Here is a 55,073-nt window from a genome sequence, read left to right as displayed (position 1 = left end):
CCGGTGATACCGGTCGGTATCACCGTCCATTACCACGGCTATGGACGGTGATATCGCGCGCTATGAAGCGTCATACGCGGCATATACATGCGCGTCATCGCGAGGGATCACGCGGCAGGTCGCTGGAAGGGATGGATGACCGCCGGCGAATGACAGGCCACGCCGCGCGGTACGCAAGAAGAGACGGTCACACCTGGCCGGACACATCCTGGCGAATCAGGCAGGACACCAGCACGACGGCAGCCAGACCGGTGAAGACACCGACGATCGGTCCCGCCAGTATCGAGAGTCCTAGCCCCACGTATGCCGGGCCATCACAGGGAGCATCGCAGCTGGGCGAGGGCGTCATCAGGCGTATCAGCAGGAGCAGTGTCAGATACCAGCCGGCGGCAAAGCCGATGAGAGCGGCGAGTGTCTGCAGAAACCACCGGAGGATGCGCACGACAGTGCCGGGGTCAGTCGCCGAGCGGTTCGACGATCACGGCCGTGCCGTAGCACAGCACTTCGGTCAGGCCGGCCATGACGTCGGTGGCGTCGTAGCGGACGGCGATGATGGCGTTGGCGCCCAGCTGACGTGCGTGCTGGAACATGTCGCGATAGGTCTCGTCGCGCGCCTGTTCGCACAGTTCGGTGTAGATGGTGATGTTGCCGCCGAACAGCGACTGCAGGCCGCCCAGGAAATTGCCCACGATCGAGCGCGAGCGCACGGTGATGCCGCGCACCATGCCCAGGTTGCGCGTGATCCGGAAGCCGGGTAGTTCCAGCGCCGTCGTCACCATGGCATCGCTGAGGGGCAGTGCGGCGGCGCGCGACGCGCCGGCCGAGGGTGAGTACGCGGAGGAGGAGTTGTACGGGTCGGTCATCGTGGTTCCGGCGGTGGTGGTTCAGGGGGCGAGGTGGCCACGCAGTTCGGCCACGACAGCCTGCCAGTCGTGCAGGTCATCGGTCTCTTCCCACAGTTCGCGCAGTTCCGAGTTGTCGGCCAGGATGCGGGTCAGCGCATCCCGCGCCTGCGCGGCCAGGTCGGCGTCGATGGTGGGCCGGACGCGCGCCAGCCAGTCGGCCAGTCCTTCCTCCTGCGTGGCTGCAGGCGTCGGCCGCCCGCGCGCGGCCGCCACGATCTCCGCGGCCACGATGGCCAGCGTGGCGTCGGGCGCTTCCACGTACTCGGTCGAGGTCAGCACGTTGTCCAGCACTTCGCGGACCAGCGACAGGTCGCCGCTGTCCAGCAGGTCGATCATGAAATCCGCCGCGTCGTCGTTCTCGAACGAACCGATGCCCCAGGTGCCCATGTAGTGTGACCTCGTGTGATGGTGGTGTGCGTTACCGCAGAGATCCTTCCTGCCATTGCGGCTCCGGCAACCAGGTGATCTGGTCCGGCGCCGTGGCGTTGATGGTGCCTGTCGCGATGCGACGCGTCACCGCCGGCTCGATGTCCGAGAACCGCGTCGCCTGCGAGCCGATCGAAGCACCGATCAGATTGTTGTGGATGTCCATGGCATTGGACCGCTTGCCGCGCCGCTCCATCACGTTGTTGACCCATCGGATGGCGCGGGCATCGAGCGTGTAGGCCACGACCGCGCTGGCGAGCGTGTGCCGGTACGCATCCAGTGGGCCGTGACGGCCGCCGGGCAGCGGGCTCTGCAGGACGTGGGACCAGGTGTAGGCCAGTACGAAGCCGGGGTAGGTCGCGAGGGCCAGCACGATCAGCAAGAACCACGTGATTCTGGAGTGTCGGCGTCTGGCCTGTTTCAGGTCGGGCGTCATGGCGGACATCGCGTCAGTCGTGCATGCGTCTGGCGGCCTGGCGAAGCCGGAGGGCTTCCGGCTTGTCTTCCATGGGGCGCATGAAGACGCCTGGCTTGATGCCGTCGAAGCCCGGTCCCTTCAGGAAGACAAGGCGTTGTTCGGAGTCCTGCGCGTGCGCCTCCTGGATCTGGCCCAGCGCGTAATGCAGATGCGAGGCCAGTGGAACGAACAGCTGCTTCGGGACGGGCTGAGCATTGGACACGAGCACCTGGTCGACCGTGACGCGCAGCCTGATCTGGTTGCGCAAGCCCGGCCCCGTGCGTGCCTTGGGATCGGTGATCGGCTTGCCCGCGCCGTCGATCATGTCGACGCCGGTGACCCGGCCGACAAGGATGTGGTCGGCGCCGACCGCCATCTCGTCCAGCGTGGCCTCGAACGGAAAGCCGGCCAGCGCGGTGACCGGAAGCAAAGCAAGGAAGGTCAGCAGGGTCAGCAGCACGCGGCGCATGGCGTTGTTCTCCGGGGATCAGCGTAGGCCGTGGGAGGCCTTGAAGCGGTCGAGCAGGTCGAAGAACAGCAGCATGGCCTTGCCGTCGTCCGGCTCGGTGCGGGTGATCGCCGCCTGCCAGTGGAGTTGTCCGATATCGAAGACGCCGTCGGGGGTGGTCAGCGAAGTCCGCTCGTCCTCGTGTCCGGTCGACGTGCGCACGAAATCCGAAAATTGCATGAGGAACGTCGTGTGCTGGCCATCGACGGTCCCATGTTCCATCAGCGCCGACTCGTACCCGTCGATGAAGGCGCGCAGCGTGGCGAAGCCCGCAGGCTGCAGATGCATGTCGGGACGTCGTCTGATCCGCTCAAGTACGTCGAAAAGCGCCATGGAAGGTTCCAGAGTGGGTGGGACGGGGAAGGGCAAGTGCCAAGCCGGTGGAGGCATCGCACGCCAGTGGAATCGAGGACCGCGATGCGTCTTTTGTGGTCACACCCACACATCGTTCCGGGCGGTATAGGCGCCACCGGCATCACCGGTATTCACCACGCCGCGCGGCTCCACCAGCATGATGCTGCACTCGTCGACCGCCACGGGCCGGTGCTCGACTCCCTTCGGGACGACATACATCTCGCCGGTGGCGAGCGGCACGGCCTTGTCGCGGAACTCGAGCGTCATCTCGCCGGCGAGGACGATGAAGACTTCATCGGTGTCCGCATGCGCATGCCAGACGAATTCGCCCTGGATCTTGGCGAGCTTGAACTGGTAGTCGTTCATCTCGGCGACCACGCGCGGCGACCAGTGGTCCGAGAAGCGGCTCAGCTTGTCGCTCAGGTTGATGGCGGTGTCGGACATGGGCATTCCGTCGTGAGGCCGGGGGTATCGGCAGGCAAGTATGCAGCGGTGACCGCCCGCCAGAGATGGCAGGTCAAGGGATCATGCGCCGCCCGTCAGCCAGGCGAAGACCGACAGGAGGAAGAAGGAGAACCCGGCGTACATCGCGACCTTGGCGAACCGCTTGTAGCTGCGCTCGTTGGGGCGCTCGTCGTAATGGTCCACGACCACGGACGCCATGATCAGACAGGCGCAGATGACCGCGCCGTACATGAACCAGGCGGCGCTTTCGTACAGATGGATGCCCTTCAACCGGCCGCCGCGGTGGAAATAGGCCGGCAGGAAGAAGTGGTTGGACACCCAGCAGAACGTGCCATACGCGAACAGCAGTGTGGCCGAGACAATCAGGGTGATCCTGTCGTGCCTGTCGATCCGGTTGGGGACATGCCTCTTCTTCAAGGCACCCGTCCACCGCGCGCCGCCGTGAACAACGCATACCACTCCTCCCGGCTCAGCATGACGTCGTCCGCTGCACAGCAGGCGGCGAGCCTGACCGGATCGGTGGTGCCGACGATGGGCTGGATGCCGGCGGGATGGCGCAGCAGCCACGCGAGCTGGATGGCTTCCGGCGTGACGCCTTTCTCTTCCGCCAGTTGGCGCAGCAGCGTGGAGGTGCCGCGGACCACCGGGTCGGCGAACTCCGAGGTGGTGGCCAGCTTGCCGCCGGCCAGCGGCGACCACGCCTGCACGCGGATGTCGTGCAGGCGGCAGTAGTCCAGCGTGCCTGCGGCCGAGGCGTAGACGTGCCCGGTGGTGTTGGCGACCACGCCGTCGTCGATCAGGGACGCATGCAGCAGGCTGACTTCCACCTGGTTGGCGACCAGCGGCTGCCGCACGTAACGCCGCAGCAGCTCGATCTGCCCGGCCGTGTGGTTGCTGACGCCGACATGGCGCACCTTGCCGGCGGCATGCAGGTCGTCGAACGCGCGGGCGACCTCCTCCGGTTCCACCAGCGCATCCGGACGGTGCAGCAACAGCACATCCAGGTGGTCCACGCCCAGCCGCGACAGGCTGCCCTCGACCGAGGCGACGATGTGCGCATGGCTGAAGTCGTAGCGGCCCGGGGTGCCGGGCGGATCATCGGCGAAGCGGATGCCGCACTTGGACTGCAGCACCATGCGGTCGCGCAGGTCGGGCGAGGCGCGTAGCACGTCGCCGAAGATATGTTCCGACTTGCCGCGCGCGTATATGTCGGCGTGGTCGAACAGGGTGATGCCGTGGGCGAGCGCGGTTTCCACCAGCCGCTGTGCGTGGCGACGCTCGTCGGCGGTGACAGGCGTGGCATCCCAGGCGCGGCTCAGCTGCATGCAGCCATAGGCGATGCGGGAGGCCGGCAGGCCGTCGGCGAGGAGATAGGTCTTCATCGTGGCGTCGCGAAAGGTGAGGACGGCATCATGCCAGAGCGTCGGCGCGCCTCAGTTGCGCTGACGCTCGTCGCGCAGCTTCTGCGCCAGTGCCGCGACTTCCAGCGGACGCGCAAGGTGGTAACCCTGCACGTCGTCCACACCCAGGGCCTGCAGCGCTTCTAGTTCGGAGGCCGTCTCCACGCCCTCGGCCACCACGTGCGACTGGGTCTGGCGGGCGAACTCGATCAGCGCGGCGGCCAGTGCGCGTCGCGGGGAATCGCTGTCGATGTCGCGAGTGAGGCTGAGGTCCAGCTTGATGATGTCCGGATGGATGGCCAGTACGTGCCGCATGCTGGCGTAGCCGGCACCGGCGTCATCCACGGCGATGCGGATGCCGGCCTCGCGCAGCGGCACCAGCCGTTCGTTGAGCAGGCCGTAGTCGTCGACCAGCGAGTGTTCGGTGATCTCCAGCACCACGCGGTGCGGGTCCAGGTCGTCGATGTAGCCTTCGATGCCGCCACTGATGATGGTCTGCGGCGAGACGTTCAGCGCGACATAGAAATCGCCGCTCACCTCGCGCAGGCCATCCAGCGCCGACAGGATGGCGTTGAGTTCCAGGCGCACGCCCAGGCCGATCTCGCGCGCTTCGGCGAACCAGACGTCCGGCGTGCGGCGGGGTTCCAGGTCGAAGCGCGACAGGCATTCCACGCCGACGATGCGGCGCTCGCTGCTGCGGTAGATGGGCTGGTACACCATGTGCGGCTGGCCCAGTTCCAGCACCGAGGTGATGCGGGCGACCTTTTCCTCGTGTTCCTGCACGGCATCGAGGTCGCCGTCGATCTGGTAGGCCAGCAGGTCGGCGAAGGCCCGCATCATGTGCAGGTCGCGCTGGCCCAGCGACAGATTGGCCGCCAGGCTGAAGCAGCAGAACGTGCCGTAAACGCGGCCATCGCGCAGCTGGATGGGCACGCTGAGGTGTGAACCGATCGGGACGAGTTGGGTTTCCGGGATGCGCTCCAGCACGGGGACGGCGGCCGTGTCGGGAATCAGCTGCGGGATGCTGCCCTCGACCACGCGCATGCAGTAGCCCTCGTCGAGCGGGCTGGAATCGCCGGGGCGGATGGGGGCACGGTCGAGCCGGGTGACGACATGGCGGAAGACGCGATGGCTGCCATGGAATTCGCTGACGAAGGCCACGTCCATGTCGAGGTGGCGGCGCACCGCATCGAGCAGCCGATCCACGTTGCGTGCAATTGCCACGGCGCCTGGCCCGCCTTCCAGCCAGGCATCGGTCAATGCGTGTTCCGGACTCCTACTGTCGATCACGGGCTTCCTCCTGAAGGCAGGTACGCGACGAATAGTCAGCGACGGGGCCCGCTCCCGTCGCAAGTGCGAACAGGAAGGATGGCGTGGGGCGGTGGGTGTGGATCACGCCGCGGGCCCGTGGCTGGACCGAGTGTAACCTCAAGTCACAATTGAGGGCATCCGTCGGACGCAGCATGGATCGACGATGACGGTCCGCAAGTCGCCGCGGCGTGAAGCGGTCCTGCAGAAAATACTGTCGATGGCTGTGCGCCGTGACGATCGACGTTAGTAGTGCTGACGTCCCGCGTTCGCTACGCCACGAACGGCTTGAACGCCACGCCTAGACCTTGCATGTCTTCGGGTTCGCCGACCAGGTCGGAGCGCAGCAAGGGGCGCGAGTCGATCCACTTCTTGCTGACCACCAGGTCCAGGCGTTCGCCGCTGGCGGTCGCGTCCAGGCGCGGGATGGCTTCGGCGTCGTGCGAGCGATGCAGCAGCACCGCGAGACGCAACAGTGCCGCCTTGCGCTTGGCCGCCAGCAGCAGACGGTCGGGCAGGGCGTCGAAGGCATTCTTCGGCACGCCGCGACGATGCGTGCGCACCAGCGCGGACAGCACCTGCTGCTCCTGTCGCGAGAAGCCTTCGATGTCAGAGTGCTCCAGCAGGTAGGCGCCGTGCACGTGGTACTGGCTGTGTGCGATGACCAGGCCGATCTCGTGCAGGCGCGCGGCCCAGCCGAGCATGCGGGCGTCGTCGTCGTCCAGGCCCCAGCTGTCCTCCACCTGCTCGAACAGGCGCATCGCGGTGGCTTCCACGCGCGCGGCCTGGAACTCGTCGATGCCGTAGCGCTGCATCAGCGCCGCAGTGGACAGGTCGCGCGGATCGTTCTCGCTGCCGCGGCCGAGCATGTCGAACAGGATGCCTTCGCGCATCGCCGCCTTGCTGACCATCAGGCGTTGCAGGCCCAGTGCCTCGAACGCCGCTTCCAGCACCAGCACGCCGCCGGCGATGATCGGGCGACGGTCGTTGGACAGGCCGGGCAGTTCGATGTCCTCGATGCGGTCGGCCTGCAGCAGTTTCTCGCGGACCTGCGGCAGCGCTTCGGCCGTCACCGCGCCCTTGGTCAGCTTCATCGCGGCGCAGATCTCGCCGATGGCCTTGTTGGTACCCGATGAACCGATGGCTTCCTGCCAGCCGAGGTTGCGGTACAGGCCGGCGAACTGTTGGAACTCGGCACCGATCTCGGTCAGGGCTTCCTTCCAGCGCTTGCGCGAGAGCTTGCCGCCGGGGAAGAAGCGGCGCGTGCTGGCGATGCAGCCGGCCTGCAGGCTTTCGCGCTCCAGCGTCTCGAAGCCGCGGCCGATGATGAATTCGGTCGAGCCGCCGCCGATGTCGATGACCAGACGGCGCTGGCTGGATTTCGGCGGTTGCGCGTGCGCCACGCCGAGGTAGATCAGGCGCGCTTCTTCGCGGCCGGACACGACTTCGATCGGCTTGCCCAGCGCGGCTTCCGCCGCCGACAGGAATTCCTGCGGGTCGCGGAGCTGGCGCACGGTATTGGTGGCGAGCGCGCGCACGCGCGTGGAGGGAATGTCGCGGATGCGTTGCCCGAACCGCGACAGGCAGTCCAGCGCACGCTGCCGTGCGGCGGCGGACAGGCCGCCCTTGCTGTCCAGGCCGTCGGCCATGCGGACGGTTTCGCGCAGGCGGTCGACCACGCGCAGCTGCCCGAGCAGGGAGCGCGCGACGATCATGTGGAAACTGTTGGAGCCCAGGTCGATCGCGGCCAACAGGTCCCCGTCCTGGAGCGGCGGGGAGGTGGGGGAGGTCAGGGGCACCATGCGATCAGTTTAGCCAATGGCGGTGCGCAATGCGTCAACGCGATGGCACGGCATGCCATCGCGGGGTGCGTCCATAAGTCGCATCACACCTTGGCCAGCAGCGTGCCCTGCGCGGAGTGCGGCGCTTCGTCGCCCGGCGTCAGCTTGACGTAGGTACCGTCCGCCTGCAGTTCCCAGGCGTTGCAGTTGTCGTCCAGGTAGTTCTGCAGGCCTTCCTTGAACACGCGCGCGGCCAGCTCCTTGTCGAGGATCGGAAAGCAGGTCTCCACGCGGTGCAGCAGGTTGCGCTCCAGCCAGTCGGCGGACGCGCAGTACAGTTCCGGCGCGCCGTCGTTGCCGAACCAGTAGAGGCGGCTGTGCTCGAGGAAGCGTCCGACGATCGAGCGCACGCGGATGTTGTCCGAGATGCCCGGCACGCCGGGGCGCACCGCACAGGCGCCGCGCACGATCAGGTCGATCTGCACGCCAGCCTGCGAGGCGGCGTACAGCGCACGGACGATGCGTGCCTCGTTGATGGCATTGACCTTGACGATGATGCGCGCCGGCTTGCCGGCCCTGGCCAGCTTGGCCTCGCGCTCGATCTTCTTGATCAGGCCGGGGTGCAGGGTGAAGGGCGACTGCAGCAGGCGCTTGAGCTTGGTCGTCGGCGCCAGGCCGGACAACTGCTGGAACAGCAGGTGCACGTCGTTGCCGATGTCGGGATCGGCGGTGATCAGGCCGATGTCGGTGTACGCGCGCGCGGTGCCGCTGTGGTAGTTGCCGGTGCCCAGGTGCACGTAGCGGCGCAGCTTGCGGCCCTCGCGGCGCACGATCAGCAGCATCTTGGCGTGGGTCTTGTAACCCACCACGCCGTACACGACCTGCGCGCCGGCTTCCTGCAGGCGGTCGGCGACGCCGAGGTTGGCGTCCTCGTCGAAGCGCGCGCGCAGTTCCACCACCACTGTGACGTCCTTGCCGTTGCGCGCGGCCTGCACCAGCGCCTCGACGATCGCCGAGTCCTTGCCGGTGCGGTACAGGGTCTGCTTGATCGCCAGCACGTCGGGATCGACGGCGGCCTGCTTGATCAGTTCATGCACCGCGGCGAACGAATCGAAGGGGTGGTGCAGCAGGACGTCGTCGTCGGCCACCTTCTCGAAGATCGCATCGCTGTCGCGCAGGGTGCGCGGCGTGAACGCGGGGTACTTCAGCTCGGGGCGCTGGACCAGGTCGTAGACCTGGATCACGCGGTTGAGGTTGACCGGCCCGTTGATGGGATACACCGCGTTGTCGGGCAGCGCGAAGTTCTGCAGCAGCTGGCGCACGATCGGCTTGGGGCAGTCGTGGGCGATCTCGAGACGCACGGCTGGGCGATAACCGCGGCCGACCAGCTCGTCGCGCAGGGCCAGCGCCAGGTTTTCCACTTCCTCTTCGTCGACGACGACCTCGGAATTGCGGGTCACGCGGAACTGGTACGAGCCCTTCACTTCCATGCCGGGGAACAGTTCGTCCACGAACACCGACAGCACCGACGACAGCAGGACGAAGTCGTTCTCGCCACCGGACACGCGCTGCGGCAGGTGGATGATGCGCGGCAGCGAGCGCGGGGCGCGCACGATGGCCAGGTGACCGGCGCGGCCGAACGCATCCTTGCCCTTCAGCACCACGACGATGTTGAGCGACTTGTTGAGGATCTTCGGGAACGGGTGCGCCGGGTCCAGGCCCAGCGGCGACAGCACCGGCATGATCTCGTTGCGGAAGTAGGCGCGCAGCCAGCGCGTCTGCCGCGCATTCCAGCTGTCGCGGCCGAACACGCGCACGCCGGCCTCGGCCAGGCCGGGACGGAGCACGTCGTTCCAGCACTTGTACTGCGCGTCGACCAGTTCGGCGGCGCGGTCGTGGATCTTGTTGAGCACCGTGGCCGGGCTCATGCCATCCGCGCCGGGCGGCAGGCCGAAGTCCAGCGCATGGCGCACGGTGGCGGCGCGGATCTCGAAGAACTCGTCCAGGTTGGTGCAGGAGATGCACAGGAAGCGCAGGCGCTCCAGCAGCGGCACCGAGGGATCCTGCGCCTGCGCCAGCACGCGGAAGTTGAAATCCAGCTGGGACAGCTCGCGATTGAGGTAGAGCGACGGATCGCGCAGTGCGTCTTCGCCGGTGGCAGGGGCGGGCGTCGTGTCCAGGGCGGCGTTCATGCGGTCTGGCTGTCCGTAGTGAGGGGCGTCATGGCGTCGAGGCGTGGCTCGACCCGCTCGGCACCGAAATGGATGGAAAACACGCTGCCCTGGCCGACCTCGCTTTCGATCTCGAGGCGCGCCTGGTGCAGGTTCAACACATGTTTGACGATCGACAGGCCCAGGCCGGTGCCGCCGCTTTCGCGCGAGCGACTGGTGGACACGCGGTAGAAGCGCTCGGTGATGCGCGGCAGGTGCGAGGTGGGGATGCCGTAGCCGGTGTCGCGCACGCTGAGTACCGCACCGTCGCCTTCGCGGGCGAAGCGGACAGTGATCGTGCCGCCGACCGGCGTGTAGCGCACTGCGTTGCTGACCAGGTTGGAGAACGCGCTGTGCAGTTCCTTGTTGGAGCCGGACAGGTCCAGGTTCGTCTCGTCCTGCACCACGATCGTGTGGCGGCGCTGGCTGAGCGCTTCGGCTTCGCGGCGCAGCGTGGCCAGCATCGGTGCCATCGCCACGTTCTCGTCGGGCAGGCTGTCCTGCGCTTCCAGGCGCGAGAGCGTCAGCAGGTCTTCGACCAGCTGCGTCATGCGCTGCGACTGCTTCTGCATTTCGGCCAGCATCGGCGCCCAGTCCGGATACTCGGTGGGCTCCAGCATGTCGAGGTAGCCGTGCACCACGGTCAGCGGCGTGCGCAGTTCATGCGACACGTTGGCGACGAAGTCGCGGCGCATCTGTTCCAGCCGCAGCATCTTGCTGACATCGCGGGCGACCAGCAGCCAGTACTCGTCGGAGTAGGGGATCAGCCTCAGGTTGAGGCGCAGGTGCGGGTCCACCGGCGAGGCGGCGTCCAGCATCGGTTCGGCGTTGCGGCCGGCGGCCAGCCAGTGCGACATCGGCAGCGGCTGCAGGCGATCCCCCACGGGCGCACCGATGTCGGTGGGGTACTGCAGGCCCAGCAGGCTGCTGGCGGCCTTGTTGAACCATTGAACCCGCTGGCTGTTGCGCTCCACCACTACCACGCCGTCGGGCAGGGCGGCGGCGGCGGCGCGGTAGGCGCGCAGCATGTCGAGCAGGCGACGCTTGCGGGTGCGCATTTCGGCCTGGCCGCGGAACAGCAGGCGGTCGAGTTCGTTCCAGACGCCCTTGCCCTGGGCGGGCTCCAGCCGCTGGCGCGCGGTCAGGCGCAGCAGCACCTTGCGCAGGCGCCAGTAGTGCCAGACCACCACGCCGAGTGCGGCGACGGTGACGACCGGCCAGACCTGGCCCAGCAGCAGGCCGACCACGACCGCCAGCGCCAGGATCAGTGCCAGCTGGCCGAGCGTCTTGAACCAGGCGGAACGGATGTCGTGGGGCATGGACCGATTGTGTCAGATGTCTGTGACAGCCCGCGCAGGCGACGCCAGGGCGTCGCCCGCCGGGTCACATCGCGGCCGAGAAGCGGTAGCCCGAGCCGCGCACGGTCTGCACCATGTTCTCCAGGCCATGCGGTTCCAGCGTCTTACGCAGGCGACGGATATGCACGTCGACCGTCCGTTCTTCCACGTAGACGCTGCCGCCCCAGACGTGGTCGAGCAGTTGCGTGCGCGAGTAGACACGCTCTGGGTGCGTCATGAAGAAGTGCAGCAGGCGGTACTCGGTGGGGCCGATGGCGACCGGCGTATCACCGGCGAACACGCGATGGGCGGCGCCGTCGATGCGCAGGTTGCCCACGGCGACGCTGCCGTCCTCGTCGTCGTCGCGCGAGCGGCGCATGACGGCGCGGATGCGGGCCAGCAGCTCGCGGGCCGAGAACGGCTTGACCACGTAGTCGTCGACGCCGGCCTCGAGACCGCCGACCCGGTCGTTCTCCTCGCCACGGGCGGTGAGCATGATGATGGGCACGTCGCGGGTCATGGCGTCCTTGCGCCAGCGGCGGGCCAGTTCCAGGCCGCTGGTGCCGGGCAGCATCCAGTCCAGCAGGATCAGATCGGGGACGCGGTCGGCGATGGCGTTCTGGGCTTCGCGGGCGTCACCGGCATGGACCGGTTCGTACTCGCCCTTGCGCAGGGCGAACGCCACCATGTCGCGGATGGCGGGTTCGTCGTCGACGATCAGGATGTGCTTCTGCACGCAGGATCCGGGTGCGAGGGGGACCGTGTCAGTAGACGACAATTTTATGACGGTTACATGACATCCCGCCGGGCTGTCATGCAGGTGGTCCGATCGCCGGTCAGCGGCGCTCCACGTCCGGGTCGCGTATGCCCTGGCGGCGCAGTTCCAGCACTTCCGGCGTGATGGCGGCGATGCGGGCGTCGACCCGGGCGCGGGCGTAGAAATCCAGGTCGCTCTGCTTCTTGAGATTCTGCAGCTGGATCAGCGCCTGCTCCGGCCGCCCGTTCAGGTAGGCGGCCTCGGCATAGGCCTCGCCGGCACGGGCCACGTCGCCCGCCAGTTCATTGGCCCGGGCGAACTGCTGCTGGAACACCGGGTCGTCGCCGGCGCGGGCCATCAGCGGGCGCAGTACGGCCTGCGCGCGCAGGCCGGCCTCGCGGCCGCCCTGTTCGTTCAACACTTTCGCGTAGGTCAGGGCCACCGGCCGGTTCTGCGGGTAGCGCTGCATCAGGGCGTCGAAGCGACGGTTGGCTGCCGCGGCGTTGCCGGTGCGCGATTCGGCCTCGCCCAGCGACAGGGCGATCCACAGGTTGTCGTCGTGTTCGTCGGCCAGGCGCTCGAGTTCGGTCAGGGCGGTGCGGATATCCCCGCCCTGCAGGTGCGCCACGGCCAGGCCGTAGCGCTGCGGGCCGGTCAGCGGTTTGCCGGCCTGGCGGCGCAGGGTCTCGTATTCGCGGACGGCGGCGGACGGCGTGCTCGCGCTGAGCGCACGCAGGCGCTCGCGGGCCCAGTCGAACTGGCCACTGTCGCCCTGGTGGAAGACCTGCGAGGGCAGGGTGACCGGGACGGGGAGCAGGGGATTGTCGCTGCGCGTCTCCGGCAGCGTGATGCCGGTGCGGTCGAAGCGCTCGATGCGCTCGCCGCCGGGCACGCTGGAGATGGCGGTGACCTGGTTGCCCCGCATCTGGTCGGCGCGCTGGCGCGCCTCGCTGATACGGGTGGTGGTGACCGGGTGGGTCTGCAGGTAGTCGGGCACCGACTCGCGCCCGCTGCCGCGCGCGACGCGGGTGGCCTGCTGCAGCTTGGCGAAGAAGCCGGCCATCGCGTCAATGTCGTAGCCCGCGCGCGACAGCGTGCGGATGCCGACGCGGTCGGCTTCGGATTCGTTGGAGCGGGTGTAGTCGATCTGGCGCTGCTGCATCAGGCCCATCGCCGAGGCGATGGCGGCCTGCGAGGCGTCGCCGCTGGAACTGCCGCCAGCGGCCTGCGCCAGCACGATGGCGCCCAGCATGCCGAGCAGGATCGGGATCTGGTCGCGCTGTGCGCGCTCGACGCCGCGTAGGACGTGCTGCTGGGTGACGTGGGCGATTTCGTGCGAGAGCACGGCGGCGACTTCGTCCTCGCGGTCGGCGGTCAGCACCAGGCCGGCATTCATGCCGATGTAGCCGCCCAGCGTGGCGAACGCATTGATCTGGCGGTCGCGCATCATGAAGAAGGTGTAGGACTGTTGCGGGTTGTCGCTGTCCGCGCCCAGGCGGCCGCCGACGCTCTGCAGCCAGTCGGTGACCAGCGGGTCCTCCAGCAGGTAGCCGTAGTTGCGCAGCTCGCGCAGCATCATCCCGCCGTACTGCGCCTGGCGGGCCGGTGTGAGCAGTTCGCCCGCGGAGGAACCGATGTCCGGCAAACGGCTTTCCTGCGAGGACGCCAGCGGTGCCGCAAGGGTCAGGGTCAGGACGGTGGCGAGCAGCAAAGGACGCAAACGGAGCTCCGTGGCGGATAATGGGCGTCTTGATCAGGATGACCGGTCGTCGATCCGGGCGAGTGAATACGTGGTTAACCGGACCGGTGCCGGTCCGCACTGTTCCACCCGGTCCGCTGGAAGTCGACCCGTTTCCCCCGATATTGGCTGCTACAGCAGCCGGTTCCTTTCGTTCCGGAGAACTCCCTTGAGCGACACCCCGCAGGGCACCACCGCGCCCGAGATCACCCTCTACAGCACCGCCATCTGCCCGTATTGCGTGGCGGCCAAGAATTTCCTCAAGAGCAAGGGCCAGGCCTGGACCGAAGTGCGGATCGACCTGGACCCGGCCGAGCGCGAGAAGATGATCGCCAAGGCCAAGCGCACCAGCGTGCCGCAGATCTTCGTGGGCGACGTCCACGTGGGGGGCTACGACGACATGATCGCGCTGCATCGCGCCGGCAAGCTGGAACCGCTGCTGGCCGGAGGTGCCGCATGAGCGCGCAGGACGACAGCCAGGACCGGGTGAAGGCCTTCACCGAATTCCGCCAGCGGATGAACAAGCGCATCCTGGACGAGCCCAACCAGGTCGTCCGCCGCTTCTTCGCGCTGGACACGCAGACCTACCAGGCCGGCGCGCTGGACGTGAAGACCAAGGAACTGCTGGGACTGGTCGCCTCGATGGTCCTGCGTTGCGACGACTGCATCAGCTACCACGTCGCCCAGTGCAAGGAGGCTGGCGTGACCCGCGACGAGTTCTTCGAGACGTTCTCCGTCGGGCTGGTGGTGGGCGGTTCGATCGTCATCCCGCACCTGCGGCGCGCGGTCGATTTCCTCGACCAGCTGGAAGGCGGACAGGCAGACGCACCGGCGGCGCACGACCACGGCTGACACGTGCGGCGCGTCACGGGTGGCGGGTCAGACCATGGTCGATTAGGGGACATGCCAGCCGTTCGGGCATAATTGGCGGACAAATCTTCCTTTTCGCGCCCGCCGTGGCCCTGTCCGGCGCGCGCCCCTGTTCGGAAACCCCACTCAATGACCCAGACGATTACGGTCATCCGCGGCGACGGCATCGGCCCGGAGATCATGGACGCCACCCTTTATGTGCTCGACGCGATGAAGGTCGGCCTGACCTACGAAGATGCGGACGCGGGCCTGGTGGCGCTGGAGAAGCACGGTGACCTGCTGCCGCAGGCCACGCTGGACTCGATCCGCAAGAACGGCGTGGCGCTGAAGAGCCCGCTGACCACGCCGGTCGGCGAGGGCTTCAGCTCGATCAACGTGGCGCTGCGCCGCCACTTCGACCTGTACGCCAACGTGCGTCCGGCCAAGTCGTTCCCGAACACCAAGTCGCGCTTCGCCGACGGCGTGGACCTGATCACCGTGCGCGAGAACACCGAAGGCGCGTACATCGGTGAAGGCCAGTCGATCTCGGAAGACGGCGAGACCGCGCTGTTGACGCAGAAGATCACCCGCAAGGGCTCCGAGCGCATCGTGCGCTACGCCTACGACCTGGCGCGCAAGACCGGCCGCAAGAAGGTCACCATCGTCCACAAGGCGAACATCCTGAAGACCACTTCGGGCCTGTTCCTGAAGGTGGCGCGCGAAGTCGCCGCGCAGTACCCGGACATCCAGACCAACGAGATGATCGTGGACAACACCTGCATGCAGCTGGTGATGCGTCCAGAGCAGTTCGACATCATCGTGACCACCAACCTGTTCGGCGACATCATTTCGGACCTGTGCGCCGGCCTGGTCGGCGGCCTGGGTCTGGCGCCGGGTGCGAACATCGGTGCCGATGCGGCGATCTTCGAAGCGGTGCACGGCTCGGCGCCGGACATCGCCGGCAAGGGCGTCGCCAATCCCTGCGCGCTGCTGCTGGGTGCGGCGCAGATGCTCGACCACCTGGGCCAGCCCGAGAAGGCCGAGCGCCTGCGCGCGGCGATCATCGCCACGCTGGAAGCCAAGGATTCGCTGACCCCGGACCTGGGCGGCACGGGCACCACGATGTCGTTCGCCCAGGCCATCGCCAGCCGCATCTGATCGGCATGTGCAGGCTGTGACCGGTCGCCCGCCTTCGCGGCGGGCGCCGGTGTGAGAATCGCGCCCACTTCCGTGGAGCGCATGCATGACTTCATCCGCACGGGTCGCCTGGCTGGTCTGCCTGGCCCTGGCCACGCCGCTGGCGTCGGCCGCCACCTATACCGTGGGCCCGACGGGCCGGCAGTACACCCAGCTCTCGCAGGTCTTCACCAGTCGGGACCTGGCGCCCGGCGATATCGTCGAAGTCGACGGCAACGCCACCTACAGCGGCGGCATCGTGGTGGGCGAGAACGATGGGGGCGCGCCGGGCAATCCGGTGGTGATCCGCTGGAACCGCGCCGCCGGTACGACCCGGCCGGTCCTGCAGGGCGGACAACACACGATCAAGTTCCAGCGCGCCAACCATGTGGTCTTCGAAGGCTTCGAGGTGCGCGGCGGTACCAGCACCTGTGTCTTCAGCGAAGCACATGACGTCACCGTGCGCGATGCGCTGATCACGGCCTGTCCTTCGCACGGCATCCTCGGGGCCGACCAGAACTCGGGTTCCTTCACGCTGGAATACAGCGAGATATCGAACACCGGCGCGGGAACGACGCGGCATTCGGTCTACATGCAGTCGGACGAGGTGGCGTATCCCGGCGCGCTGTTCGTGATGCGCCACAACTACGTGCACAGCGGCACCGGCGGCAACCTGCTCAAGGTCCGGCACGAGCGCAGCCAGATCCACTACAACTGGTTCGAGGGCGCGGTCTACCAGGCGATGGAGCTGATCGGTCCGGACTGCGAGACACAGCAGGCCGCCTGGACGCCGGACCTGAAGCGCGAAGACATCGAGGTGCTGGGCAATGTCATCGTCCACACGGCGAGCTGGCGCAATGCGATCCGGGTGGGCGGTGACCTCAACGGACGCAGCCAGGGCAGGGCACGACTGGTGAACAACACCATCGTCTTCGACCGGGCGGGTGCGGCCAATGCGGTGATGGTGCAACTCGGACAGGAATCGCTGGAGATGCACAACAACGTCATCTACCAGACAGCGTCCGGCAGCAGCCCGTCGATCGTGTACGAGAATCCGGCATCGGATGTCGATACGCCCTACTGCGCGCCGCTGGGCCGCGAGCCGTGGATCAGTGGCCGCAAGGTGGCGGGCAGCAACAATTGGGTGCAGAACGGCGCGCAGCGCGTGCCCTCGGAGTGGTCGAATACCTACCAGGGCAGCGATCCGATGCTGGCCGATATCGCCCAGCGCCGGCTGCGTCCGCGCAGCGGCAGTCCTTTGCTGGCGATGGCGCACCCGTCGCCACCCGCGCCGCCGGCGTTTCCTTATCCGTCGCCGACCGACGGACCGGCTTACGATCCGCCGATGCGCACCAAGCTGGCCGTGGGAGCGGCCTTGCTCCGGCTGAAGCCCGCGGCTGGCCCTGCGATCGGCGCGTTCGAGCAGGTCGGCAGCGATGAAGACACCGGACCGATCCGTGTGAACGGGGCGCAGCCGTTGATTCCTGGCCGCGCCGCGCCGGTGGTCCCCACGCGGCTGTCAGCACCCCACCAGCCACAAGACGCGGTGCGCGCGCAGACGAGTGATCCCATTCTCCGTCCCGCGCGCACGCCGTCGTGGCCATGGCTCTACCGGCTGTGGGTCTGGTCCGGCCGCTGGTGGCCCGCGAGTCAGTAGCGCTCGGCAGCAGCGTTCCCTTTTTGAGGACTTGCGTTTCGCTCGCGGACTTGGTGGGCTGCTTCCTGCGCTGCACAATCCCCGGCCGCTTCCGCAGGTGACCTCGATGTCTGTCCGCCCCAGTGCCCTGGCACTGACTCCGCTACTGCTGTTCCTCGCGCTGTTCTTCGGCGCCGGCCTGTACTACACCGCGCAGGGCGAGGCGATGGGCTTCTACCAGCTGCGCGCGCCGGTCGCGATCCTGCCCGCGCTCGCGCTCGGCGTCTGGCTGGCGCGCCGGCGTGGCGTGCCGGCCCAGCAGACCCTGCTGCAGGGGATGGGCGACAGCAACGTCATGCTGATGTGCCTGATCTTCCTGTTGGCCGGTGCGTTCGCCACCGTGTCCAAGGCGATCGGGGCAGTGGACGCCGTGGTGGCGCTGGGCCTCGGTGCGCTGCCGCCCAGCCTGATCCTGCCGGGCCTGTTTCTGGTCGCCGCGTTCGTGTCGCTGTCGATCGGTACGTCGATGGGCACCGTCGCCGCGGTCGTGCCCATTGCGCTGGGCGTTGCGGATGCGGCGGGACTTGACCGGGTGCTGGTGGTCGGCGCCGTACTCGGAGGCGCGATGTTCGGCGACAACCTGTCGATCATCTCCGATACCACCATCGCCGCCACGCGTAGCCAGGGCGCGGAGATGCGCGACAAGTTCCGCGAGAACTTCAAGATCGCGCTGCCGGCCGCACTCCTAACCATCGTCCTGCTCGCCACGCTGGGTGATGCCGCGCCGGTGCAAGCACCGGAAGCCGCCTCCGCTTGGCTGGTGCTGCCCTATGTCCTGGTGCTGGCGCTGGCGCTGGCGGGGCTGGACGTGGTGCTGGTGCTGGGGGTCGGACTGGTGATCTCGGGTGTTTTCGGCTTCGCGTTGGCGCAGGACTACGACATCGTGTCGTTCGCGGGTGACATCTATCTCGGCTTCGAAAGCATGGTGGAAATCACCTTGCTGTCGATCCTGATCGGCGGCCTGGCGGCGTTGATCAAGGCGACGGGCGGGCTGGACTGGCTGGCACAGGTCATCGCCAGGTTCGCGCGCGGCCACAAGGGGCGGCGCTCCGGTGAGATCAGCATCGCGGCGCTGGCCGCAGGCTCGGATGCGCTGACCGCGAACAACACGGTCGCCATCCTGGTCACGGGCAGCCTGGCCAAGGACATCGCAGAGCGTCATGGCATCAGCCCGCGACGCGCGGCGAGCGTGCTCGACATCTTCGCGTGCGTCGTGCAGGGCGTGCTGCCCTACGGCGCACAGATTCTCCTGGCCGCCTCGCTGGCGGCCGTCTCGCCGCTGGCCCTGGCTGGGAGCGTGCACTACTGCTGGCTGCTGGCGCTCTCCGCGCTGTTGTTCATGCTGTGGCCGGCGCGACGCGGCGCAAGTCCGCCGCCAGCATCTTCGTAAGGCAGTAAAAAGAAACGGGGCGCTCAGGCGCCCCGTTTCGCATGCGGCCGTTGGTCGCGGATCAGTCGCGCGACTGCAGCTTGGACAGCAGGCGCAGCAGTTCCAGATACAGCCAGACCAGCGTGACCATCAGGCCGAACGCGCCATACCACTCCATGTACTTCGGTGCGCCCTGTTCGACGCCGGTCTCGATGAAGTCGAAATCCAGCACCAGGTTCAGCGAGGCGATGACCACGACGAACAGGCTGAAGCCGATGCCGATCAGACCCGACTCATGGATCAGCGGGATCTTGATGCCGAAGAAGCCCAGCGCGATGGTCGCCAGATAAACCAGCGCGATGCCGCCGGTCGCGGCTACGACGCCCAGCTTGAAGTTCTCCGTGGCCTTGATCAGACCACTGCGATAGGCGAACAGCAGCGCGAACAGGATGCCGAAGGTCAGCATCACGGCCTGCATCACGATGCCGCCGAACTGCGCGTTGTAGACCGCCGAGATCGCGCCCAGGAAGAAGCCTTCGACCAGCGCATACAACGGTGCGGTGACGGGCGACCAAGTCTTTTTGAAGACAGTGATCAGCGCCAGCACCAGGCCGCCGATGGCGCCGCCCCACATGTACACCGCAAAGCCGGGGGCGGGCAGGCCGTCCGGGCCGAGTGCCTGGTTCCACGAGAACGCCGCGGTCAGCACGGTCAGCAGCAACAGGATGCCGGTCTTGTTGATCGTGCCGTTGAGCGTCATCGCCCCGCCGTCGCGCGAGACCACCGCGCCACTGCCAAGGTCGAGGAAGGTGGATTCCTTCAATGCCGGATTGCCGCTACGCATCTTCGTTCCCTCATGTGGTTGCCGGACGTCTGTCCCCAGTGCCAGAGCATATCTCACACGGCTGGCCATCACGTTTCGTTTGACAGCAGGGCCGCAGGTTCCGACAATACGCGACCTCGTTGGCGTCCAGACGCCATGCCGGGACCCTCGTCGGGGTATAGCGCAGTCTGGTAGCGCATCTGGTTTGGGACCAGAGGGTCGGGGGTTCGAATCCCTCTACCCCGACCAGCACGATGCACATCCCGCGTGTTCCGGCACGACGGGGATGCGACAATCCGGACCGGGCGCCCGTAGCTCAACCGGATAGAGCACCGGCCTTCTAAGCCGGCGGTTACAGGTTCGAGTCCTGTCGGGCGCGCCAACTCCGGTGCGGTCCGGGAGGAAGATGGTTTCAGTGGTGGCTGTAGCTCAGTTGGTTAGAGTACTGGATTGTGATTCCAGATGTCGGGGGTTCGAGTCCCCTCAGCCACCCCACTGATTGCAGGACGTCCGCACTGCGGGGGTTCACAGAAAAAAACGATGCGGTTACACTACGCGTCTGATGTTTTGGGGCCGTTAGCTCAGTTGGTAGAGCAGTTGACTCTTAATCAATAGGTCCAAGGTTCGAATCCTTGACGGCCCACCAAACCTGAAAGCGCCCGGTGACCCCGGGCGCTTTTTTCTTGCCGGTCCGCTCGGGGCGCCGGCTACAATGAAACACCTGCGAAAGTGGCGGAATTGGTAGACGCACTGGATTTAGGTTCCAGCGGGTAACCCCCGTGAGGGTTCGAGTCCCTCCTTTCGCACCATGTCTCAAGGGGCCAGCTGTGCCCCGGTTCTCCGGCGCCGCCCCTCGATCAGGGCAGTCGGCCAAGCTGGCCATTCCTCCCGGCATCACGCGCCCCGCTGGCAGCCCGCTCCGGAATCGGCGAAACTAGCAAGTTCCGCCGGGAGGGGCATTGCGCCTGCGTCCCAGGCGTCCCGGATTATCAACATCGCCCCGGCAGTGCCGTGGCCGCAGGAGTCAGTGAGTATGCAAGTTTCGGTCGAATCGGTCGGCAACCTCGAGCGCCGCATGAGCTTCAGCCTGCCGGCGGAGCGTCTGGACACCCACATTGGCGGCCGCCTGCGCGAGCTGTCGCGCACCGCGCGCATCAAGGGCTTCCGCCCAGGCAAGGTGCCGGCGAAGGTCATCGAGCAGCGCTTCGGCGACCAGGTGCGTGCCGAAGCCCTCGACGGCCTGCTGCGCGAGACGTTCAACAATGCCGTGCGCGACCAGGACCTGCAGTTGGCCGGTAATCCGCGCATCGAGAAGCAGGGTGAGGGCGAACTCGACTTCGTCGCCACCTTCGAAGTGGTGCCGGACTTCGGCGACGTCGACGTCGCCAAGCTGAACGTGGTGCGCAACACCGCCGACGTCAGCGATGCCGACATCGACCAGATGATCGACAACCTGCGCATGCAGCGCCGCACGTTCCAGGTCGTCGAGCGCGGCGCGAAGGAAGGCGATCGCGTGGCGCTGGAGACCTGGTCGCAGGCCGGCGACGAGCGCATGCCGGCCGAGGGCGCCGAGAAGGGCGCCACCCTGATTGGCTCGGGCGTGATGTTCGGGGAGATTGAGCAGGCGCTGGTCGGCCTGGCCAAGGGCGACGAGAAGACCGTGTCGGTGACGTTCCCGGCCGACTGGCGCGTGCCGCAGCTGGCCGGCAAGCAGGTCGATGTGTACGTCAAGGTCACGGACGTGGCCGAGTCGGTGCTGCCGGAAGTCGACCGCGAGTTCATCCGCAGCTTCGGCGTGAAGAGTGGCGATGCCGAGCAGTTCCGCGCGGACATCCGCAGCAACCTCGAGCGCGAGCTGAAGGGTGCGCTGATGACCCGTCTGCGCCGTGAAGTGGGCGAGCAGCTGATCGCTGCCTACGCCCACGTCGAGATGCCGCCGCGCCTGGTCGAGAACGAGGCCCGTGTGATGGTCCAGCAGGCCGCCGAGCAGGCCCGCCGTCAGGGCCAGCAGGTGCAGATCCCCGACAATGCCCACGAAGGCTTCATGGATGCCGCCCGCAAGCGCGTCCTGGTCGGCCTGCTGGTGGGTGAGGTCGCCCGCCGCAACCAGCTCCGCCTGGACCCGAAGCGCCTGAACGAGACGCTGCGCCTGATCGCCTCGACCTACGAAGAGCCGGAGCAGGTCATTGAGTTGTACCGCAACGATCCCCAGTTGATGAACAGTCTGCAGGGTCGTGTGATGGAAGAGCAGGTGATCGACTGGATCGCTGAGCGCGCCCAGCACACCGAGCAGGCGCTTTCCTTCCAGGAAGCCATCCGCAACTGATCCGGGCGCCCGCCCGGGCAGAAGGTCCGGCTATCCTAGGCCGGACCCTTCCATGAACGACAGGCGCGAGAACCGATGACCATTCAAACCCAAGCCCTCAACCTGGTGCCGATGGTGGTCGAACAGACCAGCCGCGGCGAGCGCGCCTACGACATCTATTCCCGTCTGCTGAAGGAGCGCGTGATCTTCCTGGTCGGTGGCGTGGACGACCACGTGGCGAACGTCATCGTGGCCCAGATGCTCTTCCTCGAAGCCGAGAATCCCGAGAAGGACATCAGCCTGTACATCAACTCGCCGGGTGGCGTGGTGACGGCCGGCATGGCCATCTACGACACCATGCAGTACATCAAGCCGGACGTCAGCACGATCTGCGTGGGCCAGGCGGCCAGCATGGGTGCGCTGCTGCTGGCGGCAGGCGCCAAGGGCAAGCGTTACGCGCTGCCGAATTCGCGCGTGATGATTCACCAGCCGCTGGGTGGCTTCCAGGGCCAGGCCACGGATATCGACATCCATGCCCGTGAGATCCTGACGCTGCGCGCCAAGCTGAACGCCATTCTGTCCCACCACACGGGGCAGTCTCTGGAAACCATCGAACGCGATACCGAGCGCGACAACTTCAAGAGCGCGGCGGACTCCCAGGCTTACGGCCTGGTCGACCAGGTGCTCGAGCGTCGCCCGGACGATTCCATCCAGTCGGCCTGACCCCCGGATTGAGCGGTTTTCTGGCCCAAATCCCCCTGTTCACGGACCCGGCTGACACGCAGGGACCGTGTGCTATTCTCCGACCGCAAGCCCTCCCGGGCAGGTTGAGCGACCGAGTAATACCAGCATGAGCGAAGATCGTCAGGGCCGTTCCGGCGACAGCACAAAAATCCTGTACTGCTCGTTCTGCGGCAAGAGCCAGCACGAGGTCCGCAAGCTGATCGCGGGTCCGAGCGTGTTCATCTGCGATGAATGCGTGGAGCTGTGCAACGACATCATCCGCGAAGAGCTTGAAGAGAAGGCGCAGTCCGCCCGCAGTCACCTGCCCAAGCCGCGCGAGATCCTCGAGGTCCTGGACCAGTACGTGATCGGCCAGAACCGCGCCAAGCGCACGCTGGCCGTGGCGGTCTACAACCATTACAAGCGCATCGAGAGCCGTAGCAAGAACGACGAGGTCGAACTGGCCAAGTCGAACATCCTGCTGGCCGGCCCGACCGGTTCGGGCAAGACGCTGCTGGCCGAGACGCTGGCGCGCCTGCTCAATGTGCCGTTCACTATTGCCGACGCCACCACGCTGACCGAAGCCGGTTACGTGGGCGAGGACGTCGAGAACATCATCCAGAAGCTGCTGCAGAAGTGCGACTACGATGTCGACAAGGCGCAGCAGGGCATCGTCTACATTGACGAAATCGACAAGATCTCGCGCAAGAGCGAGAACCCCTCGATCACCCGTGACGTGTCCGGCGAAGGCGTGCAGCAGGCGCTGCTCAAGCTGATCGAAGGCACGGTCGCCAGCGTGCCGCCGCAAGGTGGCCGCAAGCATCCGCAGCAGGAGTTCCTGCAGGTCGACACCAAGAACATCCTGTTCATCTGCGGCGGTGCGTTCGCCGGGCTGGACAAGATCATCCAGCAGCGCAGCACCGAGGCCAGCGGCATCGGTTTCGGCGCCAAGGTGAAGAGTTCGGAGAAGAAGCCGGAAGTCGGCAAGGTGCTGTCGGAGGTCGAGCCGGAAGATCTGATCAAGTTTGGCCTGATCCCTGAGTTCGTCGGCCGCCTGCCGGTCGTCGCAACCCTGGAAGAGCTGGACGAGACCGCGCTGGTCAAGATCCTCACCGAGCCCAAGAACGCCATCACGAAGCAGTTCAAGAAGCTGTTCGAGATGGAAGGCGTCGAGCTGGAGTTCCGTCCCGACGCGCTGTCGGCGATCGCCCGCAAGGCGCTGAAGCGCAAGACCGGCGCGCGCGGTCTGCGCACCATCGTCGAGTCGGTGCTGCTGGACACGATGTACGAACTGCCGTCGCTGGAGAACGTCAGCAAGGTGGTCGTGGACGAGTCGGTGATCGAGCACAAGTCCGAGCCGTACCTGATCTACCAGAATCCACCGGCACCGAAGGTCGCTTCGGCGGAGTGATTCCGCAGATCGTGCTCCCCCTGACAGGCGCCCTCGTGGCGCCTGTTCAGTTTTGTGCGTCCGTCGGCAAGTGGCCGGTTCCCTTGGCGTTTTGGCGACGCTCTTGCATCCCTTTGGCGATGGCCCCATAACGGGGCCATTGGTGCCGTCGCACCCCTGTATTCCGTACCTGCTGGAGCCCCCATGCCCCGCCGTCCCCAGACTGAGATCCTCGACCTGCCGGTCCTGCCGCTACGCGATGTGGTGGTGTTCCCGCACATGGTCATTCCGTTGTTCGTCGGTCGCGACAAGTCCATGCGTGCGCTGGAGCAGGCGATGGAGGCCGACAAGCGCATCATCCTGCTGGCGCAGAAATCCGCCGAGACGGACGATCCTGCCGCCGCCGATCTCTATACCGTCGGTACGCTCGCGCAGGTGCTGCAGCTGCTGAAGTTGCCCGATGGCACGATCAAGGTGCTGGTCGAGGGCACGGCACGTGTGAGCGTGTCGAACGTTGTCGAACGCGATGGCTCGCTGTACGGACAGGGCGAAGAGATCGATTCCACCGACGAGCGGGAGCCGCGCGAGATCGAGGCCGTGGCCCGTTCGCTGATGGGCCTGTTCGAGCAGTACGTGAAGACCAACCGCAAGCTGCCGCCCGAGTTGCTGCAGACGCTGGCGGGTATCGATGAGCCCAGCCGACTGGCCGATACCATCGCCGCGCACCTCGGTGTGCGCCTGAGCGACAAGCAGCGTTTGCTGGAAACCGTCGAAGTAGGCGAGCGACTCGAACTGCTGGTCGGCTTCGTCGACGGCGAGATCGATGTGCAGCAGCTGGAAAAGCGCATCCGCGGCCGCGTGAAGTCGCAGATGGAAAAGAGCCAGCGCGAGTACTACCTCAACGAACAGATGAAGGCCATCCAGAAGGAGCTGGGCGAACTCGACGAAGCGCCCAACGAACTGGAGGAACTGGCGCGCAAGATCGCCGAGGCCGGCATGCCCAAGCCCGTCGAGACGAAGGCGCGCAACGAGCTCAACAAGCTCAAGCAGATGTCGCCGATGTCGGCCGAAGCCGCGGTCGTCCGCAACTACCTGGACTGGCTGCTCGGCGTGCCGTGGAACAAGCGCACCAAGGTGCGCAAGGACCTCAAGGTCGCGCAGGACACGCTGGATGCCGATCACTACGGTCTGGAGAAGGTCAAGGAGCGCATCCTCGAGTATCTCGCGGTGCAGTCGCGGGTGAAGAAGCTGCGCGGCCCGATCCTCTGCCTGGTCGGTCCGCCGGGTGTCGGCAAGACCTCGCTGGGCCAGAGCATCGCCAAGGCGACCAACCGCAAGTTCGTGCGCATGTCGCTCGGTGGCGTGCGTGACGAAGCCGAGATCCGTGGCCATCGCCGTACCTATGTCGGCTCGATGCCGGGCCGCATCGTGCAGAACCTCAACAAGACCGGCAGCAAGAACCCGCTGTTCGTCCTGGATGAAATCGACAAGATGTCGATGGACTTCCGTGGCGATCCGTCGTCCGCGCTGCTCGAGGTGTTGGATCCGGAGCAGAACAACGCCTTCAATGACCACTACCTCGAAGTCGACCTGGACCTGTCCGAGGTGATGTTCGTCGCGACGTCGAATTCGCTGAACATCCCGGGTCCGTTGCTGGACCGCATGGAGGTAATCCGCATCCCGGGCTACACCGAGGATGAGAAGGTCAACATCGCGCAGCGTTACCTCGTGCCGAAGCAATTGAAGGCCAACGGCCTGAAGGTCGATGAGCTGAAGATCGCAGAGAGTGCGATCCGCGACCTGGTCCGCTACTACACGCGGGAATCCGGTGTCCGCAATCTCGAGCGTGAAGTCGCGAAGATCTGCCGCAAGGTGGTTAAGGAGATCGCGCTGGCGGGTCCGAAGCCGGTCAAGAAGAAAGCGGCCGCCATGCAGGTCAGTTCCAAAAACCTGGAGAAATATGCTGGCGTGCGACGCTACGATTTCGGTCGCGCCGAGGAGCAGAACGAGATCGGCCTGGTCACCGGACTGGCGTGGACGGAAGTGGGCGGCGACCTGCTGCAGATCGAAGTCGCACTGGTGCCAGGCAAGGGCGGCATGTTGTTGACCGGCCAGCTGGGCGACGTGATGAAGGAGTCGGGTTCCGCGGCGATGTCCGTTGTGCGTGGCCGCGCGGCAAGTCTGGGGGTGGATGCGGAGTTCCTGCAGAAGCACGACGTGCACCTGCACGTCCCCGATGGCGCGACGCCGAAGGATGGCCCGAGTGCCGGCATAGCGATGGTGACGGCGCTGGTGTCCGCACTGACGAGGAATCCGGTGCGCTCGGATGTGGCCATGACGGGCGAGATCACGCTGCGCGGCCGCGTCACCGCGATCGGCGGACTGAAGGAGAAGCTGCTGGCGGCGCTGCGAGGCGGCATCACCACCGTCATCATTCCCGACGAGAACAAGAAGGACCTCGCCGACATTCCGGCCAACGTCACCGAAGGCATGAAGATCGTGCCGGTGAAGTGGATCGACCAGGTGCTCGACCTTGCCCTGGAGCGGCCGCTCGCACCCGCGCCCGCCGCGGGTGGTGATGGCGGTGAGCGGACCATGCCGACGGCCAAGAAGGAGCGTGGCAAGGGGTCGCAGCAGCCCGGCGTGAAGCACTGAGCCGGATAACGGGCGATGCCTGTCATCGCCCTGAAACCCGCGCCATTACTGGGTTTTCGGCTTGCGTGGCATTTTTCGCGCTGGTATAACGACGTCACCCGCATGCACGAAGCAGTGCTTCGTAGCGCGTGGAGATAACGACCGGTTCCGGCAAGGCGAACGAAGCCAGAGGTTCCGGTCACTCATTCCGCGGTTGTGCCGCACAGGGAGTTACTCAATGAACAAAACCGAATTGATCGATGCCGTTGCCGACGAAGCCGAAGTGTCCAAGGCCGAAGCCGGCCGCGCCGTCGACGCCGTCATCTCCAGCATCACCAAGGCCCTCAAGAAGGGCGACAGCGTGACGCTGGTCGGCTTCGGCACCTTCCAGGTCCGCAAGCGCGCTGCTCGCACGGGCCGCAACCCGAAGACGGGCGACACCATCAAGATCAAGGCGTCCAAGAACCCGGCGTTCAAGGCTGGCAAAGCCCTGAAGGATGCCGTAAACTAATCGACTCGCTGCCGATGGCAGGGTGTTATCACCCGGGTGCTTAGCTCAGCGGTAGAGCGTCTCCCTTACACGGAGAGGGTCGGGGGTTCGAAACCCTCAGCACCCACCACATCGGGGCGATGCAAAGTTAAAAAAGTTGTCAGATGGTCTAGCGGAAAGCGCTGAAATCGTCTTACAATGTTCGTCTCAGCGCGGAGTGGTAGTTCAGTCGGTTAGAATGCTGGCCTGTCACGCCGGAGGTCGCGGGTTCGAGTCCCGTCCACTCCGCCATTTCACCCAAAAAGCCCGCGAAAGCGGGCTTTTTGCTGTCCGCAATCCGGTCGGCATGCAGCATCACCGGGCGCCATCGGATCCGCCGGGCGGCGAGACGCCAGTCCCCGGGCGCGCTAAACTGCACGGCTGAACGAATTCGGGTCCCGTGCGCACATGCTGCAGAAACTCCGCGACAAAACCTCCGGCTGGATCGCCAGCCTGATCCTGGGTTTGCTGATCATCCCGTTCGCCTTCGTCGGCGTGAACGAATACGTCACCGGCGGCACCGCAAGTGACGTGGCGTTGGTGGAGGCACCGCCGACGTGGTGGCAGTCCGCGCCGCAATGGTGGCCGGTGTCGATGCTGTGGCAGCGCGAAGAGGTCACGCAGGACGATTTCCGCGCCGCTTTCGAGCAGGCGCGGCAGCAGCAGCGCCAGGCGCTGGGCGAAGCATTCGATCCGCGTGAGTTCGAGAGCGCCGACAACAAGCGCAAGGTGCTTGAGCAGCTGATCGACCAGAAGGCGTTGGCGCTGGGTGCGAAGCGCGCAGGCATCGTCGTGGGCGATGCCGCCGTGCAGAAGATGATCATGAGCGAGCCCGCCTTCCAGGTGGACGGCAAGTTCAGTCCCGAGCAGTACCAGTTGCTGCTGTCGTCGCAGCTGCCGGCGCTCTCGCCGCTGCAGTTCCAGGAACAGCAGCGCGAGCGGCTGCGCATGATGCTCGTGCCGCAGGCCATCGATGGATCCGATTTCGTGACCGAAGGCGAGCAGGCCCGCTTGTGGAAGCTGCTGGGCGAAACGCGTGATGTCGGCATCGCGCTGCTGCCGCCCGTGGCCGAAGACACAGCGCCGGTCACCGATGCGCAGATCAAGGCGTGGTATGACGGACACAAGAACGACTTCAAGCAGCCCGAACAGGTCTCGCTGGAGTACGTGGAAATCAATGGCGCGACGTTGCCTGTCACCGCGGTCGCCGATGAGGCAGCGCTGCACAAGCGTTACGAGGCGGAGAAATCGCGCTTCATGTCACCCGAGCAGCGCGTTGTCGCGCACATCCTGATTTCGGCCGACGCCGGTGCCGACGCCGCCACGCAGAAGAAGGCCGAAGACAAGGCTGCTGCGCTGGCCAAGCAGGCACGCGAGGGCGCTGACTTCGCCGCGCTGGCACGTGCGAACTCGGAGGATCCGGGCTCGAAGGATGCTGGCGGTGAACTGCCGCCGTTCGCGAAGGACGGTTCGATGGTCAAGCCCTTCGAGGACGCGGCATTCGCGATGCAGGCCGGCGAGATCCGTGGCCCGGTCAAGAGCGACTTCGGCTACCACGTGCTGCAGTTGAAGCAGATCAATCCCGGCACCGGCCGCAGTTTCGAGGAAGTGCGCGGTGAGCTGGCGACCGAAGAGGCCAACAGCGAGCGTGAGCGCGCCTACAACGACCTGGCCGGTCGCGTGGTCAACGAAACCCTGAAGAACCCGACGGCGCTGGCGCCGGCTGCCGAGGCTACCGGTCTGCCGTTGCAGAAGGTCGGCCCGTTCTCGCGCAACGCTCCCCAGGGGATTGCCGCGGTGCCCGCCGTGATGCGTGCGGCCTTCTCGGACACGCTGGTGCAGGACGGCACCATCAGCGATCCGATCGAAGTCGCGCCGAACCACAGCGTGGTCATCCGCGTTTCCCAGCACACGCCGGAGCAGGCGCTGCCGCTGGACAAGGCGCGCGACGCGGTGGTGCTGGCCATCCGTGCGGACCGGCAGGAGAAGGCTGCGCAGGCCGCGGCGGATGCACTGGTGGCACGCGTACAGAAGGGCGAAGCACTGGCGACGGTCGCTGCTGCGGACGGCCTGCGTTTCAATGAGCTGCCGGGTCTGCGCCGCGGCATGCCGATGCCCACCGCAGAGGCCAACGACGCGATCTTCGCGGCGGGTCGTCCTGCAGAAGGCAAGGCCGTCGCGGGCAAGGTCGCACTGGGCGACGGTGCCTATGCCATCTTCACCGTCAACAAGGTGACCGACGGCGCCATCGCCGACATGCCGCCGCAGGAGCGCGAGACGCTGCAGCAACAGCTGATGCAGCTCAATGGCGGTGTCGCGACGCAGGCCTACGTGGATGCGCTGCGCAAGCGCTTCAAGGTCAAGGTCTTCGAAGAGCGGCTCTGAGCCACGGGCTCACTGGTCGACAGGAATCCCGCCTAACAGGCGGGATTCTTTTTTTGCAGCTACGGGATGCGTCAGTCCGTGTCGTCGTCCAGTTTCAATACCATGCCGGGGCGCAGGACAGCATCCGCTTTCAGGCCATTGATCTGAAGGAGTCGCGTCGAGGTCGTGTCGTAACGGCGTGCGATGGTCCAGGCAGACTCGCCGCGTTTGACGGTATGCGTGCGCGCCGAGGAAGTGTCGGCGGCGGCCGTCGGTGCGGTGGACGTGGACGCGGCTGACACCGACGTCGGTGCGATCACGTCGTCCGCGCCTTCGCTGGTCGGTGCCAGCAGACGGATCGGCCGGCTGCCCTGACTGAAACGGCCCACCAAGGCGGGGTTGAGGCGCTTGAGCAGGGCCACGGGCTGCTGTTGCTGCCTGGCCCACGCTTCGAGGGTCGCGTCGCCTGGCAGGGTGTGCGCCGCCAGGCGGGGCACTGGGCGGTCCATCTGCTTGAGCCAGGCATCGCGATCATCGGCCTGCTGGAAGATGCACGCCAGCGCGTGCAGCTTCTCCACATAGGCATAGGTAATGCCGGACAGGCCGGGCAGTTCCGCCGGTCGTGCATTGCGGGCATTCATGCCGGCGCGACGCATCGATTGCAGCAGCCGGTATTCGCCGGCGTTGTAGGCCATCACCGCCAGCCGCCAGTCGCCGCCGAACATGCCATGCAGGGTCTTGAGGTAGCGGACGGCGGCCTGTGTCGAGTCCACCGGTGACAGCCGGCCGTCGTAGCCCTCGCGCATCGGCACGCCATGGTTGCGCGCGGTGATGCCGATGAACTGCCAGAGCCCCGCCGGTCCCTGGGGATTGCGGGCGCCCGGCTTGTAGCCGCTTTCTACGAAAGGAATCAACGCGAACTCGGTCGGCAGGTGCGCTTCGCGCAGGGCGTCGACCACATAACCGAACAGCGGCAGCACATCGTCCTCGGCACGCGCGAGCTGTCCGGGGGCGTGGCTGAAGTGCTTCTTCCACCGGCCGTTGGTCGCTTCGCTATCGCACTCCGGATCGGCGAGGCCGTCGCGGAAACGCTGGTAGATATCCAGTCCGCTGCGCTGGTGACTGGTGGGAAGGCTGGCCGGATCAAGGGGCGGCGCGGACGGCGCGGGCTGCTGCTCGGCGGGCGGGTCGGCAGCGAGCGCCGCGTGGGGCGCGAAGACGAGCCCCGCCACCAGCAAGGCCATATGCAGTGGATTTCGTCGGATCATGCGCGGAAATCGTTCTTCCACTGCCGCAAGGTGGCGAACGTCTCCACCCGGTCGGCAGGGGGGCGGCCCAGGCGATGGGTCACCGCGTCGCGCACCGCCTCCGTATCCACCCGCAGGAACGGGTTGGTTGCGACCTCGCTGGCGAGCGAGACGGGCAGGGTGGGGCGGCCCGCCTGGCGCATGCCGCGGGCTTCCTCGATGCGTCGGCGCAGGGCCGGATTGTGCGGGTCGACCGCAATGGCGAACGCGCCATTGGCCAGCGTGTACTCATGGCCACAGCAGACCAGCGACGACGCGGGCAGTTCGGCGAGGCGTTCCAGCGATGCCAGCATCTGTGCTGGCGTCCCCTCGAACAGGCGCCCGCAGCCTAGGCTGAACAGGGTGTCCCCGCAGAACAGGTGCGGTGGACCGTCGGTGCCGCCGCCGTGGAAGGCGACATGGCTGCGCGTATGGCCCGGCACGGCGAGCACGGACAGGTGCCAGTGCTTCACCTGCACGACGTCGCCTTCGCCCACGCGAACCGTCGCATCGGGGATGCGCTCGTCCTCGGGTGCGAAGACGGGCAGCGTCGGCCAGCGCGCCCGCAGGGCGGCGATGCCCCCGGCATGGTCGGCATGGTGGTGGGTGATCAGGACTGCCGCAGGCCACAGGCCATTGCCAGTGGCGGCGAGCACGGGCGCCGCATCGCCGGGATCGATCACCAACGCGTCGCCATCGTCGTCGACCAGCGCCCAGATGTAGTTGTCCTCGAAGGCAGGCAAGGCGAGCAGGCGCATCGGGGGAACGGCTCCGGGCGGGGGACGGACGCCCGGGGGCGGCGTCCTCTACAATCCGAACATGCCTGCGTTCGCGTTTACCCGTCAACCCGATGCCCTGGCGTGGTTCGGGACGGGCCACGGCGGACCGCTGCTGGCTTCGGAGCAGGCCCGGGTCAGCCAGGCGCTCACCAGCCGGACCCCGCAGCCCTGGCTGTGGGTGTCGCCGGGGTCCGATGCGCCGATGCAGCCCACCGCACCGGCCACACGGGGCCTTCGATTGCAGGCCAGTGCCGGGTCCCGCCATCTGACCGGACAGGTCCGCTGCGGACTGCCCTTGCCGCTCCCCACCGAGGCCGTGGGCGTGATCGTGCTGCAGCACGTGCTGGATGCCGGCGATCCGCAGCCCCTGCTGCAGGAGTGCTCGCGGGTGCTCGAGCCTGGTGGCCGACTGTGGCTGTTCGTGCTGAACCCCTGGAGTCCGTATCGCCTTCGCTGGCGAGGTGTCGGACTCGTGCCGCGGGCGCTGGACCAGTGGCGGCTGCAACTGGCGGCCGCCGGCCTGGTCGCCTCGGAGCATGTCCTGCATTACGGGCCTGTATGGAAGGGCGTCGCGGACGCGCCCGGCCATGGCCCCGCGCCGCTGCGTGCCGCCCGCCTGCTGGAAGCGGAGAAGCGCGTGGCCGGCCTCATTCCCCCCGCGCCGGTGGCGCGCGCATGGCGCACCGCGCCCGCGGCCTGACTTTCGATCACGAGGACACATGAAGCACGTCAGCATCCATACCGATGGCTCCTGCCTGGGCAATCCCGGCCCCGGCGGCTGGGCCGCACTGCTGCGCTACGGCGAGAAGGAGCGCGAAGTGGTCGGCGGCGAGGCGCAGACCACCAACAACCGCATGGAACTGATGGCCGCCATCGCCGCGCTGGAGGTGCTGACCGAAGGCTGCGAGGTCACGCTCCACATCGATTCGCAGTACGTCCGGCAGGGCATCACCGAATGGATGCCGGGCTGGGTGCGACGCGGCTGGAAGACTGCGGGCGGTGATCCGGTGAAGAACCGCGATCTCTGGGAGCGCCTGCATGCAGCGACCGGCCGCCACAAGATCGACTGGAAGTGGGTCAAGGGCCACAACGGCGACCCCGACAACGAGCGCGTCGACGTGCTTGCGCGCAATGCGGCCGTGCGGTTCCGCAACGGAGCGGTGGCGTGACGGTGGCGCTTGTGCCGGGGCAGGTCATCGCCGAGACGCCCCGCCTGCACCTGCATGCGATGTCCGATGGCGACGATGCCGACACGGCCCTGATGCTTGCGCTGCTCAACGACCCTGCCTTCATCCGCCATATCGCCGATCGCGGCGTGCGCACGCTCGACCAGGCGCGCGACTACCTGCGCAACGGCGCGCTGCGCAGCTACGCGCAGCATGGCTTCGGCATGTACGCGATCCGGCGCAAGGACACGGGCGCCCTGATCGGCAATTGCGGGCTGGTCAGCCGTGAGGGTCTGGACGGCCCCGACCTGGGCTATGCCCTGTTGCCCGCATATGCGGGGCAGGGGTTCGCCGTCGAAGCTGCGCGTGCCGTCATCGCTGATGCGGGCAGCCGGCTCGGCATCGTCCGTCTGCACGCCATCGTCAATCCCGACAACGTGGCTTCGATCGGTCTGTTGCAGAAACTGGGATTCGAATTCGACAGAATGATCGTGCTCCCCGCCATCGAACACCCGGTGGACCTGTTCCACCTGCACCTCTCCAAGGAAGCCGCCGCCTGATGCGCCAGATCATCCTCGACACCGAAACCACCGGCCTGGAGTGGAAGAAGGGCAACCGCGTCGTCGAAATCGGCTGCGTGGAACTGCTGGAGCGTCGTCCCACCGGACGGACCTACCACCAGTACATCAATCCACAGCGCGAATTCGAGCAAGGTGCGGCTGAAGTCACCGGCCTCAGCCTGGAGTTCCTGTCCGACAAGCCGGTGTTCGATGCGATTGTGGACGAGTTCCTGGCCTTCATCGACGGTGCCCAACTGGTGATCCACAACGCGGCGTTCGACGTGGGCTTCCTGGACTACGAACTGTCGCGGCTGGGCGAACGGTACGGTCGCCTGGCGGACCGGGTCACCGTAGAGGATTCCCTGCTGCTGGCGCGGCAACGGTTCCCCGGCCAGCGCAACTCGCTGGATGCGCTGTGCAAGCGCCTGGGTGTGGACAACACCCATCGCCAGTTGCACGGCGCGCTGCTCGACGCCCAGCTGCTATGCGATGTCTATCTGAATCTGACGGCGGGCCAGCGTGAGATCGGCTTCGGAGGTGCCGAAGAAGCGACGCCGGGTGCACCGGCCGCTGTCGTCCACCACTTCGATCCCGCTGTCGCGGGTGCGCGCCCCCGGGTGACGGCGTCCGCCGACGAACTGGCGGCGCATGAAGCGCGCCTGGCGGTGTTGCGCAAGAAGGCGGGGGGACGCTGCCTGTGGGACCCGCCGGTGCTCGAGGCCGGCTGACCGGCCTGGGGCTCAGTGGCAGCGCACGAGGATGGCGGTGACGTTGTCTGAGCCACCCCCATCCAGCGCGGCCGCGATCAGGGTGTCCACGCACTCCTGTGCGCTGCAGTCGTCGTGCTTCAGCGTGGCGGCGATGCTCGGATCGTCCACTTCCTCGGTCAGGCCGTCGCTGCACAGCAGCAGTTGCATGCCGGGACGCAGTTCGCCGGTCATGGTTTCCACGTTGAGGTGGTTGGGATCGGTGACGCCGAGCGCCTGGGTAACGACATTGCGGTGCGGATGGGTGCGCGCCTGCTCGCTGGTCAGGGCCCCCTGGGCGATCAGTTCCTGCACGTAGCTGTGATCCTGGCTGAGCTGCGCCAGTTGGCCTTCGCGCCAGAGATAGGCACGGCTGTCGCCGACCCAGGCCACCTCGAAGCGGTTGCCCTGGATGCGGGCGGCCACCACGGTGGTGCCCATCGGCAAGGTGTCGTTGCGACGGCGCGAGGTGCGGATGATCTCCTCGTCGGCGATCCGGATCGCCTGTGCCAGCGGCGTGCCATCGCGGATCTCGCGGACGATGGTCTCGCGCGCGAGCGCACTGGCCACTTCGCCGCAGGCATGACCGCCCATCCCGTCGGCCACCAGCCACAGGCCAAGCTCGCTGTCGCCGTAGTAGGTGTCTTCGTTCAGTTCGCGCCTGAGGCCGACGTGGGAGATGTGGCCGAATTCGATCATGGTGCCCTGTCTGTGCGGACGGTTTTTTCCTATCCGGTCATACGCAATGATCCGGTCGGACAGGACAACGGGCAAGGCAGATGACCCCAACGCGACCTGCGGGGGTTCATCGAGGTGGACAGAAAGTGATGCTCTGGCGATCCGCGGGCATCGATACGCTTGTCCGGATGCGGTCCGCCACGTATCATTCACGCCCTCGGGGAAGCCCGGGGCCACCGGAGAGGTGGCAGAGTGGTTGAATGTACCTGACTCGAAATCAGGCATACGTTAATAGCGTATCGAGGGTTCGAATCCCTCCCTCTCCGCCAGTTTCAAGCAAGCCCCCGCAAGGGGGCTTTTGCGTTCATGGCGCCTGCGTTGCACGGGTACCCGTTGCGGGGGCGGCGCTAGAATGGCTTTCTTTCGCCGGAGCCCCCCATGTCCGAGATCCTCGTCCCCGTGTCCTTCGGTGAGCTGCTGGACAAGATCGCCATCCTGCAGATCAAGTCCGAGCGCATGAGCGATCCGGCCAAGCTCGCGCACGTGCGCGACGAACTGACCGCCCTGGAGAAGACCTGGATGGCCCATCCGGTGGCAGGCACCGACATCGTCGAGCTGCGTGCGCAGCTGAAGGCGGTCAACGAGCGCCTGTGGGTCATCGAGGATGACGTGCGGCTGAAGGAAAAGGCGCAGGCCTTCGACGACGATTTCGTCCGCCTGGCCCGCAGCGTCTATTTCGAGAACGACGAACGCGCCCGCATCAAGAAGGCGATCAACCTGGCGCTGGGTTCCGCCTACGTCGAAGAGAAGTCGTACCAGGACTACCGGGCCGCCGGCGCGCCCTGAATCCGCAGCAGGTAGCGCACCATCCGGTAGCGCTCGGCCTGCGTGACCTGGCGTCCGTACTGCTGGTGCAACGGCTCGACGGAGGCGCCATCCCCCTGCGCCAGCGCCGACAGTTGCGCGATCACCAGCGCCTGCTCGCGGATCCGGGGCGTGACGGGGTGGGGAGAAGAGAGGACGGCGCGTGCACGGGTGCCCATTGCGACCGGATCCCGCGCCGCGGTGGCCGCGTACAGCGCCATGACCTCGGCGATGGCGGGAACCGTGGTGGCATCGGCCGCCCATGCGGGGGCGTTCCATACGTCCTGCAGGTCACCGGCGGGTAGCCAGCCCAGCGTCGCTTCGGCCACGTCGGCGGCCGCGTCCATCCACAAGGTCTGGTCCTGGCGCGCGTTCGGCGACAGGCCGCGCAGCGTTTCGATGGACATCGCCAGCTCGCGCGGCAACGTCGCGCGCTCCACCGGATGGACCGGCGCGCCGCGCATCAGCGCGGCGGTCATGACCGCATGGCGATGGCCGAGCGTGAAACGGTGCTCCGGCATGGCCTTCACCACGGCATCGGCCGGCACCGGCTGGTGGTCCACCAGCAGGTCGAGTACGGGCAATCCGTTGTCGACGAGCTGCTGCAGCGTCTGCGAGTAGTCGCGGCGGTAGCGCGATGCCGGTGCGCGCAAGGCCACATGCTGCGTGTAGTCGCTGTGAGCCGGCGCAGACATGGCACGGACGAACAGCGCGGCCAGGCGCTCATCGCCGATGTGCCGCAATGTCAGAGACGCATCGCCTCGCAAGCCGACGCGCGCGAGCTCCGCGCTCAGGGACGGGTGATCCCAGCGCGCCGCATCCGCCGCGTGCCGGCGGCCCGCGTGCGCCACCACGATCAGATCCACGTCGTGGGAGAGATACAGGTCGACCTGCGGGAACTCCGTCAGCAGCGCGGCGAGCATGCTGGCCAGCAGCGCATCGTCGATTTCGTACGTCTGCATCCATTGCACCAGCACGCCATCGTCGGCCAGGCGCCCACGCAGGAACGCGTAGAACTCCTGCGAGAAGAGATTGGCCACGCCGCTGACCCACGGGTTGGACGGCTCGGACACGATGACGTCATAGCGCGCGCCCTGGCTGGCGAAGAAACGGCGCGCGTCGTCGAAGTGCACGTGCGAGCGCGGGTCGTCGTACGCGCGTGCCACGCGGGAACCGAACCGCCGGGCGGCGGCGTGGATGGCGGGTTCGATCTCGACCGTGTCGACGCGTTCCACCGCGGGACTGCCCAGCAACGTATGCGTGGACAGGCCGGATCCCCAGCCGATCACGCCGACCCGGCGCGGCGCCGGGTGCGCGGCCAGCGGCAATGCACCAAGCGCCACCATGGTCAGTTCGTCGCCGGTCGGCGGCATGTCGAGGTCCAGCGTCATCGCCGCATCCGACTTGCCGTTGGTGGCGAGTGCGGCGGAGCGGTGATGTGTCGACGCGACCACGCTGACCGTGGCCGTCTTGCCGTCGCGGAGAAAGACCACGTCGGTGCTGTCGTCCAGTCGCGCAGTGCCGGTGCGGAACACGCCGCCAGCCTGTTCGCGCGGGTCGGGCTGTCCGACCGTGAAGCACAGCAGGATCGCAAGGAGCGGCGCCGCGATCGCCGCACCGACGAGCTTGGATGAAACCTCGCGTTCGCTACGCATCATCAGCCAGAAGCCGAGTGCGATGTCGCCGACCGCCGCCAGCACCATGCCGCCGCGCACGCCCAGCAGCGGGATCAGCACGTGCATCATCAGCACGACGCCGAGGATGGCGCCCACGGTGTTGGCCGCATACAACCGGCCGATGCCGGCTTCGCCGCGACCCGCACGCAGCCACGCGAGGGTGAACAGCGGCAACGTCATGCCGGCGAAGAAGGTGGCCGGCAGCATCACCAGCAAGGCGATGCCGGCGCTTCCTAGCGTGAACAGCGCGTAGCCGCCCTCGCTGCGCGACAGCGCCGCCATCAACGCGCCTACCCAGCGGAAGGAGTGCGCGAACGCGATCAGCGACAGCAACGCGGCCACGCCCATCGCGATCTGCGCCGCTGCGGCGATCCGCACCGGATCGGTCAGGCGCGCCGCGCGGCGATAGACCCAGGCGCCGCCGAACGCCAGTCCCAGCAGGAAGGCGGCCAGCATCAGCTCGAAGGCGTGCAGGGTGGTACCGAGTGCCTGGTTGAGCAGGCGTATCCAGCCGATCTCGTAGACGAAAGAACATGCGCCCGACAGGAGGGCGATCAGTGTCAACGCACCGGGCGCGATGTTGCCGTATGCAGCCGTCGAGGGTGCGGGTGACGGCGCGGCTTCGACGACGGCCGTGGGTTCGACCAGCCGCCGCGACAGCCACCACGCGCCCGCGGCCACCAGCAGGTTGATCGTGCCGGCGGCTGTCAGCGTGCCGGGCAATCCCCATGCCGGCAGCAACAGGAAGGTCGCCGCCAGCGCGCCCAGCGCAGCGCCGAGGCTGTTGCTGAAATAGAGCCCACCCAGCGCACGAGCCGGTTGATCGGGGACGGCGCGTAGATACCCGGCGCTGAGCAGCGGGAAGGTTGCGCCGAGCAGCACGCAGGCGGGCGCAAGCATTACTACGGCACTGAGCCAGGGATAGGCATGCGCGGCGAGGCCCTCGCCCAGCCACGGGAGCACCTGCGACTGGGACACGCGCAGGTAGCCGTCGAACAGCGGATGGAAGGCCAGGCCGATCACGCCAATCACGGCTTCAGCGATGGCGTACAGCCGCAGCAGGTGGCGCCAGCGCGGCGTTCCGCGTCCGGCCGCCCAGGCGCCGAGCGCCATGCCACCCATGAAGATCGCCAGCACCAGGCTCTGCGCGTAGGCCGCATGGCCGACGACGAGCCCCAGGTAGTGCGACCAGATGGACTGGTAGAGCAGGCCGGCGAAGCCCGACGCCAGGAACAGCCACAGCGTCAGCGCGCCGGCGCGGAGCCTCATGTGTCAGCGTGGTCCTGCCGGAACCGTTCGAAGGCGGCAATGCCGTCGTCCACGGTCACCAGTTCCATCACGCCATCGTGTTCGATCTTGGCGCCCCATTTCAGTTCGGCGGCCGGCCTGCCCTTGTAGCGGCGCGCCGCATCGTCGTAACGATCCACGCAATAGCGGACGCTGGAATAGGGGCCGCTCCGCCGCGGATTGCTGGCCGCATGCAGGCCGAGCACCGCGGTCCCCATCGCGTTGGCGATGTGCATGGGGCCGGAATCGGGCGTCATCACCAGGTCGGCGCGTGCCAGCAGCGCCGGCAATTGCTTCAGCGTGTCCTTGCCGACCAAGTCCAGCACCGGTGTATGCACCGCAGCACTGATGGCATCGGCAGTCTGCCGTTCCAGGTCGCTGCGCCCGCCGCACAGCACCACGCGCCAGCCCTGTGCCGCCGCGTGATCGGCGACGGCGGCATAGCGGTCGGCGTACCAGTTGCGGCGCACATGGCTGGAGCAGGGGGAAATGACCAGCGTGCGCGTGCCGTCGGCAGGCCACTGGGCCGCGGCCCAGGCATGTGCATCGACGGGCACGGGCAAGTCCCACACCACCTCGGTCTGTTTCAAGCCCAGCGGCTCGCAGAAGCTGCCCATCGCATCCAGTACGTGGATGCCCGGTCGATCGGGGATGCGTTCGTTGATCACCAGTCCATGCAGGTCCTTCGAGCGGCTGCGGTCGTAGCCGATCCGGCGGCGCGCCGGGATGAAGGCCGACAGCAGGTTCGCGCGCAGGGCCACCTGCATCTGCAGCAACGCGTCGAAACGGTCGCCGGGCAGGTCGCGGCGCAAGGCGCGCATGCCGGCCAGCCCGGTCTTCTTGTCGTAGGTGTGGAAGGTCACGCCTTCCAGGCCTTCGAGCAGCTTGAACCCGCCCTTGTCGATCACCCAGTGCAGGTGCAGTTGTGGCCAATGCCGCTGCAGGGTGCGCACCAGCGGCACGACATGGGTCACGTCGCCAAGCGCGGACAGGCGAAGCAGGCACAGTGAGTGGGGAATCGTGGACAAGTGTTGTTAGACTCGCTGGATGGTCGGATTTGACGCCTCGGAATCCCTGACGCCGTTCCGCGAAGGCAGCGGATACGGTGCGATTCTGTTCGACCGCAAACACCTGCGGCAAGCAGACCCGGACTGGTTCCAGCCGGAGAAGTGGGGCGAGCGCGCCCGACCCGTCGACAGCGGTGGACGCGGCAGTGCCTGGTTCATCGATGCGCCCTCCAGCCAGTGCGTGCTGCGCCATTATCGGCGAGGCGGGCTGGCGGCGCGCCTCAGCCAGGACCGCTACCTCTGGCATGGACCGGACCGGACCCGCAGCTTCGCCGAGTTCCGGCTGACGCGCGCGTTGCTGGCGCGCGGCCTGCCGGTGCCACGACCGGTAGCCGCCAGCTACGTGCGCGACGGCATGTTCTACCGCGCCGCGATCCTGCTGGAGCGGCTGATGGAGGTCCGTACGCTGGCCGACATCGCACACCAGACCGAAGGCCATGCCCCGTGGGAAAGCACGGGCCGGCTGGTGGCGCGGTTCCACCGTGCCGGCCTGGATCATGCGGACCTCAATGCGCAGAACATCCTCTTCGACAGCGGCGGGCACGGCTGGCTGATCGACTTCGATCGCGGTCGCCTGCGCATTCCCGCCACCGCTTGGCGCGAACAGAACCTCGCGCGACTCAAGCGCTCGCTGCTCAAGCTGCGCGGCGGCCGCAGCGAGGCCGAGGTGGGCTACGACTTCGCCCACCTGCGCCGTGCGTACGACAACGCCTGGTCACGAGGCTACTGACATGGGCTGGACGCTGCGCTTCCTGGGCGTCGGCAATGCCGGCGCCGTCGAACTGGGCTCTGCAATGGCGACGCTGGAGCAGGGCGGGATGCCGTGGCTGACGATCGACTGCGGCGGGGAAGGCCTCACCGCCTACCAGGCGCGGTACGGCGGCATGCCCGACGCGGTGTTCATCACCCACGTGCACCTGGACCACGTCGCCGGCATGGAGCGGCTGTTCGTGGCCAGCTACTTCGATGCGGCGCGTCGCGGCAAGATCCGCCTGTACGTGCCGGCGCCGCTGGTGCCGGTGCTGCACCAGCGCATCGCGAGTTATCCGAACGTGCTGGCCGAGGGCGGCGCGAACTTCTGGGACGCTTTCCAGCTGATTCCGGTCGGCGACGCGTTCTGGCATGACGGGCAGCGCCTGGAAGTGTTCCCGGTGCGGCACCACTGGCCGGACACGGCATTCGGCCTGCGCCTGCGCGGCAGTGTCGTGTGGACCGGCGATACGCGGCCGATCCCCGAAATGCTGGCGCGTTACGCTGATGCGGGCGAGGTGATCGCCCACGATTGCGCCTTGCACGGCAACCCATCGCACAGCGGCATCGACGATCTGGAGCGCGAGTATCCGACGGCCCTGCTGGCCCGTTGCGTGCTCTACCACTACGCCAGCGAAGCCGATGCCGAGGCACTGCGCGCGCGCGGACACCGCGTTGCGACGGCGGGCGAGGGGCTTCCGCTGGCCGAGCCGTTGCCGACCGCGCTGCCGTGAACCCGCTTCCGCTGCCGCATGACCTGCTGGGGCGTCCGCTGCACGACCTGCGCCTGTCGGTCATCGACGCCTGCAATTTCCGCTGCGGCTACTGCATGCCGGCCGATCGGGTGCCCGAGGACTACGGAACGGATGCGTCGCAGCGGCTGTCGTTCGATGAAATCGACACGCTGGTTCGCGCATTCGTACGCCTCGGTACGCGCAAGCTGCGCCTGACCGGTGGTGAGCCGCTGCTGCGCAAGCGACTGCCGGAACTGGTCCGTCGGCTCGCGGTGATTCCCGGACTGGACGACCTTGCGTTGACCACCAACGGCGTACTGCTCGGGCAGCAGGCCGCGGCGCTGCACGAGGCGGGCCTGCGCCGCATCACCGTGAGCCTGGATGCGCTGGATCCGCAGGTGTTCGCCGACATGTCGGGACGGCGCGGGCGTGTGGACGACGTGCTGGCAGGCATCGACGCCGCGGTCGCCGCCGGGTTTACGCGGCTGAAGATCAACGCCGTCGTGCAGCGCGGTGTCAACGAAGACCAGGTGCTGCCGCTGGTCGAGCACTTCCGTGGCACCGGCCATGTCGTGCGCTTCATCGAGTTCATGGATGTGGGCGACAGCAACGACTGGCGCCTCGATCGGATGGTGCCGTCGTCGGTGCTGCGCGACCGCATCGCCGCGCGCTGGCCGCTGCATCCGCTGCAGGCGGACTACCGGGGCGAAGTGGCGGAGCGCTACGGCTTCGATGATGGTGCGGGTGAGATCGGTTTCGTCAGTTCGGTCAGCACGCCGTTCTGCGGCGACTGCCATCGAGCACGGGTATCGGCGGATGGACGGTTGTTCACCTGCCTGTTCGCGTCGGAGGGTACCGGCCTGCGGGAGGTTCTCGCGCTGGGCGAAGATGCGTTGGCTGCACGGGTAGGGGAGCTGTGGCGTGCGCGAGGCGATCGCTACAGCGAAGTACGCGGCAGCCCGGAAGTACGCGACCGGCGGCGTGTCGAGATGTATCTTATCGGCGGTTGAAACGCGCAGGATCCGCATGCCCCGCAAGACCCTGACCCACCTGGATGGCGATGGCCGCCCCGCGATGGTGGACGTATCCGGCAAGACGGCGACGTCGCGTGAAGCGCTGGCCACCTGCCGCGTGCGTTTTCCCGCCGAGGTGGCGCGCCAGCTCAAGCGGAGCGGGCTGCGCAGTGCGAAGGGCGGCATCGTGGACACCGCGATCATCGCCGGCACGATGGCGGTCAAGCGGACGCACGAGTTGATCCCGTTCTGCCATCCGCTGCCGATCGACGGCTGCCGACTGGCCATCGACTGGGATGGCGATGCCACGCTGCGCATCGACTGCCACGTCCGCACCGTGCATCGCACCGGCGTCGAAATGGAAGCGCTGACCGGCGCCACCGTCGCCGCGCTCACGGTCTACGACATGTGCAAGGCGCTGTCGCATGCGATCGTGCTGGGCCCGGCCAAGCTGGTGGGCAAGCGCGGCGGCAAGCGCGACGTGGGGCAGGTGTGATGGCGACGTTGACGCTGCTCTACTTCGCCAGCCTGCGCGAGCGCGCCGGTGTCGCCAGCGAAACGGTCGACATCGCGGCCGCGGATCTTGCCGGGTTGTACGGTGATGCGCAGGCGCGGCATGGATTCTCGTGGCCGCGCGAGCACCTGCGGGTCGCGGTGGATGGCGAGTTCGCACGCTGGGACGATGCGCCGAAGGCAGGCAGTGAGGTCGCCTTCATTCCGCCCGTGAGCGGGGGCTGAGCATGCCGGCTTTCCTGTTGTCCTCGGTGCCACTGGATATCGCGTCGTTGCGCGCGCAGGTGCTGGATCCGCGTGCCGGCGGCTACGCCAGCTTCGAGGGCTGGGTGCGCGACCATCATGCCGGCCGTGCCGTGGACGGCCTCGATTACGAGGCCTACGCCGCCCTGGCCGAGCGCGAGGGTGAGCGCATCCTCGCGGAGGCGACGGCCCGCTTCGACATTATCGCGACATGCTGCGCACATCGTGTCGGCACGCTGGCCATCGGCGATCTGGCGGTCTGGGTCGGCGTCAGCGCAGCGCATCGTGGTGCGGCCTTCGATGCCTGTCGTTACATCATCGACGAAACGAAGCGGCGCGTCCCGATCTGGAAGCGCGAACATTATCGCGAAGGCGATGCGGACTGGCTGCATCCGATGGCGGAGGAGGCATGAGCGCGATGCGGACGTGGCTGTCCACCGTTGTGCTGCTGGGGATCATGGGGGCGTCATCGTCCGCGACGCGGGCGGCCGAACTGCTGGTGGGCAACAAGTCCGCCGACACGGTCTGGCGCCTGTCGTTGCGCGATGGCCGCCGGGTGGGCGAGTTCCGTACCGGCGAAGCACCGCACGAGATCGCAGTCGCGCCGGATGGCCGCCAGGCGGTGGTGACGAACTACGGCGATGCGAAGACCGGCAGCACGCTGTCGGTGCTGGACCTCGTGGATGGCAAACCGACGCGCTCGATCGACCTGGGCCAGCACGGCGCGCCGCATGGTCTGCGCTTCCTGCCCGATGGTCGCCGTGTGCTGGTGACGACGGAAGCGTCGGCCAGCGTGCTCATCGTGGATATCGCGTCCGGCGAGATCGAGCGGGTGATCGATGTCGGCGCCGGCACCGGCCACATGATCGCGGTGTCGCCGGACGGAAACGTCGCCTGGCTCACCAAGATCCAGGCCGGCACCCTGAGCCGGATCGACCTGCTGGCTGGCGTGAAGACCATCGAGCGGCCGGCAGGCAAGGGTGCCGAAGGCGTGGCGGTACGTCCGGACGGAGCGGAAGTCTGGGTGACGAACCGCGAGGACGGCACGCTGACCGTGCACGATCCGCGCACGCTGGCGGTCAAACGTCGGATGAGCAGCAAGGGCTTCCCGATCCGCGTGGTGTTCTCACCCGATGGTGCATTGGCGTACGTCACCAACGCGCGGGCCGCGACGCTGGCGGTGTTCAATGCGCGCAGCAAGGTGCCGGTGGCGAGCGTGCCGTTATCGCGCGACGACGTGACCTACCAACCCACCATGCTGGGCAATGCGGCGCTACCGATCGGCGTGGTGGTCGCGGCCGATCGCCCGCGTGCCTACGTGGCCATCAGTGGCGGCGACCGCATCGCCGTCATCGATACGCAGCGTTGGCAGGTGATCGACTACTGGGTCACCGGTCGCGAGCCGGATGCGTTGGGCATCGTTGCCGATTGAATGCCCGAAAAGGCGGTAGCCCCGCCGGCTGACCTCGGCGCCCGCATCGATCGATACCGTTGCTGCCTTCCGGCCCTGGCGGGATTTTCGACCTAGCGTCGCGAGGGGCCGACGGGGCCACCATAGAAACGAAACCGCGCCGGAGCGCGGTTCGTCGTCAACCCGCCATTGCAGGTTGCGATGAAACTGGCGGAGAGAGGGGGATTCGAACCCCCGAAGCGCGGTTTAGACGCTTACACACTTTCCAGGCGTGCTCCTTCAACCACTCGGACACCTCTCCGGGACCTGAATGCGGCCGGGGCTGCTTTCAGGGGCGTGAATTCTAGCCTTCGCAGGGGGGCGGCCACAAGCGAAGCCGTGGTCGGGCCAGGGAGCGGAGGGAGGACGGGCAGGGCGTGGCACAATGTCGGCATGTCCTACCTCGTCCTCGCCCGCAAGTGGCGTCCCAAGCGTTTCGCCGAGCTGGTGGGCCAGGAACACGTTGTCCGCGCGCTGACCAACGCGCTGGACAGCGGCCGCGTCCACCACGCCTTTCTGTTCACCGGCACGCGCGGCGTGGGCAAGACCACGATCGCCCGCATCTTCGCCAAGTCGCTGAACTGCGAGAAAGGCACCAGTGCCGATCCCTGTGGCCAGTGCCCGGCCTGCCTGGACATCGATGCCGGCCGCTACATCGACCTGCTGGAGATCGACGCCGCGTCGAACACCGGTGTGGACGACGTGCGCGAGGTGATCGAGAACGCGCAATACATGCCATCGCGCGGCAAGTTCAAGGTCTACCTGATCGACGAAGTGCACATGCTGTCGAAGGCGGCGTTCAACGCGCTGCTGAAGACACTGGAGGAGCCGCCGGAGCACGTGAAGTTCCTGCTGGCGACCACCGACCCGCAGAAGCTGCCGGTCACCGTGTTGTCGCGCTGCCTGCAATTCAACCTCAAGCGCCTGGACGAGGAGCAGATCCGCGGCCAGATGACCAAGATCCTGGGTGCCGAAGCGATCGAGGCCGATGCAGCCGCTATCGCCCAGCTCGCACGCGCGGCCGACGGCTCGCTGCGCGACGGCCTGTCGCTGCTCGACCAGGCCATCGCCTATGCCGGTGGCGCGCTAAGTGATGAAGGCGTGCGCACGATGCTGGGCACGGTGGACCGCACCCAGGTGAGCGCGATGCTGGAGGCGCTCGCTGCCGGTGACGGCGAGGGGCTGTTGCAGGTGGTGGCGCGGCTGGCGGAGTTCTCGCCCGACTGGACCGGCGTGCTGGATGCCCTGGCCGAAGCCCTGCATCGCATCCAGGTGCGCCAGTTGGTGCCCTCGGCCGAGGTGGAGGCGGAGGGCGTCGATGTCGATGCGTTCGCCGGGCAGCTGCGGCCGGAAGTCGTGCAGCTCTGGTACCAGATGGCCATCAACGGCCGTCGCGATCTGCATCTGGCACCCAGCGGGCGTGCCGGCTTCGAGATGAGCGTGCTGCGCATGCTGGCCTTCCGGCCGGCGCAGCCGGGCGAGATGCGCGGCGATGCGCGTACGCCGTCGGCATCCGCATCGGTACAGACAGCCTCGGCCGCGCCGTCCACGCCGTCTCCCACAGCGCGTGTCGCCTCGGCGCCGGAACCGGTGATGCCCCCGCAGCAGATGGCGCGCGAAGAACGCCCCATGCCGCCGCAGCCTGTGGCATCCAAGGACGATGACGTGCCGCCGTGGCGTCCGGTTGAAACGCCGTCCACCCCCGCTGCGGCACCCGTCATGTCGGCGCCGCCTGCCGCCTCGACCATGCCCGTGGACATCGGCATCACCGATGCGGAGACCTGGCTGCATTTCGCCGGCACCTGTGGCCTCAAGGGCGTGGGCAAGCAACTGGTCGACAACGTCGCGTTCGCCGGGTACGCCAACGGGACGCTGACACTGGCGCTGGACAGCGGCTTCGACTACCTGCGCTCGGAGCGCACGCTGGGCGAACTCGGCGAAGCGATCGCCAGCCGCTACGGCGTGGCGCCGCGCCTGGCCTTCGCCACGACCACGGCCGACGGCGAGACGCTCAAGGAGCGCAGCCACCGCCAGCGCGACGAGCGCCAGAACGTCGCCGAAGAAACCTTCATGAACCATCCGGACGTGCGGCAGCTGATGCAACAGCATGGCGCCAGGCTCGTGCCGGACTCCATCCGACCTTACGAAGAGTGATCACGACATGCGTGGAAACATCGCCCAATTGATGCAGCAGGCGCAGAAGATGCAGGAGAACCTGCAGCGCGCCCAGGAAGAACTCGCCAAGCTGGAAGTCACCGGCAACGCCGGTGGCGGCATGGTCAGCGTGACGCTGACGGGTGCCAAGGAATGTCGCAAGGTCCGCATCGATCCCTCGCTGCTGTCCGACGCGGAGATGCTGGAAGACCTGATCGCGGCGGCGTTCAACGACGCGTCCAACAAGGTCGACGCGGAATCGAAGTCGCGCATGGGCGCTGCCACGGCCGGCATGCCGCTGCCGCCGGGCATGAAGATGCCGTTCTGATCGCTGCCTGCACCGGTTGACGGTGGTGCTTCCGCTGCCGTCCTGACACGACATGTCCAGCCCGCTGCTCGAACAGCTCATCGAAGCGTTGCGCGTCCTGCCCGGAGTCGGCCAGAAGACGGCACAGCGCATGGCCTACCACCTGCTCGACCGCGAGCGGGATGGTGGAAGGCGCCTGGCTGGCGTGCTGGCCGAGGCGCTGGACCAGATAGGTCATTGCGAGCAGTGTCGCGACTTCACCGAGGGTCCGATCTGCACGCTGTGTGCGAGTGGCAGCCGTGACCGTCACCAGTTGTGCATTGTCGAATCCCCGTCGGACCGCCTGGCGATCGAGCAGGCCACCGGCTATCGCGGCGTCTACTTCGTTCTGCATGGCCGGCTGTCGCCGCTGGACGGCATAGGTCCACGCGAACTGGGGTTGGATGCGCTTTCGGCGCGGCTCGCGCAGGGCGAAGCCACTGAACTCATCATCGCCACCAATCCGACCGTCGAAGGCGAGGCTACGGCGCACTATCTGGCGCAGCTGGCGCGCCAGCAGGGTGTACGGCCCAGCCGACTGGCACACGGCGTGCCGCTGGGCGGGGAGCTGGAATACGTGGACCGCGGCACGCTGGCGCATGCATTCGGCGGCCGTAGTGAAATGACCTGATTGCACCCGCACGAGGACGCGCGAATCCCATGACCGACACCATCTTCGCCAAGATCATCCGCCGCGAGATTCCGGCCACCATCGTCTACGAAGACGACGATGTCCTCGGTTTCAAGGACATCGCGCCGCAGGCGCCCGTGCACGTGCTGTTCATTCCCAAGAACGAGGCGATCCCCACGCTCGACGATGTACGTCCCGATCAGGCGCACCTGATCGGCAAGCTGGCGCTGGCCGCGGCCACGTACGCGCGCAGCGAGGGCTTTGCGCAGGACGGCTATCGTGTCGTCATGAACTGCCGCGAGGATGCCGGGCAGACCGTATTCCACATCCACCTGCACCTGCTCGCCGGTGCACCGCTGGGGCGCTTCGGCACACCGGGCTGATCATTCGTGTCACGCCATTGCAGGACATGAAAAAAGCCGCTCAATGAGCGGCTTTTTTCGTTGCGTGGTGGCTTACCACCAGCCCCAACGGCCCCAGCGCGGACCCCAGAACGGGTCGTAATACGGATAGGGGCGGACAACCTCGACTTCACGCACCTCCGGCCACAGGTAGACCACGTCGGCAGCGACGCGCGGCAGTTGGTAGTCGTAGTCGCCGATGCGCGTGCTTTCGTAGCCCTCGATCTTGCCGACGAAGGTCACTTCGCGGCCCTCGGCGAAGACGGCCGGATCGTAGAAGCCGGCGCGACAGGCGATGAAGCGGCCATCGGTCGCATCGGGTGCCGACGAGAGCGGCCGGCCCGTGCCGGCGAGGGGACGCGACACCAGCTGGAAGCAGGTAGTGTTCTGGCCCGGCGTGGTGCTGATGATGCGACCACCCCAGCGCACGGGGGCGCCCACCTGAGGTGCGCCCACCGAGTCGCGCGGATTGACCTCGGTAAAGCTGCCCTGCAGCGGCTTGGGTGCCGTGGCGCAGGCGGAAAGCAGCGCAGCGGCTGCGACGACGACGGCGAAGCGAAAGTTCATGGCCAGTCTCCAGCGGGTTATGGGCGGTGCCGGCGCAGGTCTTCGATCAGTACCCGGTCGTCTCCCTCATTGGGAGCGTAGCGCGCAACAGCGAAACGGTGGCTGAGCGGAATCAGTGTCTGCGCGGCCTGCGGACGGGCATTGGCGACCCGGCGGCCCCAGTCGGAGGCGCTTTCGTGGGGTTCCCGCCCCAACCCGAGGCGGGCGTAGCGCGCACCCAATCGGCGCCAGGCGCGCAGCATCGGATCGCGCTCCCTCTCTCCGCGAGCCAGCAGCCAGCCCATCCAGGCCAGCGAGGCCAGCGCGAAGAGGCCGAACAGGGCCGCCAGTGCCCCAGTGCCGAATTGCTTTGCGCCAAGGCGTTCGAGCAGGCGTGTCTGCCGATTGGCATCGAAGCCGAGCACCATGTCGTTCCAGCCACGGCGCAGCCAGTCGCCGACTTGGCCCAGGTTGTCGACGCCGATGAGGCCTCCCATGGCGCCCGCAGCACCCAGGCGGTCTTCGATGGTGTCGTAGATGCGCTCCGGTGCGACCGCCGCCGTGGGGTCCACGCGCACCCAGCCGCGTCGTGGCATCCACACTTCAGCCCAGGCGTGGGCATCCAGGTTGCGGACGATCCAGTACTGGCCCAGCGGGTTGTACTGCCCTCCTGCGTAGCCGGTGACCACGCGCGCGGGAACACCTGCGGAGCGCATCAGGAAGACGAAGGACGAACTGAAGTGCTCGCAGAAACCCTGTTGCTGGTCGAAGAGGAATTCGTCGACCGTGTCGCGTCCGGGGAATGGCGTATCCAGCGTGTAGGCGAAGTCGGCGCGGATCCATTGCAGCGCGCGTGCCACGATGGCGGCATCGTTGCTGCCGGCCTCACGACGCCACTGCGCGCCCAGCGCACGGGTGCGGGGATTGAAGCCCGCCGGCAACCGTAGCGCCTGCTGACGTACCGGGCCGGGCAGTGACGCTTCGAACTGTGTCGGCGCCGACGACTGCAGGCGCCACCGCGTCAGCGCGGTGAGAGGCGTGCGCGCCGCCATGCTGTAGTCGCGCGCCAGCATGGCGCCGTCAGGCGTCGTGGTGGGCAGGTCCAGCGCGACCAGGTCGCGGCGGTCGCTGGGTTCCACGTCCATCTGGTAGTCCCAGACCTGCGTGGTGCGTTTCGTGTCGGTGGTGCCCGCACTCTGTAGACGATTGCCGCGCGTCCAGGTGCGTCCATCGAAATCCGAGAGCACCGGCCCACGCCAGTACATCTGGCTGGTGGGCGGCGTGGCGCCGAAGAACTGCACGCGCAGCGCAGGCGCTCTGTCGGCGATCAGATCGAGATAGCTGCCGGGCGACATGTCGTCGCTCAGACCCGGCTTCGACAGGGCGCGCTCCGGCACCCCCCACAGTGGTGATGCGAAGCGAGGGAACAGCCAGAACGCCGCCAGCACCAGCGGCACGCCGAGCACGACGAGCTTGGCGATCTCGCTTATCTGCTGTCGCGGTCGTGCCGGGCCGGCCAGCGATCCTGCTTCGGCATCCGCCAGCCGGTACAGGGCCACCAATGCGCAGAACACGCTGGCCAGCCCCAACGTCATGCTCAACGGCCCTTGGTCGAGCAGGAACGCGGCGAACGGAGCGAACAGTGCGAAGCCGAGGAGGCTGCGGTTGTCGCGCAGCGTGTGGGTCTCGGTCGGCTTGATCGCCAGCATGCCGGCGAGCAGGGCGCAGCCGGTGTCGCGTCCGAACTGCATGCCCATCACCGACATCACGGCGACGATCAGGGCAAGCGCCAACAGCGCGCGCAGCAGGCCAGGCAGGGGGCGTCGCCAGGACGCCCAGGCAAGCAGCACGCCGGTAAGTCCGATCCCGAATGCCAGCATCGACGGCAATTGCAGCAGCAGCGGCAACAGGCAGGTACCGGTGGCAGCCAGCGTCCAGCGACGGCTGAGTGCGTCGAGTGCGGGAACGTCAGCGGGCGTCATGCGGTAGCAGCGCTAGGGCGCGCAGGCAGAGGTGGCGATGGACAGGGCCGTGAGCCGGTCCCAGCGCGGGCTGACCGGGCAACCGCAGCCGGTAGCGGAGACCTTCACGTTCGGCGGACTCGACCCAATGCGCCAGTCGCTGGATGCGGCGCTCGTAGGGCAGGGTCGTCAGCGTCTCCCAGTCCAGGTCCACGTCGCGGCCCAGGGGACGTTCGTAGTCGCGTACCAGCAACTGGCTGCGGCGTGCGGAGGGCTTCCACGCGATGGCGCGTCGTGCATCGCCAGCCCGGTAGTTGCGCAACTGGTGGACGTCTTCACCTGAAGGGTCCACGCGCGCCTTGGTGCCCCCGTTGTCCGCGTGCGGCAGAGGAGGGCCCTGGACTTCCGCTGCTGGATAGACCAGCAGGGGCGTATCGGGCCATACCCAACCCCAGGCCCGCGCGAGGCCGAGCGGCTGGGTGGTGGACAGCCGGACACGGTCGAGGTCGTACCAGCCACGCCGCGACGTAGGCAGTGACAGTTCGACCACGATCGCTTCGGCGGCCGGAAGCGAGGCGAAGACGTGTTCGTCGCCAGCGTCCAGGCGCAGGCCGTGGCGCACGCGGGCGTCGCGCGACGCGAGCGCGACATGCAGCCGCAGTGGCGTACCGACGGGCACCGGATCCGCGGACAGCGCTTCGATCCGCAGGCCGTCCAGTTGCAGGTGCGCGAAGATGAGGCTGGATAGCGCCGTCGCACCGAGCAGCAGCGCGAGCAGCAAGGCCGGATTGTTGTTGTAGTTGAGCGCGCCCAGCACCATGGCGAAGACCAGTGCGGCGAAGAACAGGCCGAACAACGTCGGCAGCACATAGATGCGCCTGCGCTCCAGCGCGACCGGGAAGGACTCCGGTCGACGGGGACGTGCCAGGCGGGCGATGCGCCGGGCGAGGGCGGACACCCTGCTCAATCCACCGGTACCGCGTGCAGGATGGCCTTGGCCAGCGCGCCGGCCGAGACGGCCTCTGCTTCCGGCACCAGCCGGTGTGCGGCGACCGCAGCGAACAGCGCCTGCACATCGTCCGGCAGCACGTGCCCGCGCCCCAGCAGCAGCGCATAGGCGCGCGCCGCACGCAGCAGCGCGATGCCTGCGCGCGGCGACAGTCCGACGCGCACGCCGGGATGCTGTCGGCTGCGCGTGAGCAGCGCCTGCACGTAATCGATCAATGCATCGCTGGCGTGGATGCCGTTTACCGCACTGCGCAGCGCCAGCACGTCGTCGGTCGACAGCAACGGCATCGCCTGGGCGATCATCATGCGGCGATCGCTGCCCGCCAGCAGTTCGCGTTCGGACTCGGCGCTGGGATAGCCCAGGGCCAGGCGCAGCAGGAAGCGGTCGAGCTGGGAATCGGGCAACGGATAGGTGCCGGACAGGTCGACCGGGTTCTGCGTGGCGATCACGAAGAACGGTTGCGGCAGTGCATGGGTCACGCCATCGAGCGTCACCTGGTGCTCGGCCATGGCCTCCAGCAGGGCGCTCTGCGTGCGTGGCGGTGCGCGGTTGATCTCGTCCGCGAGCAGCACGTTGGTGAACACCGGGCCTGGGTGGAAGGTGAAGGCGCGCGCCTGCGCATCGTAGACCGATACGCCCAATACATCCGCAGGCAGCAGGTCCGAGGTGAACTGCACGCGCTGGAAGCTCAGTCCCAGCGTGGCGGCCAGCGCGTGCGCCAGCGTCGTCTTGCCCAGGCCCGGCAGGTCCTCGATCAGCAGGTGGCCATCGGACAGCAGCGCGACAAAGGCGAGCCGCACTTCATGCGACTTGCCGAGCACCAGCGAATTCACCTGTGCCTGCGCACGAGTAAGGGCATCGGCGAGGCCTTCGGATAGCATAGGGCGGGTGCTGGGGATGGCGGACATCGCGCTCTCGGTTTCCGATCGTGGGTTGAGGGCAGTGTAGCGAGATGGACGAAGAACAACGCGCGCGACAATGGTTCCTGGCCGTGTGGGCAATCGTGACGGTCGTCAAGATCGCGATCGCCGCGCGCCTTCCGCTGTTCGTGGACGAAGCCTTTTACTGGCAGGAAGGGCGGCATCTCGCGGCGGCTTACTCCGATCTGCCGGGCTTGACGGCATGGCTGACGCGGCTGGGTACCGAACTGGGCGGCCATCATGTCCTGGCGGTGCGCGCGCCCTTCCTGCTGATGGCGGCGCTGCTGCCCTGGCTGGTCGCACGAAGCGCCGCGCACTGGTTTGGCGCGACCGTTGGCTGGCAGGCTGCGTTGCTCACCGTACTGATGCCGCTGTCGGGCACGCTGGGTCTGCTTGCGCTGCCGGACGTGCCGATGGCGCTGGCGACGGTGCTGTGCGCGGATGCCGGTGCGCGCCTGCTGCGAGAGGTGGACGCGATGTCCGCGTCCGAACTGGCGCTGGGCCTGATGCTCGGCGCGCTCAGCCATTACCGCTTCATCGGTGTGATCGGTGTCGGCCTGATCGCGCTGCTCTGGTTGCCCGAAGGTCGCAAGGTGCTGCGTGATGCGCGCGTGTGGGTCGCGCTGGCGGTGGGCGTGCTGGCGTGGGCGCCATTGCTGGCATGGAACCTTGAGTATGCCGACGCCGGTCTGCGCTTCCAGTTGCTGGATCGCCACCCCTGGAGCTTCCATGGCGACGGGTTCCGCTTCCTGCTTGTGCAGGCCGCGATGGCGACGCCGCTGCTGTTCGTCGCCATGCTGGTGGTCTGCCTGCGTGGCTTAAGAGGGAGGACACAGCTTGGCACCGCATGGCGTTACTTCGCTCTGCTGGGCGGCGTGTCCACGTTGGGTTTCTTCGCGCTGGGCTTCTTCGCCGACAACGAGCGGGTCAGCTTCCACTGGCCCTTGCCCGGCTATCTGGCGCTGCTCGTCGTAGTGCCATTGCTGTTGCGGGAATGGAGGCCGGCCTGGCGCCGCGCGACCTGGTCCCTGTCCGGATTGGGGGCGGTACTGATGCTGGGCTACTACGTGGCGGTCTCGCTGCCAGGGGTCAGGGAGGAGTTCGCCGGCAGCAAGTACTACCCCGAGAATTTCGCCGGCTGGAACACGCTGGCCGTGGACGTGCGCTCGATGCGTGCGGCGCTGCCCGAAGCGACGCAACTGCTCGCGGACAATTTCAAGACGGGTGCGGAGCTGGGGTTCGCCCTCGATGACGCGGACATTCCCGTGCTCGACCATCCGTTGAACCACAAGCATGGGCGCGCCCCGCAGCTCCAACTGTGGGGCCTGCAGCACGATGGCTCACGCGATGTGCCCACGCTGCTGGTAGTTGGTGCGACCGATGTGAAGTTCAGTGCACTGCTCGCGCACTACCAGCACCTGTGCCGGGTCGTCGGTCCCTTGCCCCCAGCGCGCGTGGTGAACATCGATCATGGCGCACGCAGGTTCCTGTTGTTCGCCTTACCCGCCGAGCGAGCGAAGGGTGAATGCACCACGCCGGTCGTTGCCCACATCGATGTGCCGCAATCGGGCGCGCGCGTGGGCCGGCGTTTCAACGTCGGCGGCTGGGCGGTGAAGGATGTCGTGGGCGTGACGAAGGTGGAGGTATTGCTGGACGGCCGCGTTGTTGCCGTGGCCGAAGATGCGGGTGCCAACGAATGGCTGCGAGGGTTCCTGAAGGATGCCTCCCGCGACCCACGCATGCCGCGGGTCCAGTTCACGGCCGAGGTGGACGCGGGGCAAGTGGCCGACGGCCGCCATTGGCTGGGGCTGAGGGTGACCGGGGGCGACGGCAGCGTCGAAACCTGGGCGGAGCAGCCGATCGAGGTCCACTGAACGCCAGGCTCAGGGCAAGTCGAAGCCGGCCTCGCGCAGCATCCTGGACACGGCGATCAGTGGCAGCCCGACCAGCGCGGTGGGATCCGACGATTCGATGGCGTCGAACAGGGCGATCCCCAGCCCTTCCGACTTGAAGCTGCCGGCGCAATCGAACGGCTGCTCCGCGTCGACATAGCGTTCGATCTCGGCGGCTGTGAGTGCGCGAAACCTGACTGTGGTGATGTCATGGATCTGCAGGGCTCCGTCATCGCGCGCCAGGCAGACGGCCGTATGGAAACGCACCTCGCGGCCCGACATGGCGGTCAGCTGGGCAATGGCGGCATCGCGGTGGCCGGGCTTGCCCAGGGGTTGTCCATCGAGTTCGGCGGCCTGGTCGGACCCGATGACCCAGCTGCCCGGGTGCTGGCGGGCGATGGCTTCCGCCTTGGCCCGGGCCAGCCTGACGGCCATGGCCGGCACCGACTCGTCGTCCAGGGGCGTCTCGTCCACCTCGGGGCGCGCAATATGGAACGGCAGGCGCAGCCGTTCCAGCAGTTCACGCCGGTAGCGGGAGGTGGACGCGAGCATCAGCGGCATGGGGCGCAGCACCGGCAGGGACGGGGCGGGGGAGTCTGCCCGCCGGCGGGGTCGGGGGCAAGCCATCCTCGTCGTCGGGGGTTGTTTGACAGTTCGGTCTTTCATCCTTAACATTCAGCGGCTTATGTCCGCGAATACGCCCGATCTGCTGGATGCGTGGCGCATGGTCGCGAACCGGCGCAGCTTCGAAGGCCGCCTGCCGTTGTCTGCCATGACGCGCCTGCAGGGCCTTCTGGCCGATACCGAAGGCGACGTGCGCTACACGGCGGAGTTCGACCACGACGCATTGCGGGTCCCGTACCTGGAACTGCAGATCGAGGCCAACCTGCCGTTGGT

At 67.2% G+C, this 55,073-nt stretch carries 55 protein-coding genes, 9 tRNA genes and 1 other RNA gene (1 of these 65 only partly in view); 37 read left to right on the top strand and 28 right to left on the bottom strand.

Features of this window, described 5'->3' with window-relative positions:
• Positions 1-187: 187 nt before the first annotated feature.
• The 15 genes from IB225_RS03185 to IB225_RS03115 all read right to left on the bottom strand — a co-directional run bounded on the left by IB225_RS03185 (position 188) and on the right by IB225_RS03115 (position 13,628).
• Positions 188-442, bottom strand: coding sequence for a hypothetical protein (locus IB225_RS03185; RefSeq protein WP_192309678.1), 255 nt, complete (start codon positions 440-442; stop codon positions 188-190).
• A 13-nt stretch (positions 443-455) separates the two neighbouring features.
• Complete coding sequence (locus tag IB225_RS03180) at positions 456-863, bottom strand: YbjQ family protein (protein ID WP_192309676.1); 408 nt, start codon at positions 861-863, stop codon at positions 456-458.
• Positions 864-884: 21 nt separating this feature from the next.
• Positions 885-1,292 carry a DUF4259 domain-containing protein gene (locus IB225_RS03175; protein WP_192309674.1) on the bottom strand — a complete coding sequence of 136 codons (408 nt, stop codon included), beginning with the start codon at positions 1,290-1,292 and terminating at the stop codon, positions 885-887.
• Between the two features lie 31 nt (positions 1,293-1,323).
• Positions 1,324-1,767 (bottom strand): hypothetical protein, encoded by a 444-nt coding sequence (locus tag IB225_RS03170; RefSeq protein WP_192309673.1) that lies wholly within the window; start codon positions 1,765-1,767, stop codon positions 1,324-1,326.
• 13 nt (positions 1,768-1,780) lie between these two features.
• Positions 1,781-2,257 carry a hypothetical protein gene (locus IB225_RS03165; protein WP_192309671.1) on the bottom strand — a complete coding sequence of 159 codons (477 nt, stop codon included), beginning with the start codon at positions 2,255-2,257 and terminating at the stop codon, positions 1,781-1,783.
• Positions 2,258-2,275: 18 nt separating this feature from the next.
• Positions 2,276-2,629 (bottom strand): hypothetical protein, encoded by a 354-nt coding sequence (locus IB225_RS03160; RefSeq protein WP_192309669.1) that lies wholly within the window; start codon positions 2,627-2,629, stop codon positions 2,276-2,278.
• Between the two features lie 99 nt (positions 2,630-2,728).
• Complete coding sequence (locus IB225_RS03155) at positions 2,729-3,094, bottom strand: cupin domain-containing protein (protein ID WP_192309667.1); 366 nt, start codon at positions 3,092-3,094, stop codon at positions 2,729-2,731.
• A gap of 81 nt (positions 3,095-3,175) precedes the next feature.
• Positions 3,176-3,532 (bottom strand): hypothetical protein, encoded by a 357-nt coding sequence (locus IB225_RS03150; RefSeq protein ID WP_192309665.1) that lies wholly within the window; start codon positions 3,530-3,532, stop codon positions 3,176-3,178.
• A complete protein-coding gene (locus IB225_RS03145) occupies positions 3,529-4,497 on the bottom strand; it encodes an aldo/keto reductase (RefSeq protein ID WP_192309664.1) in 969 nt (322 codons plus the stop codon). Before IB225_RS03145 ends, IB225_RS03150 begins: the two co-directional genes overlap by 4 nt.
• A gap of 51 nt (positions 4,498-4,548) precedes the next feature.
• Positions 4,549-5,805 carry an EAL domain-containing protein gene (locus IB225_RS20610; protein WP_192309662.1) on the bottom strand — a complete coding sequence of 419 codons (1,257 nt, stop codon included), beginning with the start codon at positions 5,803-5,805 and terminating at the stop codon, positions 4,549-4,551.
• 290 nt (positions 5,806-6,095) lie between these two features.
• Positions 6,096-7,616, bottom strand: a complete 1,521-nt coding sequence (gene ppx / locus IB225_RS03135) for an exopolyphosphatase (RefSeq protein WP_192310835.1) — start codon at positions 7,614-7,616, stop codon at positions 6,096-6,098.
• Between the two features lie 92 nt (positions 7,617-7,708).
• Positions 7,709-9,796 (bottom strand): polyphosphate kinase 1, encoded by a 2,088-nt coding sequence (gene ppk1, locus IB225_RS03130; RefSeq protein WP_192309660.1) that lies wholly within the window; start codon positions 9,794-9,796, stop codon positions 7,709-7,711.
• A complete protein-coding gene (gene phoR / locus IB225_RS03125; RefSeq protein WP_192309658.1) occupies positions 9,793-11,133 on the bottom strand; it encodes a phosphate regulon sensor histidine kinase PhoR in 1,341 nt (446 codons plus the stop codon). Before phoR ends, ppk1 begins: the two co-directional genes overlap by 4 nt.
• Before the next feature lie 64 nt (positions 11,134-11,197).
• Positions 11,198-11,887, bottom strand: a complete 690-nt coding sequence (gene phoB / locus IB225_RS03120) for a phosphate regulon transcriptional regulator PhoB (protein ID WP_192309656.1) — start codon at positions 11,885-11,887, stop codon at positions 11,198-11,200.
• 100 nt (positions 11,888-11,987) lie between these two features.
• On the bottom strand, positions 11,988-13,628 hold the full coding sequence (locus tag IB225_RS03115; protein ID WP_192309654.1) for a M48 family metalloprotease: 1,641 nt from the start codon (positions 13,626-13,628) through the stop codon (positions 11,988-11,990).
• Between the two features lie 187 nt (positions 13,629-13,815).
• Between IB225_RS03115 and grxC the strand changes: the two genes are divergently transcribed.
• The 5 genes from grxC to IB225_RS03090 all read left to right on the top strand — a co-directional run bounded on the left by grxC (position 13,816) and on the right by IB225_RS03090 (position 18,757).
• Positions 13,816-14,106 (top strand): glutaredoxin 3, encoded by a 291-nt coding sequence (gene grxC / locus IB225_RS03110; protein ID WP_192309653.1) that lies wholly within the window; start codon positions 13,816-13,818, stop codon positions 14,104-14,106.
• Complete coding sequence (locus IB225_RS03105; protein WP_192309651.1) at positions 14,103-14,498, top strand: carboxymuconolactone decarboxylase family protein; 396 nt, start codon at positions 14,103-14,105, stop codon at positions 14,496-14,498. Before grxC ends, IB225_RS03105 begins: the two co-directional genes overlap by 4 nt.
• A 147-nt stretch (positions 14,499-14,645) precedes the next feature.
• Positions 14,646-15,653 (top strand): isocitrate dehydrogenase, encoded by a 1,008-nt coding sequence (locus IB225_RS03100; protein ID WP_192309649.1) that lies wholly within the window; start codon positions 14,646-14,648, stop codon positions 15,651-15,653.
• An 85-nt stretch (positions 15,654-15,738) separates the two neighbouring features.
• Positions 15,739-17,328 (top strand): hypothetical protein, encoded by a 1,590-nt coding sequence (locus IB225_RS03095; RefSeq protein ID WP_192309647.1) that lies wholly within the window; start codon positions 15,739-15,741, stop codon positions 17,326-17,328.
• A gap of 106 nt (positions 17,329-17,434) precedes the next feature.
• The gene (locus IB225_RS03090) at positions 17,435-18,757 is read left to right on the top strand and encodes a Na+/H+ antiporter NhaC family protein (protein WP_192309646.1); all 1,323 of its coding nucleotides are present in this window, start codon (positions 17,435-17,437) and stop codon (positions 18,755-18,757) included.
• A 61-nt stretch (positions 18,758-18,818) separates the two neighbouring features.
• Here IB225_RS03090 and IB225_RS03085 read toward each other — a convergent pair whose 3' ends face one another.
• Positions 18,819-19,580 (bottom strand): Bax inhibitor-1/YccA family protein, encoded by a 762-nt coding sequence (locus tag IB225_RS03085; RefSeq protein WP_192309644.1) that lies wholly within the window; start codon positions 19,578-19,580, stop codon positions 18,819-18,821.
• A gap of 151 nt (positions 19,581-19,731) precedes the next feature.
• Here IB225_RS03085 and IB225_RS03080 point away from each other — a divergent pair.
• The 13 genes from IB225_RS03080 (at position 19,732) to IB225_RS03020 (ending at position 29,525) form a co-directional block, all read left to right on the top strand.
• Positions 19,732-19,808 (top strand) — tRNA-Pro (locus IB225_RS03080).
• Between the two features lie 56 nt (positions 19,809-19,864).
• A tRNA-Arg gene (locus tag IB225_RS03075) sits at positions 19,865-19,941 on the top strand.
• A 36-nt stretch (positions 19,942-19,977) separates the two neighbouring features.
• Positions 19,978-20,054: transfer RNA gene (locus tag IB225_RS03070), tRNA-His, on the top strand.
• 75 nt (positions 20,055-20,129) lie between these two features.
• A tRNA-Lys gene (locus IB225_RS03065) sits at positions 20,130-20,205 on the top strand.
• Positions 20,206-20,282: 77 nt separating this feature from the next.
• Positions 20,283-20,368, top strand: a tRNA-Leu gene (locus tag IB225_RS03060).
• A gap of 224 nt (positions 20,369-20,592) precedes the next feature.
• Positions 20,593-21,885, top strand: a complete 1,293-nt coding sequence (gene tig / locus IB225_RS03055) for a trigger factor (RefSeq protein WP_192309642.1) — start codon at positions 20,593-20,595, stop codon at positions 21,883-21,885.
• A 75-nt stretch (positions 21,886-21,960) separates the two neighbouring features.
• Positions 21,961-22,587, top strand: a complete 627-nt coding sequence (clpP, locus tag IB225_RS03050) for an ATP-dependent Clp endopeptidase proteolytic subunit ClpP (RefSeq protein ID WP_192271666.1) — start codon at positions 21,961-21,963, stop codon at positions 22,585-22,587.
• 127 nt (positions 22,588-22,714) lie between these two features.
• Complete coding sequence (gene clpX, locus IB225_RS03045; RefSeq protein WP_192271664.1) at positions 22,715-23,998, top strand: ATP-dependent Clp protease ATP-binding subunit ClpX; 1,284 nt, start codon at positions 22,715-22,717, stop codon at positions 23,996-23,998.
• 183 nt (positions 23,999-24,181) lie between these two features.
• Positions 24,182-26,632: an endopeptidase La gene (lon, locus tag IB225_RS03040; RefSeq protein ID WP_192309640.1), complete on the top strand. Its 2,451-nt coding sequence runs from the start codon at positions 24,182-24,184 to the stop codon at positions 26,630-26,632.
• 184 nt (positions 26,633-26,816) lie between these two features.
• A complete protein-coding gene (locus IB225_RS03035; RefSeq protein WP_268793387.1) occupies positions 26,817-27,122 on the top strand; it encodes an HU family DNA-binding protein in 306 nt (101 codons plus the stop codon).
• Between the two features lie 34 nt (positions 27,123-27,156).
• A tRNA-Val gene (locus IB225_RS03030) sits at positions 27,157-27,231 on the top strand.
• A gap of 84 nt (positions 27,232-27,315) precedes the next feature.
• A tRNA-Asp gene (locus tag IB225_RS03025) sits at positions 27,316-27,392 on the top strand.
• A gap of 156 nt (positions 27,393-27,548) precedes the next feature.
• A complete protein-coding gene (locus IB225_RS03020; RefSeq protein WP_192309638.1) occupies positions 27,549-29,525 on the top strand; it encodes a SurA N-terminal domain-containing protein in 1,977 nt (658 codons plus the stop codon).
• Positions 29,526-29,596: 71 nt separating this feature from the next.
• Here IB225_RS03020 and IB225_RS03015 read toward each other — a convergent pair whose 3' ends face one another.
• Both IB225_RS03015 and gloB read right to left on the bottom strand, forming a co-directional pair.
• Complete coding sequence (locus IB225_RS03015; RefSeq protein WP_192309636.1) at positions 29,597-30,772, bottom strand: lytic transglycosylase domain-containing protein; 1,176 nt, start codon at positions 30,770-30,772, stop codon at positions 29,597-29,599.
• The gene (gene gloB / locus IB225_RS03010) at positions 30,769-31,548 is read right to left on the bottom strand and encodes a hydroxyacylglutathione hydrolase (protein ID WP_192309628.1); all 780 of its coding nucleotides are present in this window, start codon (positions 31,546-31,548) and stop codon (positions 30,769-30,771) included. Before gloB ends, IB225_RS03015 begins: the two co-directional genes overlap by 4 nt.
• A 316-nt stretch (positions 31,549-31,864) precedes the next feature.
• Between gloB and IB225_RS20300 the strand changes: the two genes are divergently transcribed.
• Genes IB225_RS20300 through dnaQ form a run of 4 tightly spaced genes read left to right on the top strand, consistent with a single transcriptional unit; the run spans position 31,865 to position 34,023 of the window.
• Positions 31,865-32,269 (top strand): methyltransferase domain-containing protein, encoded by a 405-nt coding sequence (locus tag IB225_RS20300; protein WP_225583234.1) that lies wholly within the window; start codon positions 31,865-31,867, stop codon positions 32,267-32,269.
• 19 nt (positions 32,270-32,288) lie between these two features.
• Complete coding sequence (gene rnhA / locus IB225_RS03000; RefSeq protein ID WP_192309624.1) at positions 32,289-32,738, top strand: ribonuclease HI; 450 nt, start codon at positions 32,289-32,291, stop codon at positions 32,736-32,738.
• The gene (locus IB225_RS02995; RefSeq protein ID WP_345776562.1) at positions 32,735-33,295 is read left to right on the top strand and encodes a GNAT family N-acetyltransferase; all 561 of its coding nucleotides are present in this window, start codon (positions 32,735-32,737) and stop codon (positions 33,293-33,295) included. Before rnhA ends, IB225_RS02995 begins: the two co-directional genes overlap by 4 nt.
• On the top strand, positions 33,295-34,023 hold the full coding sequence (gene dnaQ, locus IB225_RS02990) for a DNA polymerase III subunit epsilon (RefSeq protein WP_192309622.1): 729 nt from the start codon (positions 33,295-33,297) through the stop codon (positions 34,021-34,023). Before IB225_RS02995 ends, dnaQ begins: the two co-directional genes overlap by 1 nt.
• Before the next feature lie 12 nt (positions 34,024-34,035).
• Here dnaQ and IB225_RS02985 read toward each other — a convergent pair whose 3' ends face one another.
• A complete protein-coding gene (locus tag IB225_RS02985) occupies positions 34,036-34,740 on the bottom strand; it encodes a PP2C family serine/threonine-protein phosphatase (RefSeq protein ID WP_055942014.1) in 705 nt (234 codons plus the stop codon).
• 217 nt (positions 34,741-34,957) lie between these two features.
• Between IB225_RS02985 and IB225_RS02980 the strand changes: the two genes are divergently transcribed.
• Together IB225_RS02980 and IB225_RS02975 are read left to right on the top strand one after the other, a co-directional pair.
• Positions 34,958-35,048, top strand: a tRNA-Ser gene (locus IB225_RS02980).
• A gap of 109 nt (positions 35,049-35,157) precedes the next feature.
• Positions 35,158-35,565: a DUF6165 family protein gene (locus tag IB225_RS02975; RefSeq protein ID WP_192309620.1), complete on the top strand. Its 408-nt coding sequence runs from the start codon at positions 35,158-35,160 to the stop codon at positions 35,563-35,565.
• Here the strand turns inward: IB225_RS02975 and IB225_RS02970 are convergent.
• Entirely contained in the window at positions 35,541-38,528 is a 2,988-nt protein-coding gene (locus IB225_RS02970; RefSeq protein WP_192309619.1) for a spermine synthase, read from the bottom strand. The genes IB225_RS02975 and IB225_RS02970 overlap by 25 nt on opposite strands.
• Positions 38,525-39,574 carry a glycosyltransferase family 9 protein gene (locus IB225_RS02965; RefSeq protein WP_192309617.1) on the bottom strand — a complete coding sequence of 350 codons (1,050 nt, stop codon included), beginning with the start codon at positions 39,572-39,574 and terminating at the stop codon, positions 38,525-38,527. Before IB225_RS02965 ends, IB225_RS02970 begins: the two co-directional genes overlap by 4 nt.
• A 19-nt stretch (positions 39,575-39,593) precedes the next feature.
• Here IB225_RS02965 and IB225_RS02960 point away from each other — a divergent pair, with 19 nt between their 5' ends.
• From IB225_RS02960 to IB225_RS02930, 7 genes are read left to right on the top strand one after another with little or no spacing between them, the layout of a single operon-like run.
• Complete coding sequence (locus IB225_RS02960) at positions 39,594-40,343, top strand: 3-deoxy-D-manno-octulosonic acid kinase (RefSeq protein WP_192309615.1); 750 nt, start codon at positions 39,594-39,596, stop codon at positions 40,341-40,343.
• Position 40,344: 1 nt separating this feature from the next.
• Positions 40,345-41,097, top strand: coding sequence for an MBL fold metallo-hydrolase (locus IB225_RS02955; RefSeq protein ID WP_192309613.1), 753 nt, complete (start codon positions 40,345-40,347; stop codon positions 41,095-41,097).
• On the top strand, positions 41,094-42,107 hold the full coding sequence (gene moaA, locus IB225_RS02950; RefSeq protein ID WP_192309611.1) for a GTP 3',8-cyclase MoaA: 1,014 nt from the start codon (positions 41,094-41,096) through the stop codon (positions 42,105-42,107). Before IB225_RS02955 ends, moaA begins: the two co-directional genes overlap by 4 nt.
• A gap of 16 nt (positions 42,108-42,123) precedes the next feature.
• Positions 42,124-42,606: a cyclic pyranopterin monophosphate synthase MoaC gene (gene moaC, locus IB225_RS02945; protein ID WP_192309609.1), complete on the top strand. Its 483-nt coding sequence runs from the start codon at positions 42,124-42,126 to the stop codon at positions 42,604-42,606.
• Positions 42,603-42,848, top strand: a complete 246-nt coding sequence (locus tag IB225_RS02940; protein ID WP_192309608.1) for a MoaD/ThiS family protein — start codon at positions 42,603-42,605, stop codon at positions 42,846-42,848. The genes moaC and IB225_RS02940 overlap by 4 nt, the downstream gene beginning before the upstream one ends.
• 2 nt (positions 42,849-42,850) lie before the next feature.
• Positions 42,851-43,279, top strand: coding sequence for a molybdenum cofactor biosynthesis protein MoaE (locus tag IB225_RS02935; protein WP_192309606.1), 429 nt, complete (start codon positions 42,851-42,853; stop codon positions 43,277-43,279).
• A complete protein-coding gene (locus tag IB225_RS02930; protein WP_192309604.1) occupies positions 43,276-44,298 on the top strand; it encodes a YncE family protein in 1,023 nt (340 codons plus the stop codon). Before IB225_RS02935 ends, IB225_RS02930 begins: the two co-directional genes overlap by 4 nt.
• An 18-nt stretch (positions 44,299-44,316) precedes the next feature.
• Here IB225_RS02930 and ffs read toward each other — a convergent pair.
• Both ffs and IB225_RS02920 read right to left on the bottom strand, forming a co-directional pair.
• Positions 44,317-44,413, bottom strand: an RNA gene (gene ffs, locus IB225_RS02925) — signal recognition particle sRNA small type.
• 72 nt (positions 44,414-44,485) lie between these two features.
• Positions 44,486-44,578 (bottom strand) — tRNA-Ser (locus IB225_RS02920).
• A 131-nt stretch (positions 44,579-44,709) separates the two neighbouring features.
• Between IB225_RS02920 and dnaX the strand changes: the two genes are divergently transcribed.
• The 4 genes from dnaX to IB225_RS02900 are packed head-to-tail and all read left to right on the top strand — an operon-like array spanning position 44,710 to position 47,830.
• The gene (dnaX, locus tag IB225_RS02915) at positions 44,710-46,470 is read left to right on the top strand and encodes a DNA polymerase III subunit gamma/tau (RefSeq protein WP_192309602.1); all 1,761 of its coding nucleotides are present in this window, start codon (positions 44,710-44,712) and stop codon (positions 46,468-46,470) included.
• Positions 46,471-46,477: 7 nt separating this feature from the next.
• Positions 46,478-46,798 carry a YbaB/EbfC family nucleoid-associated protein gene (locus tag IB225_RS02910; RefSeq protein WP_062358613.1) on the top strand — a complete coding sequence of 107 codons (321 nt, stop codon included), beginning with the start codon at positions 46,478-46,480 and terminating at the stop codon, positions 46,796-46,798.
• Between the two features lie 52 nt (positions 46,799-46,850).
• A complete protein-coding gene (gene recR / locus IB225_RS02905; RefSeq protein ID WP_192309600.1) occupies positions 46,851-47,447 on the top strand; it encodes a recombination mediator RecR in 597 nt (198 codons plus the stop codon).
• A 29-nt stretch (positions 47,448-47,476) separates the two neighbouring features.
• Complete coding sequence (locus IB225_RS02900) at positions 47,477-47,830, top strand: histidine triad nucleotide-binding protein (protein ID WP_192309598.1); 354 nt, start codon at positions 47,477-47,479, stop codon at positions 47,828-47,830.
• A 72-nt stretch (positions 47,831-47,902) separates the two neighbouring features.
• On the opposite strand, the gene IB225_RS02895 is transcribed toward IB225_RS02900, so the two are convergent.
• From IB225_RS02895 to IB225_RS02880, 4 genes are read right to left on the bottom strand one after another with little or no spacing between them, the layout of a single operon-like run.
• The gene (locus IB225_RS02895) at positions 47,903-48,415 is read right to left on the bottom strand and encodes a Slp family lipoprotein (protein ID WP_192309597.1); all 513 of its coding nucleotides are present in this window, start codon (positions 48,413-48,415) and stop codon (positions 47,903-47,905) included.
• Between the two features lie 17 nt (positions 48,416-48,432).
• Positions 48,433-50,376: a DUF3488 and transglutaminase-like domain-containing protein gene (locus tag IB225_RS02890; RefSeq protein ID WP_192309595.1), complete on the bottom strand. Its 1,944-nt coding sequence runs from the start codon at positions 50,374-50,376 to the stop codon at positions 48,433-48,435.
• Positions 50,363-51,313 carry a DUF58 domain-containing protein gene (locus tag IB225_RS02885; RefSeq protein WP_192309593.1) on the bottom strand — a complete coding sequence of 317 codons (951 nt, stop codon included), beginning with the start codon at positions 51,311-51,313 and terminating at the stop codon, positions 50,363-50,365. The genes IB225_RS02890 and IB225_RS02885 overlap by 14 nt, the downstream gene beginning before the upstream one ends.
• 5 nt (positions 51,314-51,318) lie before the next feature.
• Complete coding sequence (locus tag IB225_RS02880) at positions 51,319-52,272, bottom strand: AAA family ATPase (protein ID WP_225583226.1); 954 nt, start codon at positions 52,270-52,272, stop codon at positions 51,319-51,321.
• A gap of 44 nt (positions 52,273-52,316) precedes the next feature.
• Here IB225_RS02880 and IB225_RS02875 point away from each other — a divergent pair, with 44 nt between their 5' ends.
• A complete protein-coding gene (locus IB225_RS02875) occupies positions 52,317-54,158 on the top strand; it encodes a glycosyltransferase family 39 protein (protein ID WP_192309591.1) in 1,842 nt (613 codons plus the stop codon).
• 9 nt (positions 54,159-54,167) lie between these two features.
• Here the strand turns inward: IB225_RS02875 and IB225_RS02870 are convergent, their stop codons facing one another.
• Positions 54,168-54,737 (bottom strand): Maf family nucleotide pyrophosphatase, encoded by a 570-nt coding sequence (locus IB225_RS02870; protein WP_192309589.1) that lies wholly within the window; start codon positions 54,735-54,737, stop codon positions 54,168-54,170.
• 124 nt (positions 54,738-54,861) lie between these two features.
• Here IB225_RS02870 and IB225_RS02865 point away from each other — a divergent pair, with 124 nt between their 5' ends.
• Positions 54,862-55,073, top strand: partial view of a YceD family protein gene (locus tag IB225_RS02865; RefSeq protein ID WP_192309587.1) — the beginning only. Its footprint extends 295 nt past the window's final position; only the first 212 of its 507 coding nucleotides appear in the window; it begins with the start codon at positions 54,862-54,864; the stop codon falls past the right edge of the window.

The sequence above is a fragment of the Pseudoxanthomonas sp. PXM02 genome, assembly GCF_014851805.1.
In the GTDB taxonomy this organism is placed as follows: Bacteria; Pseudomonadota; Gammaproteobacteria; order Xanthomonadales; family Xanthomonadaceae; genus Pseudoxanthomonas_A.
This window is presented reverse-complemented; position numbering and strand designations above follow the sequence as displayed.

Excerpts from the sequence above, each read along its gene's own strand:
- IB225_RS02890 (WP_192309595.1), bottom strand. The coding sequence starts at position 50,376 with ATGACGCCCGCTGACGTTCCCGCACTCGACGCACTCAGCCGTCGCTGG.
- IB225_RS02880 (WP_225583226.1), bottom strand. The coding sequence starts at position 52,272 with ATGTCCGCCATCCCCAGCACCCGCCCTATGCTATCCGAAGGCCTCGCC.
- recR (WP_192309600.1), top strand. The coding sequence starts at position 46,851 with ATGTCCAGCCCGCTGCTCGAACAGCTCATCGAAGCGTTGCGCGTCCTG.
- IB225_RS03085 (WP_192309644.1), bottom strand. The coding sequence starts at position 19,580 with ATGCGTAGCGGCAATCCGGCATTGAAGGAATCCACCTTCCTCGACCTT.
- IB225_RS03015 (WP_192309636.1), bottom strand. The coding sequence starts at position 30,772 with ATGATCCGACGAAATCCACTGCATATGGCCTTGCTGGTGGCGGGGCTC.
- IB225_RS03145 (WP_192309664.1), bottom strand. The coding sequence starts at position 4,497 with ATGAAGACCTATCTCCTCGCCGACGGCCTGCCGGCCTCCCGCATCGCC.
- IB225_RS02975 (WP_192309620.1), top strand. The coding sequence starts at position 35,158 with ATGTCCGAGATCCTCGTCCCCGTGTCCTTCGGTGAGCTGCTGGACAAG.
- IB225_RS02960 (WP_192309615.1), top strand. The coding sequence starts at position 39,594 with ATGGTCGGATTTGACGCCTCGGAATCCCTGACGCCGTTCCGCGAAGGC.
- dnaX (WP_192309602.1), top strand. The coding sequence starts at position 44,710 with ATGTCCTACCTCGTCCTCGCCCGCAAGTGGCGTCCCAAGCGTTTCGCC.
- IB225_RS03090 (WP_192309646.1), top strand. The coding sequence starts at position 17,435 with ATGTCTGTCCGCCCCAGTGCCCTGGCACTGACTCCGCTACTGCTGTTC.
- IB225_RS03180 (WP_192309676.1), bottom strand. The coding sequence starts at position 863 with ATGACCGACCCGTACAACTCCTCCTCCGCGTACTCACCCTCGGCCGGC.
- clpX (WP_192271664.1), top strand. The coding sequence starts at position 22,715 with ATGAGCGAAGATCGTCAGGGCCGTTCCGGCGACAGCACAAAAATCCTG.
- tig (WP_192309642.1), top strand. The coding sequence starts at position 20,593 with ATGCAAGTTTCGGTCGAATCGGTCGGCAACCTCGAGCGCCGCATGAGC.
- gloB (WP_192309628.1), bottom strand. The coding sequence starts at position 31,548 with ATGCGCCTGCTCGCCTTGCCTGCCTTCGAGGACAACTACATCTGGGCG.
- IB225_RS02970 (WP_192309619.1), bottom strand. The coding sequence starts at position 38,528 with ATGAGGCTCCGCGCCGGCGCGCTGACGCTGTGGCTGTTCCTGGCGTCG.
- lon (WP_192309640.1), top strand. The coding sequence starts at position 24,182 with ATGCCCCGCCGTCCCCAGACTGAGATCCTCGACCTGCCGGTCCTGCCG.
- IB225_RS03100 (WP_192309649.1), top strand. The coding sequence starts at position 14,646 with ATGACCCAGACGATTACGGTCATCCGCGGCGACGGCATCGGCCCGGAG.
- IB225_RS03170 (WP_192309673.1), bottom strand. The coding sequence starts at position 1,767 with ATGACGCCCGACCTGAAACAGGCCAGACGCCGACACTCCAGAATCACG.
- ppk1 (WP_192309660.1), bottom strand. The coding sequence starts at position 9,796 with ATGAACGCCGCCCTGGACACGACGCCCGCCCCTGCCACCGGCGAAGAC.
- IB225_RS03105 (WP_192309651.1), top strand. The coding sequence starts at position 14,103 with ATGAGCGCGCAGGACGACAGCCAGGACCGGGTGAAGGCCTTCACCGAA.
- IB225_RS02875 (WP_192309591.1), top strand. The coding sequence starts at position 52,317 with ATGGACGAAGAACAACGCGCGCGACAATGGTTCCTGGCCGTGTGGGCA.
- IB225_RS03020 (WP_192309638.1), top strand. The coding sequence starts at position 27,549 with ATGCTGCAGAAACTCCGCGACAAAACCTCCGGCTGGATCGCCAGCCTG.
- moaC (WP_192309609.1), top strand. The coding sequence starts at position 42,124 with ATGCCCCGCAAGACCCTGACCCACCTGGATGGCGATGGCCGCCCCGCG.
- IB225_RS02985 (WP_055942014.1), bottom strand. The coding sequence starts at position 34,740 with ATGATCGAATTCGGCCACATCTCCCACGTCGGCCTCAGGCGCGAACTG.
- IB225_RS02930 (WP_192309604.1), top strand. The coding sequence starts at position 43,276 with ATGAGCGCGATGCGGACGTGGCTGTCCACCGTTGTGCTGCTGGGGATC.
- IB225_RS03165 (WP_192309671.1), bottom strand. The coding sequence starts at position 2,257 with ATGCGCCGCGTGCTGCTGACCCTGCTGACCTTCCTTGCTTTGCTTCCG.
- IB225_RS03175 (WP_192309674.1), bottom strand. The coding sequence starts at position 1,292 with ATGGGCACCTGGGGCATCGGTTCGTTCGAGAACGACGACGCGGCGGAT.
- IB225_RS02895 (WP_192309597.1), bottom strand. The coding sequence starts at position 48,415 with ATGAACTTTCGCTTCGCCGTCGTCGTCGCAGCCGCTGCGCTGCTTTCC.
- IB225_RS02870 (WP_192309589.1), bottom strand. The coding sequence starts at position 54,737 with ATGCCGCTGATGCTCGCGTCCACCTCCCGCTACCGGCGTGAACTGCTG.
- rnhA (WP_192309624.1), top strand. The coding sequence starts at position 32,289 with ATGAAGCACGTCAGCATCCATACCGATGGCTCCTGCCTGGGCAATCCC.
- IB225_RS02910 (WP_062358613.1), top strand. The coding sequence starts at position 46,478 with ATGCGTGGAAACATCGCCCAATTGATGCAGCAGGCGCAGAAGATGCAG.
- IB225_RS03160 (WP_192309669.1), bottom strand. The coding sequence starts at position 2,629 with ATGGCGCTTTTCGACGTACTTGAGCGGATCAGACGACGTCCCGACATG.
- IB225_RS02900 (WP_192309598.1), top strand. The coding sequence starts at position 47,477 with ATGACCGACACCATCTTCGCCAAGATCATCCGCCGCGAGATTCCGGCC.
- IB225_RS02935 (WP_192309606.1), top strand. The coding sequence starts at position 42,851 with ATGCCGGCTTTCCTGTTGTCCTCGGTGCCACTGGATATCGCGTCGTTG.
- phoR (WP_192309658.1), bottom strand. The coding sequence starts at position 11,133 with ATGCCCCACGACATCCGTTCCGCCTGGTTCAAGACGCTCGGCCAGCTG.
- IB225_RS03155 (WP_192309667.1), bottom strand. The coding sequence starts at position 3,094 with ATGTCCGACACCGCCATCAACCTGAGCGACAAGCTGAGCCGCTTCTCG.
- dnaQ (WP_192309622.1), top strand. The coding sequence starts at position 33,295 with ATGCGCCAGATCATCCTCGACACCGAAACCACCGGCCTGGAGTGGAAG.
- IB225_RS02955 (WP_192309613.1), top strand. The coding sequence starts at position 40,345 with ATGGGCTGGACGCTGCGCTTCCTGGGCGTCGGCAATGCCGGCGCCGTC.
- clpP (WP_192271666.1), top strand. The coding sequence starts at position 21,961 with ATGACCATTCAAACCCAAGCCCTCAACCTGGTGCCGATGGTGGTCGAA.
- IB225_RS03095 (WP_192309647.1), top strand. The coding sequence starts at position 15,739 with ATGACTTCATCCGCACGGGTCGCCTGGCTGGTCTGCCTGGCCCTGGCC.